The following is a 57,671-nucleotide window of genomic DNA, read 5'->3' on the forward strand; positions in this document are numbered from 1 at the left end:
TTGATGCTACTAACTGGAGTAATTTTATGCCTTTCGGTTTTAGTAATGTTTTAGTAGGTGCGTCTATTTTATTCTTAGCTTTTACGGGTTTTGGAACGATTGCAACCGCAGCTGAGGAGTGTAAAAACCCAAAACGCGATATAATGATCGGTATTATTGGCTCACTTGTTCTAACTACTATAGTTTATGTAACGATGGCAGGGCTTGTTACCGGTATTGCACTGTTTGATCAGTTAAATAACGATCAACCACTTGCTTATGCTTTAACCATCAATAATAGCAAGATCGGCTCTGCTATTGTTGCAACCGGAGCAGTTTGCGGTATGATGACGGTGTTGATGATGAATATTTACGGTACTTCTCGTATTTTTTATGCTATTGCACGTGACGGTTTACTACCGAAAAGTTTTGCAAAGCTACACCCAAAATATGATAGTCCGTATATTACGATTATAATATTTGCTTCTTTAGCCGCTATCCTTGGAGGATTTTGTTCTACGGAATTATTAACGCAATTAACTTCAATGGGAGCTCTTATTGATTATATAACCGTTACAATAATAGTGGTATTATTTAGGGTAACGCTACCTGATGCTCAAAGACCTTTTAGATGTCCTTTAGTATTTATTATCGTACCGTTTATTTTAATTGCTTGTGCATATTTACTATTTATTCAAATATATGACGGTGAATTTAAGCTATTAACCGCAGGTCGTGCATTAATATATTGGTTTATTACAATATTTGTTTTATATATTATAAGATTGTTTTTTATGCAAAAAGAGCAGAATTAAGAGGGGGCTATCCGTCATTGCAAGCGCACGTAGAGAGCGTGGCAATCTCATGAAGTAGTACAAAATGTCTGAGATTACCACATCGAGGCTTTGCCTCTCCTCGCAATGACGAGTTAGTAGTAATCCATGCAACAAAACAAAATTAACCAAATGACTGAAAAGGTGCAACCACTCCGAGGAATGAAAGATCTCTTGCCGGATGATTATAAAGTTCACGACTATATAATTAACAAAGCAAGAGATGTTGGAGTATTGTACGGCTATAAACAAATGAGTACTCCTATTTTGGAGTATACTAAAGTCTTTAACCGTTCGATGGGTGAAAGCTCTGACGTAATCAGCAAAGAAATCTATAGTTTTTTAGATAAAAGCAATAATTCCGTAGCATTACGACCTGAATTTACAGCATGTATTATAAGAAGCCTCATCTCAAACGGATTACAACATAAATTACCATTAAAGTTTTGCTCTACCGGTCCTGTTTTTCGTTATGATAGACCGCAAGCAGGGCGTCAAAGACAATTTCACCAACTAAATTATGAGTATATTGGTGCTAAAGGAGCAATTACTGATGCTGACACTTTGAAGTTAGCCGTTGATATATTAAAAGCACTCGAAATAGAGCAGGATACTACCTTAGAGCTTAACTCTCTTGGATGTAATGAATCAAGAAGTGTTTATCAGCAAAAATTAGTAGAATATCTAAATGATTTTAAAGATCAATTATCAGAAGAAAGCAAAATAAGGTTATCCACAAATCCAATGCGGATACTTGATTCTAAAAGTGAGACCGATCAGAAAATAATAGCAAACGCACCGGTTTTATCTGAATATTACACTGATGAATCCAAAGCATATTTTGAGGAGTTGATAAAGTATCTAGATATTTTAGGCGTGAAATATAGCATAAATCCACGCTTGGTTAGAGGGCTTGATTATTATTGTCATACTGCTTTTGAATTCACTACAAAAAAGCTAGGGAGCCAATCTACTATTCTAGCCGGTGGACGTTATGACGGGCTTGCTAAAATCATGGGTAATAACGATGATGTGCCGGCTATCGGTTTTGCTGCCGGTATTGAGCGAATTGCTTTAATGCGGGAATATAATATATCTGAAGTTAATCCGGTATTTGTATTACCTATAGGCAAAAATAATATTTGCTATGCTTTAGAAATTGTAGATAAATTGCGAACAGAAAATATTGCTATTATCATAGAACCCCTAGGTAAAATAGCTAAAAGAATGCAACGCATTTTTAATGAAAATGCTAAATTTATTATTTTTATAGGTGACGAAGAGCAGGCGAATAATAACTTAAAAATTAAAGACTTAAAAAAAGAAGAAGAATATATAGTAGATTTTGCAAAAGCTCTTGAGCTATTGAAGAAATAAGATTTTTTATTGTTATACCGTGAACCTTCCATGGTATCCATCAAAACTAACTTTAAGTAATAAGCATTTATGAATCTTGCCACAGCGCCCGTATGGCTCTTATGTTATGCCTGCATAGGTCTTGTTGTGTGGATACTGAAGGTCGTCATTGCAAGGAAAAACTGTAAGTTTTGACGAAGCAATCCAGTAAAAAATTCTGATTTACAGAATTTTTTTATTATTGTTTTTATTATTGTTTTGGACTGCCTCTACGACTACTCGCAATGATGGGGCGGTATCTACGCAACAACGCCTTCGCTGGAATGACATAAAACGAGCCATGCAACAAGACCTGCAGTTGTGCACAATGGCGATTAGGTGTCTATACAATAACACCATTTAACCCACGACATCTAAAAATATGATTATTATAAACGATTTAGCCATGAGTTATGGTACAAGAATACTATTTACGATATAAATTTGCATATTAAAAACAATAAACGATATGGTTTAGTAGGTGCCAACGGAGCAGGTCAAACAACTTTTTGCAAAGTCTTAACTAAGGAAGAAGGACCAGCTTTCGGTGAGATTAACATACCAAAAAACTCTAAAATAGGTTGTTTAAAACAAGATCAGTTTCTTTATGAAAATACTAAAATTATAGCTATGGTAATAGCAGGGAAGAAGGAGTTATGGAAAGCTTTACAGGAAAAAGAAGAGATATTAAATTGGCAGGAATGTAGTGATGAAGATGGGTATAAGTTTGGTGAACTTGAACAGGTAATATACGATAATGACGGTTATACTGCTGAAATTTTTGCAGCTAGCTTGCTTGTAGGTCTTGGAATAGCCGAAAAATACCATTATGAGCTGCTTTCTGCGTTGTCAGAAGGTTATAAGCTTCGTGTATTACTCGTACACAAAGTCTATTTAATAATCCCGATATTTTACTACTTGATGAACCGACAAACCATCTTGATATTATTTCAATATGTTGGCTTGAGAATTATTTAAAAAACTCTTTTAAAGGAATATTAATTTTTATATTGCATGATTTAGTTTTTTTAAATAATGTCGCAACGGATATTTTGGACATAGATTATGGAGAAATAAAACTATATACGGGCAATTATGATAATTTTGTTCAAGAAAAGCAGATAATAGCTGCTCAGAAGCTAAGTGAGCGAGATTTTTTAGAAAAGAAAATAGAAAATATGCAGGCTTGGGTTGATAAATTTAGAACAGGGACGAGAGCAAGACAAAGTGCCTTCCGAGAAAAGCAGTTAGAGACAATAGAATTACCGGATATACAGAAATCTTCAAGAATTAGTCCGTTATTTAGATTTAAGCAGCTAAGCAATTCAGGAAAATTAGTAAAAAATTGATCAAATAACTAAAGATTTTGAGAATAAGCAAATATTAAATAAAGTTAGTTTTAACGTATTATGAGGAGAAAAAATTATTATTATCGGTGCAAACGATATTGGGGAATCTACTTTATTAAAAATCTTAATGAATAAAATATCAGCAGATCAAGGTAGCTATGAGTTGGGATATGAATCGCAAATATCTTATTTCGTTTAAGACCATCATGAGCTACTTAATGAAAATATTAGTATTATTGATTAGCTTAAAAGGCAATCTGAAAAAGAAACGGAAAATACAATTAGAAATACGCTCGGACAAGTATTATTTCGCAGTGATGAAGTAAATAAAAATATTGTAAGTTTAAGCGGCGGTGAGGGGCAAGATTATTACTTGCTAAAATGATGCTAGGAAAAAGTAATATTTTGGTTCTTGATGAACCGACAAATCATCTTGATATAGAGTCAAGAGAAGCTCTTAAAAAATCTCTAATTGATTGTGATGGTACGGTAATATTAGTAACGCACGATCGGAATTATAGCTCTTTTCCATAGGAACAAGATTGTTGATTTTAAAGGTAAATATGGTGATTATATTGAGAAATACGGCAACGATTATTTAAGTTCTACTACAAAATTATCCTAAGTTTTAGGCATTGTTAAATATAGATATCGTCATTGCGAGCAGCCTTAGGCTGCGTAGTAATCTCGTCAAATATCTTGAAATTGCTTCGTCAATTGCTATGTAATTTCCTCGCAATGACGATAAAAATCGAATCATACAACAAAGCAGAATCTTAAAGTTAATCACTCCACATTATAAAACTCCAAATGATGACCGCTAATAAACTTTTTTATTTCAGCATGGTTACCATACTCATCAACATTTAATAATAACCTTTGTTCATTAAAATATAATATATTCGTAAATAATCGGTCATCATAGTCCCACTTAGTTTTAAAAGCATTTTCCTTAATAAGTTTAACTCCGTTTACTCTGTGTTTGTGATATATTATTCCTTTTTTTTAAGCAGAAACAAAAGAAGTAACTTTACTTTTATCAAAATTATTATAGATTTTTTTAGACATTGTACCGTAACAATCAAATCCTCTATATTTGCCAAGAAATTTATCCGTACCTTTTGTTACTTCCTGATTATCAATTTTAATTTGACCTTCTTTAGGAATATTCCAAGAATGATTATTGAAGTTGGTAATCTTTTGAATGGCTAGATAAAATTCATGTTTCTTTTTTAGTTGATAATATTGATTGCTGGTTTTGGTTAATTTTTTTATTGGAAATTCTGTTATAAAAAGCCATGTATTCACAGCCATCATATATTGATGAATAGAAAGGAACTAAGGTATTTTTTAATTACATCTAACGTCTTATAAGAAATTTCATATGGATTAGTTAACATTTCTAGAATGTATTTTATATATTCTACCGGCACATTATTGTATTAAGTCGTTAGCTTTATCACATTTGCCTTGTATTCTATAATTAGACCATAAATGATAGGCTGTTGTTGGATGTGTGGGTAGAAGCACAAAAGCATGTTCATAACATTTAGTGGAGACATATCATAGCTTCCGGTTTCTTCATAAACACGCCCTGTTCTATAATACCACTGGGCTAAAACCTGATTTTCAGTAATTAGTATTTAACGAAAAAATAGATTCTTCAGGTAAAGCTTTTGTCTCTTCAAAATTTTTATTTTCCATTAATAAATCAGAGAATTGACCTGACAAATCTAAGCTGGATTTTATATACGGTACTAGTTGCTTGGGTAATGTAAAGCTTAGATCCCGGTTCAATAAGCTTTAGCACGGGGAGTAGATATTCTGCATATTTGCTATATTGTTCAACTTCTTTTGCAAAGTAATTAAAATATAGATTTATTGCTGCAATTATACATTTAAATATCGCTTTAGCAGTTTCATTGTGTCTAGTTAATATACTATATGAGAGGCAAGACTCATTATTTGCATTTTGGTTAGCGTATCAGGGGGTATAGAAATGATTTGATCCGGCATCCATTTTATGAGTTCACCATCTAATTGATATTCAAAAAAGCCTGGTCTCTATTATTATTTCATAATTTTTCAACAATTCATGGTTTGTGTGACTTTCATATGGATAATTAGGCATTAATTTATGTATTAGTGAATGCTTAATTTCTATAGCTTTATTGCTACTTACTGTAGATTTTTCACTATTTAAATGTCCAAATATATAATGCATTACTTCTATAGCGCCACCAACAGTTGGTATAGATGAAAAGTTTTTATCCATTTCTACTACATCAAGACCGAAAAAGTTTTTTCTAAAATTTCTTATGTTACTTTCTGATAATATATTGAGGGTGTTATAAACCGTGGTAATATCAAGCTTAAAAGTAATTGAAGGCTCTGCATTGTTCATGAATATAATTTAGTATTAGTTGGGCTTAAGAACTGCTACAATGTGATAGGAAAGGTTTAAAATTTTACATAGAATTATTATTAAAAACTTACAGTGTATGAACTTTTTATTACTAGATTCCTGCTTTTAGCTAGGAATGACATCGAGAGGCTAAATTAACTCACAAAGCAATTCTTTCTAAGTAATGTCTATTCAAACCCAAATTTAGTAAAATATTTATGAAAATATCCGGTATCATGACCTATCATTTTAACTTTATCATAATGATGAGGTGATTCAGATTCACGATATATAGTTGTGCCGTCATCCATATAGTAAATAGAATAAGATGGAAGGCCATAAGGTCTAAAAAAAAGTGTCTTTACTTATAACTTTAGGAGCTTTATCGGATTTTTGTATATTTTCTGATTTCAGCATATTAATTTTCTTAATAAATGATTGTTTTATTAATATATAATTTTTATATATTATCACAAGAATAATTATAATAGCTATCTACAGAACCTAGAAATTCAGATTTATCAATTGCAGTATTATATTCATAAGGATATTCTAAATATTTTTGCAATTTTAAAGTATTTTCTTGAAACAATGGGTAATTATTTGATGGTTCATGCTTTGATAAATTGAAATATTTTCTCGCTAAGAATTTCTTATCTTGAACATTATTAAAAGCTTTGATTTTTGAATATCCATCTTGTTGTTTTTCTTGTAAAAAATAATCTTCATAGTCCTTATAATTCTTTGGAAGATTTAATATAAATCTAGCATATTGTTCTAACTGAAAGTTAGTTAACCAAGTAAATATAGAATATAAATTTGCTCTATAGTCCGAAGAAAAAATAACAGCAACTTTTGATTGCTTTATCTTTTCTCTCTGAATAACGTTATTAGATAATATACATAACTCTTTATTAAAATGTTTTTTATTTTCTTGAGCTTGAATGATTATATCAAACAACTCAGTTTCTAATTCGTCTGAGGTAAATAATTGTTTGTATTTATTAAGCTATGGACCAAAAGCTATAAATTCAAGTTTTTTAAATATTGAATTAATTTTATGTGCAACTTTAAATTTAAGAGCAGTATTTTGTATGGAAAATTGACGTAGGTTAAGAGATGTTAAATTAATGATTTAAAAAATATGTATCGTCTCGTGATTTATTCATAGAATCCAGTTAAAAATACTAATAATATTAGTATTTTTAGTTATTTTCTGGATACCGTGGTCAAGCCACGGTATGACACTGAAGTGTTTTTCAAAAGCCATACTAAATTGATTACTAAAATTTTTCACATAACCTAATGACAAAAATAAAATATGAATATATTATTTAATTTTAGAATAATTTAAATAATATATATTCAATGAGTGCAGATACTAATATTAGCAACGGTTTAGAAGTCGTTACGCAAGATCATTTATCGATTTTTTCTTTAATAAGCTCCTCCGACATTATCGGTAAGTCAGTTATGCTGATGTTACTTATTGCCTCTATTTGGTCATGGGCTATTATTTTGGATAAAATATTTAAGCTAGTGCAAGTGCAGAAAAGCATGCGGGCATTTGAAAATGTGTTTTGGTCCGGTGGAGTATTAGAGCAATTATATGAAAGCATAAAAAGGTCGGTTAATAATCCGCTAGCTTTAATTTTTGTTTCAGCTATGGATGAGTGTAAAAGCTTAAGCACTAAAGGTCTTTCTGAAGGCTTAAAAAACAACCATAAAGAGCGTATAACGGGTGCAATGTACTTAGCTCAAAATAGGGAAGTCGAAAAGCTCGAGAAAAATTTAAGCTTCTTGGCAACTGTTGGATCAAGTGCTCCTTTCGTAGGTTTGTTCGGTACCGTTTGGGGGATTATGCATAGCTTCCAATCGATCGCTACTTCAAAAAATACTTCTCTTGCCGTAGTAGCTCCCGGAATTGCCGAGGCGTTACTTGCAACTGCGATAGGCTTATTTGCAGCTATTCCGGCAGTAATTTTTTATAATTATCTGATTTCCCGTATTACTCTTATCAATAATAAGATTGAAGATTTTATTAGTGAGTTAAACTCTATACTTTCTAAGGCAATTGATCAGGAGAAAATGTAATGGCTATAAAGCTTGCCGGAAGTAATAGAAAAAGTAAAAGAGTGGTAGTTAGCGAAATTAACGTTACGCCGCTTGTTGATGTGATGCTTGTGCTATTAATTATTTTCATGATTACTTCTCCAATGCTTGTTTCAGGAGTAAACGTGGATTTGCCTGAGACAAATTCAAGCCCGATTTCAGGTCAGGATGAGCCTTTGGTTGTTACTATCAATAATAAAGGCAAAATTTTCTTACTTGAAATTCCAATAGAAAGAATGCATTTAACCGACAAGCTTGCAAATATCACTAAAGAAAAAAAGGATGCTAGAATTTTTGTAAGAGGCGATAGAAATGTTTCTTATGGGCAGGTAGTAGAGATAGTTGCTGAAATTCATGCTGCCGGCTTTTCTCGTGTAGCTCTTATTTCAAATATTAAAAATAATGAAAAGTAATCAAAATAAGGATAATTTTATGGTTTTCCTTAGCTTCTCTGTTGTTCTGCACTTACTTATTTTATATTTTTTTCTATTCGGTATGCCGTCGCTTTTTGAAAAATTATCGGAAGAGCAAACTATAACTTTTGAAATGTTACCTGTTAGTGATAAATCAAATATTATCACTCAGACAAAGCAAAAAGAAGCCCCTATAGAAAACGAAGACGCTAAAAAATCTGAGCAGAGTAAGCCAAAAGAAGAAGAACCGCAAGATTTGCCTAAAGAAGAAAAAGCAAAAGAACCTGAGGCTAAAACAATGGAAGAAAAACCTAAAGAAGAAGACAAAAAACAAGCAGAAGAAAAGAAGAAGCCCGAAGAAAAGAAAGAGGGAACGAAACCGGCTGAGAAACCTAAAGAGGTGAAGAAAAAAGAGCCTAAAACCGATGAGCTTGATTCTTTGCTGAAGAATTTAGAGCAATCTTCGGAAGGGGATAATATAAAATCCAATAAGCATCAAAGATCAAAAAAAGCTGATAATGCAAAAGAAGCTAAAGGGGTTTATACGGATGGGCTGCCTCTTTCCGATAGTGAAACATCTTTGATAAAAAGACAGATTGAAAGACATTGGAGTAATGTACCGGCAGGAGTTAGAGGTAATAATAAGGTAAAAGTCATTATTAGTATTACGCTAGATAAAGCAGGTAATGTTGAGCAGGCAAAGATTAACGAAAAAATCTGTCCTAATATTCCGGCTAGTGTTTGTGAAGCTTTTGCGGATAATGCAATTAGAGCGGTATGGCAAGCAAGTCCTATTGAAAACCTTGACTCTGCACGCTTTAACTATTGGAAAGAGATTAATTTGAGCTTTGATCCAAGTAAATGGTAGGTTGGGCATTGCCTGCGTGGATACCACCCCGTCATTACGAGCAGTCGTAGACTGCGTGGCAATCTCATGAAATAATAACAAACTCCTAAGATTGTTGCGTCAATTGTTATGCAATGCCCTCGCAATGACTATTTTCGAGCCACTGAGGCAAGTCTTTCGTAGGAATGACATTAAGAACCATGCAATAATTAAAAAATATTATTCATCATGTTTGTGGTGATCACCGATTAATTCAAGCCCAATATCTTTTTTCTCATTATTGAAACAACAGTAGCAGCAATAACCAAACAAGAATAATAAGGTTGCTTCTACTAAAAATAGGGTCAAAGCAGCATTATTAGAGCTTGCTAACTCATATTCTGAAGGTAATAAATCCGTAGGGATGTCTTTGTTCATAAAACTTAGTTATTATGTTTACTATTTGTAAATAAAAAACTCTATAACTTTGTCTATTAAAATTACATTTATTTCACAAAGTTTTAAGAGCAGGATAAGTAAATAATAATACATGGCATAAATTTAGACCGAAATGGACTATCATAGAGCATAATATTTTGTCTGTTTTATAATATGCATAACCATAGAAAAAAACGCATATAGTGCTTAAAGCTATATATATTAGTCTGCCTTGAAAATGTGCCATCCCAAAAAGATGCTATAATAACAGCTAATAAAATCTGCTGTTTTGGTAAAAGATTTTGTAATGTTCTTTTTGTAAAAACCCTCGAAAGAATACTGCCTCAGCCATACAGACGCAAAAGACATATTGTTGTAATGAGAAAAATGTAGGTGATAGTTAAGGATGACATATAAATCTTTATAAAAAACTATTTTTAATATATAGTTATTTTTTAGCAATATAGAATGGAACGATTTTATGAAAGATATAGAATATTGGGAACAAAATTTTAAAAGCTGTAAATATTCAGATAAATTAATCGAAAGGCTTTTATTTTTAAATACCCAAGTAAAACAACCTATCGATATTAGAGAAGTTAAAAAAGGTATTTATTATGCTCGTAAATATCATGGTGAGCAAATGCGTCAATCAGGTGATCCTTATTATTCTCATCCAATCGCAGTAACAATTATGGTAGCAGAATTTTTAGCAAAAGAAGTGCCTAAACTCTTTACTTTTAGAATGCTACAAGCTGCATTGCTTCATGACACTATTGAAGATACTGAACTTACTGAAGAAATGATTAGCAATGTTTTTGATGAAGAAGTAGCAAGGCATGTAGCAGGTCTAACCAGAATTAAACCTTGGGGGAAAATAAGTAGCGAGAAAAGTCTTATTTTATTAATTAAACAAAAAAGATATGATACTGCTCTTATAAAACTTTTTGATAGAATACATAATTTACAAACTTTGGAAGCAAAATCGCCTGAAAAAGCTCATAAAATAATTAAAGAGACATTAAAAAGCTTTTTAGTGTTAAGTGAAATACTTGAAATACCTTCAGTTTCAGAGCTTATATATGCTGAATGTTATAAAAATAATTTAAAATTTAATATAAATTCTACTTTTAATAAAATTATAAATTTTGATTCGTTTCCATTTTCTCAAAATAAGTTACTCCCATAAAAAAAGTTATACCTACCGGAATGAAAATTAAAAATAATCCCCAATATCCTAGATAATTGGTAATATAAACTAAACCAAATGACGTTATAATATAAGTAAATAATTTTGCTATTGCACTTAGCATACTAGTATATGTAAATCTCTTAAAAACCGGAAAATATTTATAAAATATAGGAGCTGCCGGTACGTGATCAAATACGAATAATGCAGCTAAACATTGAAAAATAAAAATATATAAAGGAGTAGGGTTGTAATTTAACATTATAGGAAAAAAAATGAGAGAGGTAAAAAATAGATATAATTTTACCTTTAGGATTTTTAAAGGATGGATTTTATAGCTAATAAATGCCAGACCGATAATACCGAGTAAATCTATTATAGATACCCAAAAATTTTGATTTATAATTTGATTTGGAGTAAATCCGCATTCTCTTTTTAATATATCACCGCAATATATATATACGAAATAAAAACACGGTGGTCTAGCACACTGGATAAAGAAATACCAAATAGAAGTGGTGTTTGGAACTTTTTGATCTAGAATATCTTTGTCAATTTCTTCAAGCATAATATTATTTTCTTGAAGTCTTAGTTTTAATTTGTTTCTTTTATTTGAAAATGCATCTGCTTCTTTTAAACTAGTCCTTGCAATAGTACCTACAAAAGCGATAGTTGCACCAACGAAAAAGGCTATACGCCAACTTGATTCATGGTGATAAATATTTTGATTAGTAAAAATTGATGCAATACCTAGTGCTACCGTAGTGCCTACGGCAGAAAATACGGTTATAATTGTTACTAATGGATATTGTATAGGAGGAGATGAATTTTCGGTTAAGTACAGCTCTGCACCTCGTGCTTCTGCAGTTGCTGACATACCTTGAATTATACGACATATAGTAAGAACCCAAGAGGCTGTTATACCTATCTGTGCATATGTTGGCATGCTGCCTATAATCACACAAGTAATAGCCATTAATAGGGTAGTTAAAACAACTACAATCTTACGTCCAAAATGATCGCCTATATACCCAAATATTAATGCTCCTATAGGTCTTAGCAAATAGGTAGAACAGAAAGACAAGGCAGTAAGCAATGAAAAAGTGAAAGGATCATATTCCGGAAAAAATAAATTATTTAAAAGCACCGCCATATGCACATAAAGCATAAGGTCAAAATATTCTAGAAATGTACCTATAGAAAGTAATCCGACTGCTTGTTTTTGTTCTGTATTTAAACTTCTTTGTTCTTTTTCGTAGCCTAACATAACCTTTATATATTAATTAGATTACAAAATAAGCTATACTGCTTTTGATTCAAAGTCAATAAAGGATTAAGAATTTTTAATAAAAATTGTTAAAATATTTAGGTTATGTAAAGTTATCTAACTTAAAATTTTCAAATTATCTATTTTTCTCTGAAAGCTTTAAATGCAGTATCAGTAACGGGATCAAGTAAATATCTCAGTAGTGTTCTAGTACCTGTGACGATTTGTACCTCAGCTTGCATACCGGGGTGTAATTCAAGATTTTTAACTTTAGCAACTTTGTTAAATTCATCCATATCGATTTCAACTCTTGCAACATAATAATTATCTTGCTGTTGTCCCGGATACTGTCTTTCATCTTGTACGATATCGGGAGATATGCTTACTACTTTACCGGTAAATGTTGGAGTTGTTCTTGATTTAAATGCACTGAAACGTATTTTTGCAACTAATCCCTCATGTACTGAGTCAATGTTTTTTTGAGATACCTTTACTTCTATTATTAATGGGTCATTAGTTGGCGAAATTTCCATAATAGGTTGTCCGTGACTTATAACACCGCCTATTGTATGATATTTTAAATTATTAACTATACCGTCAACAGGTGATCTGATTATCACACGATTAAGCGAATCCGTCAGCGCATTATATTTTTCTTTAAGAGATGCGGTTTGTACTTGAGCTTCACGAAGCTCGGTTAAAGTCCGTTCAGTGTATTTATTTTGTTGATTTATAATTTTAATTTGAGTTTCGGTAATAGCATGGCGTATTCCTGCTATTTCGGCTTCAGTTGTTGCAACATCGCTTTTTGAAGCGGCAACTTTTGCCTCTTGGTCTAATAAGGCTGCTTTTTGTACAAAGCCTTTTTCTTTTAACGTTCTTAAAGCTTTTAAACGGTCTTGATAAACTTCAGCAGTTTTGGAGGCGGCAACTTTTTTTGCTTCTAAACCTTCAATTTTTTTCTCAAGTTGAGCAATATTTTGATGTAATGCATCTTTCTCTGAGTTATATACTTCTTTTCTAGACCTAAATAAATTTTCCTGCGTATGAATTATTTTAGCTACTTCCGGTAAATTGATATCCTGCATTAGAAAATCAGAGAATTCGATTTGTTCTAAATTATCACGTTCGGCAATTAAACGATTTTCAGTTGCTAAAAAATTACGGTACTGACCAAGAATATTTTCATGTTCGCTTTTTATTCTAGTTTCTTCAAGCTCTATTAATTTATCGCCTTCTTTGACTTTATCACCTTGCTTTACATAAATAGCATTGATTATTCCGCCTTCATGATGTTGAATCGTTTTTTTATTTGTGCTTGGCATTACGATACCGACAGCTACAGCACCACTATCAAGCGGAGCAAGAGCCGACCATAATCCGCCTATTAATACTAAAAAGATCATAACATAAATACCGAAAAGTATAGGTGACCTTGCAGCTTGGGCTACGTTATTACGATCTTTATCGGTTTTCTTAGTAATAAAATTAACAAACCTATCAAGTTTTACTAATAAGAATTCTATAGCATGAGAGGTTTTCTTTAATATAGTATTTATTAAAGCTTTACGTTTAGAACTTTGACCTTTACGGTTTAACGCATTTTCTCTTAAGGACAATAATTGTTTTAATTGTTCCGGAGTAATTTGAGGTTTATTGTGTTTTAAGTCCTGCATAATATTTAATCATTATTATATTTAGCAGCATTGTTTATATTTTGCGTCATCGAGGACATAACGTAGTAATTGACGAAACAATCTCGATAGAATTCATGAGCTTGCCACGCTCACTAACATTCGCTTGCAATGATGATTTAGAAGCCACGCAACAATGCTAATCAAGTCACGATATGACACTTTAGTTATTAATATGAATTGTACCGCTTGTTAAAGTTTTAAAGTGTTTTTGAATCTCTTCTCCCGTTCCGTAAACTGCAACGGCTCCATCCTGTAATATTAGAATTTTATCAACAACGGATAATACGGATGGTCTATGTGAAATTACAAGAACTGCTATTCCTTTAAGTTTTGCTTGTTGTAAGGCAGTTGCAAGGGCAACTTCACCTGCCTCATCTAAATTAGCATTAGGCTCATCTAAAATGATGAGTTTTGGATTACCGTAAAAAGCTCTAGCAAGCCCGATACGCTGTCTTTGACCACCTGATAGATTAGAGCCTGCAGGACCGATATCAGAATCATAACCGTCAGGGAACCTTAATATCATTTCATGAGCTCCGGCTATTTTAGCTGCTTCAATAACTTTTTGCGGATCGGCATCTTCTTCCATTCTAGCTATATTTTGTTTAATACTACCGCTAAAAAGTTCTATTCCTTGAGGAAGATAGCCGACATGTTTACCGAAATCTTCTCTATTCCAACGATAAATTTCAGCGCTATCTAAACGTACGGAACCTGATGATTCTTTCCAGACCCCGACTATGATTTTAGCTAAAGTTGATTTCCCTGTAGCCGAAGGACCGATAATTGCTAAAACTTCGCCCGGTTGTACTGCAAAACTAACGCCTTTTAAGATATATTTTGCTACGGGAGGTTGCGGTAAATGTTTCGGTATAGGGTGAGCATAATAAATATTTTCAACAGTAAGATGACCATCGACGTGCGGAATTGGCATCGTTTCGTCTCTAGAAGAATAAGTGTTAAATAAATTATTAATGTTTTTATATGATTTAATAGCACCGCTCATACTTTTCCATAAATCAATAGCATTATCGAAAGGAGCAAGAGCTCTACCGACTATGATAGAACTCATAATCATATTACCGGGAGTCATATCTGTACTGTGAGATTTTACAACAATGTAAGCACCAACTCCAGTAACAGCCATTTGCATTATATTACGGATAAACCTTGAAAAGTTAGAAATAACACCGTTACGATAGCTAGCAACCGATTGCTTATCAAGTGCTAATATGTTAAATTTATGCCAATTTTTTGTAACATTCTTCATCATTCCCATTGCTTCAATTGTTTCTGCATTTCTGTTTGCAATATCGGCTTGTGTCATACCTTTTATCGAAAATTCGGTAGCTTCACCGAGTGTTTTATTAGTAGCTGCGGCGTTAAAGAAAGCGGTTGAAACTATTATAACTGCACCAAAAATGGTAATAAGACCGATATATGGATGAATTGAAAAAATAACCGCAATATAGATAAGGCTCCAAGGAGCATCGAATAAAGTATTAATTCCGGTACTTGTTAGGAATGTTTTGACGGTTTGAAAATCACGTAATAATTGGCTAGAACCCATATTTGTTCGTGTCGCAGCTGCAGAAATTGAAGAAGCAAAAATTACGGGAGCTACTGTTTTATCAAGCCATTCTCCTACCTTTATAAGTGTAAAAGAACGAGCAATTTGTAATAATCCGTAAACAAAATAAATATATGCGATTATTATTGATAAAAATAATAATGTTTGTAGATTACCGCTTCCAAGGACTCTATCAAGAACTTGTAGTGAGTAAAGAGGAGTAATTAACATTAGTAAGTTAATTACAAAAGCAAACCAAAAGACTATCCAAAAAACTGTTCTACATTTGCCTAATGCTATTGCTAGCGGATTTTTTTTATTTAGATTATTATTTTTATTATCCATATTAGTTATATTATAAATAATTATTAATTAATTCTTCAGCAATTTGAACACTGTTTAAAGCTGCTCCTTTACGTAAGTTATCACATGTGATCCATAGATTTATCGTATTATCTCTACTTACGTCATTTCTAATTCGGGAGACATATACGGCATCTTCGCCTGCCACTTCAACGGGTGAGATATACGCAAGGTAATTATTATTGGAAATTGTAACAATTCCATCGGCATCTTGTAATATTTCTTCGACTTCTTTGGCATCAATTTTGTCGTTAAATTCTATGTTAACCGATATAGAATGACCGATAAATACCGGGACTCTAACAGAAGTAACGCTAGCTTTAAAGTGATTACCTATAATTTTGTTTAGTTCAGAAGCAATTTTTGCTTCTTCACTTGTATAGCCATCTTTATTTAAATCACCTATATGAGGAAAAAGATTAAATGCAATCTGTTTTGGAAATGTCTTAGGATCATTCTCTCCAAAAACATATTTAGATTTTGTTTGGTCGTAGAGTTCGTCCATTCCTGCTTTACCTGCTCCTGATACTGATTGATAAGTAGATATCACTACTCTTTTAATCTTTATTTCATTATCTAGCGGTTTTAATGCTACTGCAAGCGGAATGACGATACAGTTAGGGTTAGCTATGATATTTTTAGTATTAAACTCTTTAAGTGTTGATAAATTAACCTCAGGTACAATTAATGGCACTTGATTATCAACTCTAAAAAGTGATGATTTGTCGATAACTACACAATTACTAGCAGTAGCTTTTGGTATAAATTCTTTTGAAACTTCTGAACCTGCACAAAAAAAAGCAATATCGATATCGTCAAAATGTAAACTTTTTAAACTATTAATTTGTAGTATTTTTTCTCCAAAGCTTACTTCCCGTCCTAGAGAGCTATCTGAAGCTATAGCATAAACTTTATTAATGGGGAAATTACGTTCAGCTAGAATATTTAGAGTTTCATGCCCTACATTTCCTGTAGCTCCGATTACTGCAATATTGTATTTTTTAGTCATTATTTATTAATCCGATGAGTTTTTCACCTCCGATAATATGGAAATGGAAATGAAAAATAGTTTGTCCCGATTTCTCGCCTTTATTAGTTATTAAACGATAACCGTCTTTATCTAAACCTGCTTCATTTGCTATATCAGAAAGTTTAGCAAAAAAATGTTTTATTTCGTCTATAGAAGCTTTAGAGATGAAATCGGCATAATCTATATATTCGTTTTTAGGTATAACGATAATATGTACAGGTGCTACGGGTGCTATATCTTTGAATGCTAAAATTTGTTCGTCTTCATAAATTATTTCTGCCGGAAGATTTTTACCTATGATTTTTGCAAAAACATTTTCTTTATTATACATCATTTATTCCTGTTAAAAGCTTTATTGTATGGCTTGATTTTCCGTCATTGTAAGTAAAAATGTAAGTTTTGACGAAGCAATTTAGTAAGAAATGCTAATTTTAGCATTTCTTTAATTTTTTTTCTGGATTGCCGTGCAGTCTACGACTGCTCGCAATGACGATTTAATATTTATGAAACCACGTTTCTGTTAAACCAGCATACTACGTTTTAGAAATTTTAATTCAGCTTCAATTCTAGAGTTGGCAATTATTATATCTTCTAGTCGGTAATTATTTCTTTTTAAATAATTTTCTCTAATATCTGAAGCAAAACAGCCGAAGCCTAATATTAAGACTATCTTAAATATAAACTTTAACTCTTCGATATTAATTGCCGTAACGATTATATTCGCTATTACGGCAATAGCAACAACTAACCACATTTTATGGTATAATGCCCAAAATATACTTAAAAGAGCCGCTATCCATGAAAAGCCTTCTTCAATGACAATAAAATTATTATTTTTTTGTGTGGAGTTAATGTATATTGCGTATATATTCATTATTTAAGTTTAAGCCTTGAAAATTCAAGGGACAATAATTAATTAAATTGCATTAGTCAAGATATACGCGTTTAATTTGGAAAATTGGCTACGTCGTTTTGGTAAGTCCTCGAATGCTCACGTATTAATATACGCTCCACTTCCTCGGCTTACAGACTCCTTGCTCTTTTCCAAATTAAACTTCGTCTATTCGTCTACTTAACAGTAATTCTAATAGTACTTAATTAACAACTTAATATCAATAAATTTTATATTATGTCAGATAATTTAGCCTTACATGGCACAACAATACTTTGTTTAAAAAAGAACGAAGAAATAATTATAGCAGCAGATGGACAAGTCTCGCATGGTAATACCGTACTAAAATCTACGGCACGAAAACTTCGGACTATAGCAAATAATAAAATTATTGCCGGTTTTGCAGGTTCTACGGCTGACGGTCTTGCGTTATTTGAAAAACTTGCAGTAAAGATAGAGCAACATAAGCATAATTTACTTAGAAGTGTAGTTGAGCTTGCAAAAGATTGGCGTAGCGATAAATATTTGAGACGTTTGGAAGCAATGATGATTGTTGCTGATCGTAGTCATATATTAATTTTAACCGGTAACGGTGATGTCGTAGAGCCTGAAAATAATGTTGCAGCAATAGGTTCAGGCGGTTTATTTGCACTATCTGCCGCTCGCGCTCTAATGTCTTACGAGAATAATTTAACTGCTGAAGAAATTGCTTTAAAAGCTATGAATATAGCTGCAGATTTGTGTGTATTTTCTAATCATAATATTATAATGGAAAAAGTTGTATGAAAGCTACTAAAACTACTTATAAAAAAGACCCTATGGGGCTTACCCCTTCTCAAATAGTGAATGAACTTAATAGATTTATCGTAGGTCAAGAAAAGGCCAAAAAAGCCGTTGCTATTGCACTTAGAAATCGTTGTCGTCGTAAAAGAGTAGAAGGTAATTTACGTAATGAAATAGTACCGAAAAATATTTTAATGATTGGTTCAACCGGTGTCGGGAAAACGGAAATAGCAAGACGCCTTGCAAAGCTGACTAATTCTCCTTTCTATAAAATTGAAGCAACTAAATTTACCGAAGTCGGATATGTAGGGCGTGATGTAGAATCAATAATTCGTGATTTAGTCGAAATAGCTGTTAATACTGAAAAAACTTTAGCAAAAACGAAAGTAGATATTCATGCCCGTGAAAAAGCGATAGAGAGAATATTAGATAGTTTAGTAGGTAAAACTTCTAGTAGTGAGACTAGAGAAAAGTTCAAAGAAAAAATTTTAAATGGTGAACTTGATGATACGGAAATTGAAATTAGCGTAGCTGATACTACACCTGTTGGTGGTGGAAGTTTTGAAATACCGGGTATGCCGGGAGCATCTATGGGCGTTCTTAATCTTGGTGATATGATTGGACGAGCCCTTGGCAGCAGTAAGACTAAAACAAAAAAAATGCTAGTTAAAGATGCTATGGCTATTATTATACCTGAAGAATCAGAAAAATTAATAGACCAAGAAAAAATTATTCAGCAAGCTATAAATTTAGCTGAAAATGACGGTATAGTTTTTATTGACGAAATTGATAAAATAGCTTCAACTGGTAGTTCCGGAGCAAAAAATGCCGAAATAAGTAGAGAGGGAGTGCAAAGAGATTTGCTACCTTTGATAGAGGGCACGACGGTTAATACTAAATATGGACCGGTTAAAACCGATCATATATTATTTATTGCTTCCGGTGCTTTCCATATTGCTAAACCTTCTGATTTATTACCTGAGTTACAAGGAAGGTTACCGATTAGAGTAGAATTAAATTCGCTTACCAAAGATGATATGATTAAAATATTGCTTGAGCCTGAAACTAGTTTAATAAAACAATATTCGGCGTTAATAGGTACTGAAGACGTACGTCTTGAATTTGCTGCTTCTGCTATTGAGAAGATAGCGGATTATGCGATCACCGTTAATTTAGAAGTCGAAGATATAGGGGCTAGAAGGCTGCATACTATACTTGAGAATTTGCTTGAGGATATAAGCTTTGAAGCTAGCGAAATGAAAGGTAAAAACATAACTATCGATGATAAATTCGTAGAAAATCAATTATCAAAAATAATAACTAATCTTGACTTAGCTAAGTTTGTTCTATAGTATGTTTTGTTCGATCAACGGCTGAGATAAAATTGTTATGTTCCATCATTGCGAGGAAAAACTATAAGTTTTGACGAAGCAATCTCAGGAGTTTGTTATTATTTCATGAGATTGCCACGCAGTCTATGTCTGCTTGCAATGACGATTTAGTAGTATCCATGCAATAACATCTACAACCTAGCAACATAGCATTTTAAGAAAAATTTCATGATAATGTGCATATAGCAAGTCTAACGTGTTAAAGCAGCGTTATCTTCTATAGGGTTTGCACTACCTACTAAAAAGATTTTAATAAATTTAGCTCCGGCAGATTTAGTAAAAGAAGGAAGCCACTTCGATCTTGTGATTGCTTGTGCGATACTTACCTTACCGCAATGAATATTTTACCTGAACTTGAAATTGCGGAATATTTGATAATAGGAGAGCTATCATTAGACGGTTCAATCTTACCGGTAAGTGGAGCTTTACCTGCAGCGATTGGAGCTTCTGTTAGAGGTAAAGGGTCTTATTTGTTCAAGTAAAAACAGCTCGGAAGTTGCTTGGTTGGGTAATGATAATATACTTGTTGCAGGTAATTTAATTGAACTAGCAAATCATTTTAAAGGTTTACAAGTTTTAACTCCTCCGGAAGCTAAGCTACAAGATGAGCCGATAAATTATCCTGATTTTAAAGATATAAAAGGTCAAAAAATTGCTAAACGAGCTTTAGAAATTGCAGCATCAGGTGGCATAACCTTTTAATGTTCGGTCCTCCTGGAACCGGTAAATCAAGACTTGTTGCCTGTCTTCCCAGTATACTACCTCAAATGTCTACAAAGCAGAACTCCACATTATTCATGCTCACTGGCCGCTATGGTCGGTGGTCGGTGGTAGTGTCGAAAAAAAAGTAAAGCATAGGGAAATTACGCTAGCTCATAACAGAGTATTATTTTTTTTTAGATGAACTACCTGAATTTCCACAGCATGTTATTGATGTATGAAGACAGCCTATTGAAAACGGTGAAATACTAATCTCACGATCAAATGCTCATATAGAATATCCGGCAAATTTCCAGTTAATAGCAGCTATGAATCCCTGTAAATGCGGTTATTGAGGTGATTCTTATAAAGAATGTATGAAAGCTCCAAAATGTGCTAGCGACTATCAAATGAAAGTATCGGGACCTATTATGGATAGATTTGATTTGCATATAGAAGTATCTAGTATTAATGTTTATAATTATGACTTGATTGTAGATAACTCTGAGGAAGAATCTGAATATATAGCTGCAAGCGTCGAGAAAGTACGTTTAATTCAAGAAAAGAGATATGAGGGCTATAATATTAAAACAAATAACAGATTAGATGGGCAGTTGTTAATAGATTATACTATGCCTGCGGATGAAAGATTTACTGAATGAAGTGGTTATCAATGTGTGCTTATAACCGAATACTTAGAGTAGCACGCACGATTGCCGATCTTGAGAATGTTGATAAGGTTTTGAAAGTGCATATTGTGGAAGTTTTGAGTTACCGTTAAATGGAATTTAATAATATGTATACGAAGATCAACTTCAAAAATGCTAAGTCGTCCTACAAGAGCTTCGGTACTCACGTATTAAGACGCTGCGTTCCTCGCCTTGTGGCCTCCTTGCTCTTTGTGAAGTTGATCTTCGTATACTGTCTTCATTTTTTGCAATATATTTAAGGATAAAAGATATGAGTACTATAATAAGTTTTGATTACGCTATAAAATATTTATTAAAAGATAAAGGGGATTATGAAATAGTCGAGGGATTTATTTCGGCTATTCTTAAAGATGCTGGTTTATAGTTCTGTTAAAATAAAAGCCCTACTAGATAAGTGGCAGTAATAAAGAAAATGATAGCTTAAAATCTAGTGTAGCAGATGTCATTGTGGAAGATGAAGAAGGGCATAAATCTATAGTAGAAATAGATAAATCATATACAAATCTTGTTATGCATAAAGCTTGTTTTAATTCTAGTAGATTAATAGTTGATAGTATTTCTAAGAGCGAGGATTATTCTACTATAAAAAAATATTTCATATTAATTTATTGTATTTTCCTTTTGATAATATGAAAGTACCTTTATATCACAGTAAGACTATTTTTAGAGAAGTTGATAAGAGCACCCTATGAAATTTTCTTTGGAAGATATGAGAGGTAAAATATTTGATTTATATATTTCCAGAATATGTTGTAATATCAGTACCATTATTTAATGATGTTATAAGAGATGAATTGGATGAATGGCTATATGTAGTAAAACATTCTGAAGTTAAGAAAGATTTTAAATCACCATATATGAAGAAAGTAGCAAAACGTTTTGATATACTTAAGATGACTCCTAAAGAGCAAATAATTTATCGTGCCTATATGAATAAAAGCTATGAAAGAGCGTGATTATATAGTTTCTGCTGAAGAAAAAGGTAGAGAACAAGGTATGGCAAAGAATAGAGGAGGGAAGGAAAGGTAAACAAGGAGGTATACAAGAAGGCGAAGTTACAAAAAGTATAAAAATAGCAAAAAAGATGTTAATGAACAAAAACTCGATAGAAGAAATACATGAGATTACTGAAGTATCTATAAAAGAAATAGAGCGATTACAAACAGAAATTGAGAACCTTAAAAAATAACTATCTTTAATGACAAAAATTTACTTTATAGCTGGTGAGGTGTCAGGAGACTTTGTAGGTAGTCGTATAATTCAGCGTTTAAAAAACAATACAGGAGTACAACTAAATTCACCTGTATCAAGCTTTATGAATGATGCTGTACAGTTTGTTGGTGTTGGCGGCAAATATATGGAGGAAGCCGGTAGCTTTAAAAGCTTATTTCCTATTACTTCCATAAATTTAATGGGTTTTGTAGAAATTTTGCCTCATATTTTTAAGCTTAAAAAATTAATTGATAAAACTGTGGAGGATATAATAAATAGTAAAGCTGATTTATTAATTACTATAGATTCACCAGGGTTTACTTATCGTGTGGCAAAGCGAGTAAGGACACTTTTACCAAAGCTGAAAATGATTCATATCGTTGCACCGTCAGTTTGGGCATATAAAGAGGGTAGGGCAGTAAAATACGCTAAAATTTATGATTGTTTATTTGCTTTACTACCGTTTGAACCTCCATATTTTACTAAAGTCGGTCTTGATTGTAGATATATAGGTCATCCGATTATGGAGCAAGAGTTTTATAGTGATAAAATAGCTTTACGTGAAGAGTTTAAAATAGATGAGAATGAGAGAGTTTTGTGTGTTACTCTTGGTAGTAGAAAGGGTGAGATTCTCAGGCATTTATCGGTTTTTGTTTCTTCTATTGAAGAAATATTCAAGAGTTGTAATAATCTTAAAGTTATATTTACTCTTGCAAATCCTGCTCATGAGGCAATAATAAAACCGTTTCTAGAAGATGTTAAGTTTAATTATTTATTTTCAAGTGAGAGACTTAAAACTTATGCTGTTGCGGATGTAGCTTTAGCAAAATCCGGTACTAATACTTTAGAGATAGCAGCTTCCGGTACTCCTATGATTGTGGCTTATAAAGTTAATCTTATAAGCTTTTTTATTATCAGGCTATTGATAAAAATAAAATATGTGACGTTGATAAATATTATAGCCGATAAAGAAATAATTCCGGAATTTATCCAATTTAATTGCCGAGCTAATCTTATTAGTAATAAGCTGCAAGAGTTATTATTTAATTCTAAGAAAGCTTATGAGCAGGTAATAGAAAGCCAAAAAATTTTGCAGCAATTAGGATTTAAATCAAACCGGTTACAGCTAAATTCAGAAAGTTTTAGACACGATGAATTTAAAGGCAAGTTAGCTAGGCGTACAAAAGTACGTGAACACAGGCTTAGCTTGGAAAATTCGCTTGTATCAGGTGATCGAGATGACGCTGTACCTTCTTATATAGCTGCAGACATTATTAAACAGGAGTTCTTAGAACCTAAAATAAAGTTGTTAAAAGAGAAAGATTAGTACTTGAAACCGGTGGTCCACAACATTTTCTGAATTATAATAAACATTAATATTAATATAATAATAAAATATATTTCCATATTTTTTCTTATAGTATTAATTTGTTTCATTAAAATTTTTAAATCATTGGAAATTTTTTTGTATTCCTCATTGTTATCAGAACGCATTGTTGTCAAGAAACCGGATAAGTTTCCTAACTTATTTTGTAAAGCTTTTAACCTTTCAGTATGTTCTTTGTGTTTTAGATCGGTATTGTGATCTTGTATCATAATATATAATGCCCATTATAAGATCATTATTAACGCCGGTATAGTAATATGAACTAAGATTTATATTTTTTGTTTGTAATAAAAATTTTAACTTATTCATTTTATAGAAGTATACTATTGTGATAGTAAATTGGTTTGCGTTATTAATTTGTTGCTTGTTAGTCATCTAATTTTAATTACCAAATATTAAAACTATTGATTTAGCAAAAACTATATAATTTTAATTTAGCAAAAAGTTAGTTTTACTATATGTTATTGCAAATGTCAATAAAAAAACCATATTTCGTGGTAAAATTTTTCTAAACCTTATAAAAATAATAGTTATTATGGTAAACAACCTATTAAAAACTAAACTTTTTTTAGTTATAGTATCTCTAACTATATTTATTACTTTGCTAAATTTTAGTATATGTTATATTTTGGTACCGGGTAATCTTACTCAAAATAAAACGATAATTATTGAACCTAAATTATCCGTAAATCAAATAGTTACAAAACTTTATTCTAATGAAGTAATCAAATATCCAAGAATTTTTAAGGTAATTGCTAAAATTTATTCTATAAAAAGACCTCTTAAAAGTGGTGAATATGTGTTTACTCGTAATATATCGCCTTTGCAAACTTTAAGAATATTAGCAAGCGGTAAATCTATAATACACAAGATAATTGTCCCGGAAGGTACGGTAGTTAGTGAGGTTATAAAGAAAATTAATGAAGAAAGTCGATTACTTGGAGAAATAAAAGGGATAATACCTGAAGGTTTTTTAATGCCTTCCACGTATTTTTTTTCTTACGGTGATCAAAAAGAGCAGATAATTGATCACATGAGAAATTTAATGTCTGCTAATTTAGATAAAGTAATGCAAAGTCTTGCACCGGATTCTCCATTAAAAACTAGACTTGAGGTATTAACGTTAGCTTCAATAATTGAAAAAGAAGCCGGCTCAAATGCAGAAAAGCCTATTATAGCAGCAGTATTCATTAATCGTTTAAAGAAAAATATGAAGCTACAAGCCGATTCGACTACTATATATGCTTTGACTGAAGGAAAATTTAAATTAGCAAGAGCTTTAACAAAAAAAGATTTATTGCAAAAACTACCCTATAATACTTATTATATAAAAGGTTTACCACCCGGTCCGATTTCTTGTCCGTCGTTAAAATCTTTGGAAGCAGTGGTAAAATCTGCTAAAACGGATGCATTATTTTTTGTAGTTGATGGTAAAGGCGGGCATAATTTTTCTAACAATCTTAATGATCATAATAGATTTGTTGAAACTTATCGAAAAAGTTTGATTAAAGCACCTGAGCCGGCAATTGATCCTGAAAAACCATCTACTCGATGAACTTCAAAAATTGGCTACGTCGTCTTATAAGAGCTGTGGTGCTCATGTATTAAGTATACGCTCCGCTCCTTGCCTTATAGACTCCTTGCTCTTTTTGAAGTTGATTCGCGTATATTTTTATCTACTTAAGGGATGTTATCATGAATAATAGTGAATTTAGTAAAATAGCCGAGACAACAATTGCATATATAGCAGAAAAGATAGAAGAGCAGGATAAAGAAGCAAGTATAGATGTAGATTTACAAGGCGATATATTAAACCTTGATACTGATAAAGGGGTATATGTAATAAATAAACAAAGTGCCGCCAAAGAAATTTGGTTGTCGTCGCCGGTTAGCGGTCCTTATCATTTTTTTTATGAACAAGGCGAATGGACAAATAGAGCAGGGCTTGAATTAATGGCTATTTTAACTGAAGAACTTAATATTAAATTTGATATTCGCCCCACTTGAAAAATTAGCAACAATGTCTTTGTAAGACCTCGGATGCTGAACGTTTAATATACGTTCCGCTCCTCGGCTTACAGACCGATTACTCTTTTCCAAGTTAAACTTCGTATCACTACTCTTCATTTTACTTCGGAGTATATATGAAAGATTTTGAAACGGCCGATAGTACCGAAAAAGTTTATGATTTAATAATAAAAAATGCTCCTACTCGTGCATCTATATTCATTGATGTTGACGATACGCTTATAACTCCTAAATCAAAAACTTTTAAGAAGCCGTCTTATAATCAAATAATTGATAGAATTAAGGAAAATAAAAGTAGTTATGACAATTATGAGGAAATTATCAGTAATTGGCTTTTGCAGCGAAAAGTAATATTAATTGATGAAGAGTGGGTAGAAGTTATAAACAAGCTCAAGGAAAAGTTCCCGGTTTATGGTCTTACACAAATGAATACGGGAGCATTCAGCAATATTCTTTCTATATAAGATGGCGATATAAAGAACTAAAAGAGCTGGGTATCGAATTTTCAGATAATGAAAAATTAGCAATTTATAATGCAGGATAAAAGGATGATGCTATTTTTTATAAAGGTATATTTATAACCGGTAATCACTCAAAAAGTGGTACTTTATCAAAATTTTCTGAAGAGCTAAATGCTAGTTTTATTGTATTTGTTGATGATCGTGCGAAGCATATTGAAGATGTAGGAGATTATTGTAAAAAGAATAAAATAGGTTTTTTAGACATTTTATTTGACGGGCTTAAAAATTTAACAGGTGAACCTGAGCCTACACTTGCCGAATGTTAAGAATCATATTTAATAGAAAACGCTAAATGGCTTGAAGACATAGAAGCTTATGGGATAATGGTCAGGAAGTAATAATTAAATAGAATACATGCCTACATAGATATCGTCATTGCGAGCAGCCATATAGGCGGTGTGGCAATCCATAAAAAATAATAAAATCAGAATTTTTAACTAGATTGCTTCGTCAATTACTTACGTAATTTTCTCGCAATACTCAATATCCACGCAACAATGCCACGCAGGAATGGTATCAAGAGTCGCACAATACTAACACTCTAAATAATCCCTAAAATCCATGAGTTTTAAAAATGTACTTTCTAAAAAATTTTTTGATAATATTCATAATTCTAATTTCAAATCTAGTATCCGCAAATACTTATAGGCAGATAAAATAACACCTTTGTCTAATACGTCTGTTTCAGCTATCAAAGTTGAGACGGAAATAATCGGCAATATGAGTGGTGAGGTTGTTTTAGATTTCCTCTATACATGGGCAAATGCCTACATATTACAAGCAAATCAAAAATGTTAAGCTAGAATATCCTATTGGAAAATTACAGTTTAGACATCAAGATTCGAATGAAGCTATTTTAATACGGGAAAAATCAATATTATTCGTTTAAGCTACGAAATATATCAAAAAACTGGTAATCATTGTGATATCCACGAAGCAATAATTAGACAAAATTTAATTCATTCACCGGGTTATGGGCTTTTTGCTACTCCCGGTGATCTAAATGGAAATGATATAGTAGCGTTTAACATTGAATGGAATAATATTCCTGATATCTGGGAAACAATATCAGATTATGGTTTTGGTAAAAGCGTGAAATTTAAAGCTATGCCGATTGAATTATATAGTGCAGTTTATGCAGCGGGTGATTTACGTGTTTACAAAATGGTCGATCAAAAAATCCTGTATATCTTTCGTTACATGGTCAATTTGATCTTAAAGATGAAGAAATAGCTTCTTGTATAAATAAAATTATCAAGGGACAAAGAATATTTTTCCATGATAATGATTTTCCTTATTATCTAATAAGCTTAATCGAGGGGAATCAACCTAGACATATGGGCGGAACGGGCTTTAACTCATAGTTTTACTGCATTTATTCCTCAAGGTTTGGACAAACAGGATTATATAACGTTACTTGCTCATGAACATCTACATAATTGGACAGAAAATACGTAATAACTTAGAACGATTAAATTATTGGTGGAGTGAGGGATTTACCGATGATTATAGCAGGGTTTTAGCCTTGCGTTCTAGTGTTATAACGCTTGAGGAATTTGTAGAAGAAATTTAATAAATTCTTTGAGAATTATTATTTATCACCTGTTATAAATGAACCTAATAATTTAATCGAAACAGATTATTGGCAAGATTATGCAGTACAAAGATTGCCATATTATCGTGGATTTGTTTTGGCACTTTTATTTGGACAATTTCATTAAAGAGAATAATAAGAGTAAATCGCTGGATAATGTTATGCTTGATTTATTTAAAACCTCAAAAGAACAAGAATTTTCAAGCGATTATTTTAAAAAAATAGTTAAAAATTATGTTCCAAAGGGCATAGATAAAGAGATAAATGAATATATAGAACAAGGTAAAACTATAGATTTAGATAATGTTGCTAAAGTGCTGCCGATCGAGAAAATAACAATGTGGGCATATATATGATCGTGGTTTTGATAGAGATGCTTTAATAAATAATTATACAATAAAAAATTTTGACAAAAATAGTAACGCTTATAAATCTGGACTTAGAAATGGGGACATAGTTAATGGGGACATAGTTATAAAATATGATTTTCCTAAATGGGGCTCTCCTGATCAGATAGTTACAATCAACACAATTAAAGGCGAGTTTCAATTTAGACCTGCAAGTGCTAATAAAAAAGATATATACAGGTTCAAGCCTACTTTGTCTGAAAAAGATAAGCTAAAAATCAAAAAGTTTTTTACAGCTAAACCTTCTTTTTATCTTAAAGTATCATTCATTTTTTAATTATTTATTAATAATATCCATTGACACAATATTGACACAATCCAACATTTAAGTTATAATTGAGTCACGATTTAATTATGCTACCAAAGCTGCGACAGATTTCACAATGTATGTTACCTTAGCAACGGAACATGCTATTAATGTGATAGAAAACGGTGCAAAAACTGTATGTTCCGTTCAGGGTTTTGTTTTTGATGTGAACAATTCTAATTATTCTGTTGTATCTACATTTGCTCAAGCAACCGTAGCAAGTCTTGAATTTTTGCTTATTACAATCCTCCGGTGCTTATCGGTACTTTTACCTTAAGAGCAATTTTAATTTCGCCGTCCGATTCTATCGAATGTGTAAAAAATACAGTAAAAGCAGGACTAACTGCAGGATATGTAGCTTATGAAACTGTGGGAAGGTTTAGGTAGCAGGAACAGCAGGTATAGTTTCTCTTATTGCCGATAATATTTAAGGTGATACCACAGAGCTTGCCGGTGCTATTAATACTAACATGATAGAGTATTATAGTTAAAATATTGTCATACTCAATCATCATTGCGAGGAGTTGCATGGCTTCTATGTCATTCCCGCGAAAGGGGGCATCTAGTAAAACATATAAAAACTTGTTTTTATATGTTTATTTTACCAAATATACAATTTTTGTACCAATAAGATTATTTTTACTGGATCCCCGCTTTCGCGGGAATGACATAGCGAGTCACGCACTAGTTAAACGCTTTATTATCTCTTCTCTATCAATCAAAGGTAAAACGCCTGCGATTTCCGGGCCTGATTCTCTGGCGGTTAAAGCAAGGCGAAGAGGTAAAAATAACTCCTTACCTTTCCTGCCTGTTATATTTGTTATTGCTTTAGTCCAAATGCTCCAGCTATCTTTAGTGATTTCACCTTTTGGTAATAATTCTGCTGCTTGCTTTAAATATTCCTTATCTAAATTTAGATTTTCTACATTCGGAGTTTGATGGCAAATTTCCCACCAATCTTTTACATCATGTAATTTTTGCAAGTTAGGGCTTACCGATAACCAAAAATTTTCATCAATATACTCGGCATCTATTTCTTTAAGGCGTTCTTTTACTGTATCAAAATCTAAACTTATAAGTAATTTATGATTTAATCTTTCTAAATCTTTCGGTTGATAGATAGTTGGACTTTTAGAGAAACTACTTATCTCAAATTGATTTACTAGCTTCTCCATTGATTTATAAGGCAAGATTTGTGCTGATGAACCAAGTAAACTAAAAAAGCTAGCGATTGTCATAGCTTCGATCCCGACTTCTTTTCTAAGAGTTGCGATCTCAAATCCTCCAACTCTTTTAGAAATTTTCTCATCTTTATTGATTATTAAACTTAAATGCCCAAAAGTCGGAGGAGTATTATTTAAAGCCTCAAACATTTGAATTTGAATGGCGGTATTGCTAACGTGATCTTCACCCCTAATAATATGAGTAATATCATAATCAATATCGTCAATAACTGAGCATAACATATAGGTCATACTACCGTCTGCTCTTATCACTATTGGGTCGCTTAAAGCCTTGCCGTCATATTTAACTTCACCTTTGATCATATCATGCCAGCTAATCGGTTCATGATTTACCAAAAATCTATAATGTGGTTTTCTTCCTTGTTCTATATATTTCTTTGCTTGCTCTTCAGTTAGATTTAAGCTAGCTCGATCATAAATCGGTGGTAAACCTTTAGATAATTGAAATTTACGCTTTAATGCTAGCTCTTCAGGAGTCTCATAGCAGGCATATAATCTTTTTTTGTCTAGTAATAGATTTTTGATTGTATCATATCTACTTAAACGACTTAATTGATTAAATGTCTGATCCCAATTAATTTTTAAAAATTTTAGATCTTCCTCGATAGCGTCTTTATATTCCTGTTTACTACGCTCTAAATCTGTATCGTCAAATCTTAAAATAAACTGTCCGTTATGCTTCTTTGCATATAGCCAGTTAAGCAATGCTACCCTGATATTCCCGACATGTAACATACCGGTCGGTGACGGAGCAAATCGTGTTATAACTTTTGTCATAAATAAGTAATTTTATTAATTGTCATCCCGTGGCTTGACCACGGGATCTTGTATCACAAGCCTGTGTCCTGAGATCCCGTGGTCAAGTCACGGGGTGACACTAAACCATTTACGCCTGTTTCTTTTCTAATTTCGCTTTATTCTCTTCAATCAGCTTCATCGCATCATCTAAGCTTAAATTTAGAAAATCATATTTTTTTTGCACCGCAATAAATTTCCCCATATATTTTATGTAAGGACCGAATTTATTGTATCCTATCATAATTTCCTCGTCGCTATCTTTATGAATACCTATTTTTAGCGGTAAGCTTAGAAGCTTTAATGCTATATCAAGTGTAATATCATTTTGGTTCAAGCTAGCAGGCACGGGGCTACGTTTCGGCTTTACTTTGCCTTCTTGTTCGCCAAGTTGAATATAAGGTCCGTAAGGTCCTTTTTTCAGATATATTTCTACTCCGTCTTTATCCGTACCTAAAACTTTATTCTCATTAAGCATAGCGGTAGGCTCGCCTTCATTCTCGTTATTATCGTGACCGCTCACAATAGATTTTCTAAAAGTACATTCAGGGTAATTACTACATGCTAAAAACGCTCCGAACTTACCAAGCTTTAAGCTAAGCTCGCCCGTGTTACATGAAGGACAAACTTTAGATTTTTTATTCTCACCGAACAGGTGATAATCAAGGGCTTTCTGTACATAGCTAATAATCTCGGTTATTTTCTGATCGTTTACTGATTCAATATTATGGTTAAAACCGCTCCAAAAATTATTTAAAGCAGCTTTCCATTCAAGTTTGCCAGCTGCTATTTCGTCTAATTCGTTTTCAAGTTCTGCAGTAAAATCATATTCAACGTATTTTTTGAAGAAACCGACTAAAAATACCGTTACCAAACGTCCAAGCTCTTCAGGTATAAATCGTTTTTTCTCAAGAGCAACATATTTTCGATCTTGTAAAACCGATAAAATACTAGTATAGGTCGAAGGACGACCGATCCCAAGCTCTTCAAGTTTTTTCACTAAACTTGCTTCTGAATATCTTGGAGGCGGTTCGGTAAAATGTTGATTTGGAATAACTTCTTTAGTTTTAAGCGGCTCTTGTTCTTTTAAAGGTGGCAGCATTTTATTTTCTTCTTCAGCTTCATCGTCCACACTTTCACGATAAACCTTATAAAATCCGTCAAAGGCTATAGTCGATCCGTGTGCTTTTGCCAAATATTCTTTATTTTCCGAAGCTAAATTTGCAACTACCAAATCCATTATAACATTTTCCATTTGGCAGGCTATAGTTCTGTTCCAAATCAACTCATAAAGCTTATAATAATCCTTTTCTAGCTTTTCTTTTAAGCTATCAGGAGTATAAGTAATATTTGTGGGTCTTATTGCTTCATGAGCTTCTTGAGCATTTTTTACTTTGGATTTATAAATTCTAGGGTTAGTTGGTAAATATTTATCGCCGTAACTTTTATCGATTAACTTACGTATATCTGCTATTGCATCATTTGATAATGTAACGCCGTCGGTTCTCATATACGTAATAAGCCCTATAGTTTCCTTACCTATATCAACACCCTCATAAAGTTTTTGTGCTATTTGCATAGTCTTTTTAGCACTAAAACCTAATTTTCTTGCTGCTTCTTGTTGTAGTGATGAAGTAATAAAAGGAGGTTGTGGTTGACGTTTTTGTTGTTTTTTTTCTATCTTATCAACATGAAATTTTTGAGATTTTAATTTTTTGGTTAAATCTTTGGCGTTTTTTTCGTTAATAATTGAGAATTTTTCTAACTTCTGATTGTTTACGTGAGTCAATTTAGCAGTAAATAGTTCATTATTACTATTTTGCATTTTAAGGCTAATATCCCAATATTCTTCTGACTTAAAACGCTCTATTTCATCTTCTCGCTCACATATTAATCGCAGAGCCACGGACTGCACACGTCCTGCTGATTTACATCCCGGTAACTTACGCCATAAAAGAGGTGAAAGGGTAAAGCCGACTAAATAGTCTAAAGCTCTTCTTGCTTGTTGGGCATTTACTAAGTTAGTGTCAAGTTTCCTAGGGTTTTCAACGGCATGAATAATTGCTTTTTTAGTGATTTCGTTAAATGCTACCCTTTTGAAAAAATCATCGGATTTAACTTGATTCTTTTCTTTTATTACCTCTGCAACATGCCATGAGATAGATTCACCCTCACGATCAGGATCGGTTGCAAGATATACTGCATCAGCTTTTTTAGCATCTTTAACTATGGCATCTACATATTTACCGGCTTTATCGGAAATATCATATTTCATTGCAAAATTTTCATCAGGTAACACTGAGCCTTTTTTAGAAGGTAAATCTCTAATATGACCGAATGATGCAATGACCTTAAACTCATTACCTAAATATTTATTTATCGTTTTTGCCTTTGCCGGCGATTCTACTATTACTAATTTCATCTACTTATTATAAACTAATGATATTTTATTACCGGCGTGACGCATTACTGTCCCGGCGAGTTCTAATTCTAATATTACCGTATATATGATAGGAAATGGTAATTCTATTTCTTTTTGTCAATATTCAAAGTCTATGGGTACTGCCGATAATAATTCTAATATAGCAGTACACTCCTTTTGTGACGATTCTTTAACATATCTCGTATTTATTGTTCCTAGCTCAACAAAATCCTTAAATAATCCATCATCTTTTTTCATAAATTCTTCATATTGCGGTAAATTAGCTACAATATCTTCTACTGATTCCATTAAATATGCTCTCTCTAATCAATTTATTTGTACCTTGACATCTTGGATCTAAAGGAAAGCCAGGAACGGCAAATATTTCCCTATTTTGTTCAAGTGCAAATTTTGCAGTTATTAATGAACCGGATTTTAAGCTTGCTTCTACTACCACTACTCCTAAGGCTAGTCCTGATATTATCCTAATTACGCTGTGGAAAATGTTTTCCAAGCGGGGTAGAGCCTGTAACTCAGCTAATATTAAACCTTCTTCTGCTAAATTTTCAAATAGTTTTTTATTTTCCGGTGGATATATATGATTAATACCGCCTGCAATAACTCCGATAGTTTGAGAAATTGCAGCTTGATATATGCTGCTATTTATTCCTCGTGCTAATCCTGCAACGGTTATATAACCTTTGCTAAATCATTTGCAATTTTATGAGCAAAGCTTCTTCCGTTTGTAGCAGCGTTTTTTGCACCTACTATTGCAACGCATTTATTATGATTTAATAACTCTATATTACCGTTATAACTTAATATTAGCGGTGGATCATAAATTTCAAGTAATAATTTTGATATTCCGGAGATTTATATGTGATGATCTTAGTATTGTCTTTTTCAAGAAGCTTTAACTCTTTTTCAGTATCGTTTTTACTGAAAATTTTAATTGGTTTTGACTTTCCGCCGCGCAATGGAAAATCCGGAACGTTATCTATGGCATGCTACATCACCGAATAATTTAATTAAACTAAAGAAAGTTTTAGGACCAGTATTTCACTCCTAATAAGACATAAAATATTAATTATTTCAATATTATAAGATATTTTAGAAGCAGACAATAATTCTTTCAACATTGTTTAGGGTTATTTGATATTGCGTTAGTGCTGTATGTCATTCTTGCCTAGGCGGGAATGACATCAAACCATGCAACAACACTAGACAAGCTACTACGGTAGGACAGTTCCCCACTTTAATAACACAGTAATATATTACAGCTTCTCTGCATGTGAGCTTAAATAATGTGCTATACCTTCATGTGATGGGGTAATTGCTTCTTCACCTTTATGCCAGCCGGCAGGACAAACTTCGCCGTGTTTTTGATGATGAGTTAAAGCATCGATTACTTTTAATGTATAATTAATATCACGACCGATAGGTAAGTCGTTAACTAGCATGTGACGTACTATGAAATCCTTATCGATTAAAAAAGTTCCACGCAAAGCAACACCGTCTTCATTAAGTACATTATATTTTGAAGAAATATCCTTTTTTATATCGGAAACCATTGGGAATTGTACTTGTCCAAGTCCGCCTTTATTATGCGGAGTATTTTTCCAAGCTAAATGGCTAAAATGAGAATCAACGCTAACAGCTATTACTTTAGCACGTCTTTCGGTAAATTCACCAAGCTTATTGTGAAATGCTATAATTTCCGATGGACAAACAAAAGTAAAATCTAGGGGATAAAAAAATAACACTATATTATCCCCTGCAGCATAATCGCTAAGTTTAAACTTATCGTCTATATTATTATTAGGCATAATAGCTTTAGCTGTAAAATCCGGAGCAGTTTTGCCGACAAATACTGACATATTCATAACCTTTTATTAGTTAATAATCTGATATGATATATAAAACTAATTATTATTACAATAATAAATCTTTATAAATTTATAAATTGCTACTTATTTTTTGTTCCCGAAGAAGCTTTTAATTGATTAAATATAGTTAACGCTCCGGTGACAAAACTACTCGGTTCTAAAAGATTTGCGGGTAAAATTACGGTGTTGGTATCTTTAGCCAAATTACCGAACGCACTAATATATTGCTCGGCTATTTTAAGAGCTACTGCATCACTCCCTCCCGTTTTTTGTACGGCATTTGCAACAATCTCAATACTATTTGCCGTAGCGGTAGCGACTAAGCCTATTGCTTCAGCTTCACCTTTTGCCCTGTTAACTTGATCTGTATAAGAAGCTTCTGAATTCAGTACGATTTGTGCTTTTTCACCTTCTGCATGGTTAATTTTTGCTTGTCTGTTACCTTCCGACTCTAGAATTTGAGCTCTTTTTTGACGCTCGGCTGCTACCTGCAATTCCATAGCTTTAAGTATAGTTTGCGGAGGTTGAATATCTTTAATTTCATAACGCATACATTGTATGCCCCAATTTATAGCAGCCTGATTAATAGCTGCTACAATTGCTACGTTTAAAGTTTCGCGCTCTTCAAAAGTTCTATCTAAAGGGAGTTTACCGATTTCTGAACGCATAGTAGTTTGAGCAAGCTGTGTTATGGCATAGTAAGGATTATTAACACCATAAGATGCTGCCATTGGATCAATGATCTTAACATATAAAACACCGTCTATAGATAATGTTACGTTATCGTTTGAAATAGCTGTTTGAGCGGTAACGTCTATTGCTTCTTCTTTTAAAGTATGTTTGTATGCTACTCTCTGAATGACAGGGATGAGTAAATTTAAGCCAGGTTGCAGTACCTTATCGAATTTTCCAAGTTTTTCTACTACCCATGCTTGTTGTTGCGGTACAACTTTAACCATTTGTATTATAACTAAAATCGCTATAATACTGAAAATTAATAATGCATATTCCATAATTCAATACCTTTTTTTATTTCCACTCTATATTATTTTTAATTATAAAAAAAGGATTTAAGTTAAATGGTACTTGAATTATATATTTTTTTTATCACTCAAATGGGTTTTAATTACTTTGAGTAAAGAAAAAATGCTTGAATATTCTTCAAGTTGTTCATTTACATTTTTTATCTCATTTAAAGCGCTATTAAAATCTTTCTGCAATAAATACGTTTCAGCAGCTTTATTTTGTTCTAGTGTTTTAAGTAAAATACTTTGTAAAAATCTATAATAAGAGTTGTCTAGTTCCGGTGTATCAGACATAATAATAAATCATATTAATTATTGAGTTCTTAATTTATATACAAATTTTTTAATAATTCAATAATTTTTAATTAGATTTACATATACTTAAGTCTTTATCTATTATGTCGGAATCTATATTTAAACAGTCAAGGATTGAATGAAATACATAATCATGGCTAATTTCAGTATTAGCATAATTTTTAATTGAAGATACTGATTTAGGATATTTTGCTTGAAAATCATCTGATACCCAAACTATAAGAGGTACGGTTATTTGTTCTGCAAGTAGTGGCCCGCCGTGACCGTAATAACCATTTTCTCCGAGGGACTCGCCGTGATCAGATACATATAATAAAAATGCATTTTTATCTTTAAGCAAATCTATTAAATTAGATAAAAAAAAATCGGTATATAAAATAGAGTTATCATAACTGTTAACTAAAGCAAGCTTATCGCAATCACTTGCATCTCCCTTAACCTTAATAGGACAGATAGGGGTAAAATACTCAAACTCTTTTGGATATCTCGCATTATAGTTCCAATGGCTGCCGGAAGTGTGAACTACTAAAAATTGTTTCTCTGAGTTTGTTATTATTTCTTTTATAAAAGGCAATATTTTTTCATCATGATCATTTAAAGAAAATAGGGCAGAGCCGCCCGGTACTATAGTAAAATTAACGTCATTATATATATTACTGAGGTCAAAATTTGCAAAACTTCTCATTAAAGTTTGAGTACCGATCCAGGTAGTATTAAAGCCAAGATTTGTTAAAATTGATAAAAAGCTGTTCTCTTGTCTACTATTTTCAATTTGACTTGCAGGATAACGTGAAAGTAACGACGGTACGGAAAGATAGGTAAGGTTAGAAGAAGATTTAGCTTTGAAAGAAATTAGGTTTTGAGTAGTCTTTAAGTAAGGAGTCGTATCTCTTTCATAACCGTTAATACCGAAATGATCAAATCTTGCTGATTCGCCTATAACTAAAACACCGATAATATCTTTATCTGACTTATCTATAAAGTTATATTGTTTGCTAATATCTATACATGTATAATTTTTATCACCGAAATTTTCGGCAAAATTAATGTAGCTATTATGTAAATACTGAATGGGAAAATAATTTTTTAGTATCTTAAATGAAGGAGTAATAATATTATATACAAAAATAAGTAAGCAAGCGGCAGATAATAGTTTTATTACGAATGATTTAGAATTTTCGGCGGCAAAAGATTTGAGAGTATAAAAACAGGTAAAAAGGCAAAAAATTATCCATATTATTAACTTAATGCTGGTTAATTCATAAACTTCGTTTAAATCCGTTGAGAAAAAACTACCTATTACTTGTTTAGTAGGATTGATTTTGAAGAAATAAATGTAATAACTAGCAATAGCGGATGTTATAAATAAAAACCCCACGCCGATTTTTAACACTAATCTATGTACGCTAAGACCGAAAAATGCTATAAAAGAAAATATATAAATATAGCAAAAATCTTTTGATAACTCTAATATCCCTCTAAAGATTGTTGCTTTATAATAATCAAATTTATAAATCAATATTGCGGTATTAAATAATAAATAATAAATAAAGGCTAAAATCGCCGATAATTTAATTAATTTCGTATCTAAATGTTTCTGAATAGTTTTTAGCATAAATAATAATTAATAAAGTAATTTTTATAACTATCATGATCATAAAAAATCTTCAAGAATTTTATCGGCTTTTAATACCAAATGCTCCGCTTATCGCTATTGATTACGGAAGCAAAAAATTAGGAATCGCATTATCTAATCAAGAACGTAGTATTGCTATGCCCTTAAATACTATAACCGAGATAAATAAAAAAATTGTTATTACTTCCTTGCTTAATATCATCGAGCAATATAAAGTTTGCGGTGTTATAATAGGTCTACCGATTGATATGAGCGGAGCAGTAACGGAGCAAACAAATATAGTGATGCAATTTGCTGAAGAGCTAGCAAAATCTATAAACTTGCCTATATATTTACAAGATGAAAGATTAACTACCAAAGCTGCAAATAATTTCCTTAAATCGTTTGGAGTAAAAAGAAAAGACCGTAATAATAACGATGATGCAGTAGCTGCTAGTATGATTCTTGAAACCGTGCTTGATTCTATAAAAAATATTTAATTAGGAAAGCATTGAGGAGTTGTTGATGGAACCTATGGGGATTAGTCAAAGCAAACTTGCTCATGATATTGATGTACCCGTTACTAGGATCAATAATATAATTAAGCATCATCGTTCAATTGCTGCTGATACAGCCCTGCGTTTGGGTAAGTACTTATAATATTAAGCCTCGTTGGTAGATGAATATGATTTAGAGCTTGCAGAAGATGTAGGTTGGAAAATTACAGAAGATAGAATAAGAACCTTTTCTATGACAAGTTAATTATTTATAATTCAATATTGTTACGCACTCAAAACACTATTGTAAAGATATATTATTTATGATAGAACCGATTCGGTAAAAATAAATAAAATATACTATGAAAATATTAATTTTGGGTGTTACCGGTATGTTAGGTAATAGCATATTCAGGTTTTTAAGTAGTGATAAAAAATTTGACATTTTTGCGACAGCCCGAAATAATTCAGCTCGTTCTTACTTTTCTAAGGATTTATCCGATAAATTAATTACAAATGTAGATGTTGAGAACCATGATGCGTTAGTTGAGGTATTTAATCAAACAAAACCCGATATAGTAATAAATTGTATAGGGCTTGTAAAACAATTGGCAGATGCTAATGACCCGTTAAAAGCATTACCGATAAATAGTTTGCTGCCTCATAGGCTAGCTAATTTATGTAAACTAGCTAATTCAAGGTTAATCCATATTAGTACTGATTGTGTGTTTTCAGGAAAAAAAGGTAATTATAAGGAAAGCGATTTTTCTGACTGTTATGACCTTTACGGTCGTTCAAAATTTCTTGGTGAGGTAGATTATCCGCATGCTATCACATTGCGTACTTCCATTATAGGTCATGAGCTAGCAGGCAATAGAAGCTTAATCAATTGGTTTTTAAGTGCAGAAGGTTCAGTGAAAGGGTTTGAGAAAGCTATTTATTCAGGATTCCCGACAGTAGAGCTTGCAAGAATAATAAGGGATTTTGTGTTACCTAATAAAGAGTTGCACGGGCTTTATCATGTCGCCTCAAAACCGATTAATAAGTTAGAATTGTTAAAATTAGTAGCAGAAATATATAATAAAGAAATCGATATTATTTCGTCAGATGAGCTTGTAATAGATCGCTCACTAGATAGCACTCGTTTTAATGAGGTGACAGGATATACACCTCCTGAATGGCGTGAGCTTGTAAAGCGTATGTGTGAGTTTAAGTAAATTGTCATTGCGAATATAGGCTTGTACACGGAATCCAGCATAAAGTGAGATAAATCGAGCTTTTGATGTTTGTATTTTTTATAACTGGACTCTGTGGACAAGCTACAGGATGACTGTCTTAGAGTGTTGCTCGATTGACATAATAACAAAATAGGTATTTATATATAATGTTTGTAGATAAAACTTTAATGATTACAGGAGGCACCGGTTCGTTTGGTAATGCGGTGCTTTCTCGTTTTCTTAAATCCGATATTATTAATGATATTAAGGAAATTCGTATTTTCAGTAGAGATGAAAAAAAGCAAGAGGATATGCGTATTGCTTTAAATAATCCGAAACTTAAATTCTATATTGGGGATGTACGCAATTATAAAAGTATTGATGAGGCAATGCACGGTGTAGATTATGTATTCCATGCCGCTGCTTTAAAGCAGGTTCCGACTTGTGAATTTTATCCTATGGAAGCAATAAATACTAACGTCTTAGGTGCTGAAAATGTTTTAAGTGCTGCTATTAATAACAAAGTTACAAAAGTTATTGTACTGAGTACCGATAAGGCTGTATATCCAATTAATGCAATGGGATTATCTAAAGCATTAATGGAAAAGTTAGCAATAGCAAAAGCACGTATGCGTTCTCCAGGTGAGACTATGCTTTGCGTCACTAGATACGGTAACGTTATGGCTTCTAGAGGTTCGGTCATTCCTCTTTTTATCAATCAAATAAAACAAGGTAAGGAATTAACCATTACAGAACCGTCAATGACACGTTTTTTAATGTCGCTTGTAGATTCGGTGGATTTAGTTTTATATGCGTTTGAGCATGGTCATCAGGGTGATATTTTCGTACAAAAATCTCCGGCAAGCACAATTGAAGTACTCGCAAAAGCGTTACAAGATATATTCGATAGCAAAAATGAAATACGTTTTATCGGTACACGTCACGGCGAAAAACATTACGAATCATTAGTATCATCAGAAGAAATGGCAAAAGCTGATGATTTAAGAAATTATTACCGTATTCCTATGGACGGGCGTGATCTTAATTATGCAAAATATTTTGTTGAAGGTGAAAAGAAAGTAGCGCTTTTAGAGGATTACACTTCCCATAATACAAAACGTTTAAATTTAGAAGAAGTAAAAGAGTTATTACTGACTCTTGATTACGTACAAGAGGAACTAAAAAATGCTTAAGGTAATGACGATTGTTGGTACTCGTCCTGAACTTATTAAACTATGCTGCGTGATTTCCGAGTTTGATAAATATACTAATCACATCCTAGTTCACACCGGTCAAAATTATGCATATGAATTACATCAGGTTTTTTTTGATGATATGGGAATTAGAAAACCCGATTATTTCTTAGAAGTAGCAGCAGATAATACGGCAAAATCTATTGGGCTTATTATCGAAAAAGTTGATGAAGTACTTGAGAAAGAAAAGCCTGATGCCGTTTTATTTTATGGTGATACTAATTCATGTTTATCGGCAATTGCTGCTAAACGCCGTAAAATTCCGATTTTTCATATGGAAGCGGGAAATCGTTGTTTTGATCAGCGTGTACCTGAAGAAATAAACCGTAAAATCATTGATCATATTAGTGACGTTAACATTACGTTAACCGAGCATGCGAGACGTTATTTAATTTTCGAAGGTTTACCGCCTGAGCTTATTTTTAAATCAGGTTCGCATATGCCTGAGGTCCTTGATTGCTTTATGCCTAAAATATTAAAGTCTGATATTTTAGATCAATTGTCACTTACCACAAAGCAATATTTCTTAATTAGCTCGCATCGTGAGGAAAATGTTGATGTCAAAAATAATCTGAAAGAATTATTAAGTAGTTTACAAACGCTTATTAAAGAGTATAATTTCCCTGTAATCTTTTCAACACACCCAAGGACTAAAAAAAGGCTTGAGGATTTAGAGGGGTTTAAAGAACTTGGCGATAAAATAAGATTTTTGCCGGCCTTCGGGTTTACGGACTACGTCAAACTTCAGATGAATGCATTTTGTATTTTATCCGATAGCGGTACTATCACTGAAGAGGCGTCTATACTTAATTTACCTGCTTTAAATATTCGAGAAGCACATGAACGTCCTGAAGGTATGGATGCCGGAACGCTTATTATGTCGGGTTTTAAGGCTGAACGGGTACTACAATCGGTGAAAGCTATTACGGAAGAACACGAGAATAATAAACGCTTGCAAGATATCGTGCCGGATTATGCAGCAGCAGGACTTGTATCAAAGAAAATATTACGTATAGTTTTAAGTTATGTGGATTATGTTAACCGTACAATATGGTTTAAAAAGTAATCCTATTCATTATTATCATATCAAAAACATGAAATTCTTTAAATTAATAAAACTTAACACTTTATTTTTAAGTGTTTTTTTACTAATAACTCTTATATCTTCTTTTTGCTATTCCAAAGAAAATTCTTATAAAAAAATAGTTTTCCTTGTTAGTACAGAGACATTCGGTGGCAAAGGCGTATACGCAATGTATAATGAGATGAAAAAAATAGGTCATGATGTCAAAATTGTAATAGTACCTCATCCTCATCCCAATATTCAAGGAGGAATAGATACCGGGTTTATTAGTAAATTTGATACACAAGATGTGATATATCCATGCGGTAAGTATGCTTCTTATTCAAATGTTAATACAAAATGTGAAATTTCTGAACTAAAAAATTATCAGCCGGATTTTATCTTTACGCAAAACCCTTACGAAAATTTGCAAGGCTATATATCAGAACCTTTTACGGCTGCTAATTTGTATAAGAGCTTTAGAGGAACTAAAACAAAAATTATGTATATAGTCTATGGTCCGCATATCTTCCATCAAAAAAATATTGATGATGATAAGTTATCAAGTCGCATAGAGACGGTATTTGTTGATTCAGAAAGTACAAAGGATATCTTTATTAGTAATTATAAATTTCCTAAGGATAGAGTTATTGTTTCGGGTTATCAACCATACTATGAAGTAAGAAATTATAATATTAAAGAAAAACCAAACTCGGAAACCATTTTATGGCTTCCTAGATGGGAATTATCATTTAAAAATAGAGAGTTATATGAAGGAGGTTCTACTTTCTTAAATTATCACTATTTTTTCTATAATTATGCGTTACAACATCCTAATATTCATTTTATTATAAGGCCGCATGTTACACTATTTACCTATGCGGTCGGTAAAAATTACTTAAGCCAAAGTGATATGGATAATATATTAAATAGATTTAACTCTTTAAAAAATGTTACTGTTTCTGCACATGCATTCAGGTCGTTACTGGATGATATAATGGTGTCAGATATTGTAATAAGTGACGGTACTTCATCTCTTGCTGAAGTAGTAGTTGCCGATAAGCCTATAATTTACTTAAGTAATGGTTGGAATAATGAATTTAATAGCAATGCTCTATCTAAAGAATTAAAAAAATATATGTATTTTGCTTATGAGCCGCAAGATATTATTAACTATATAGCATTTATTAAGCAAAATCATTATTTACCTTATCATGAAAATAGTAGTGGCAGAAATCAATTTAAAAAGATGCTTGATCCTGTAGAAAACCCTGCTGCATTTATTGCCGAATATTTATTAAAGTTATAATAGTTTAAATAATTTATGTTAGAAGAAATTTATAATGATGGAGAAAGATTATGTTTTAGAGGTAATGTGTCATAAAAGTAGTTATAAGATTTTTAAAAAAATTATAGAAGCCGATATACTTAATAGCTCATTAATGCTAAATCAAAAAATGAAAATTTTAGATATAGGTTGTGGAACGGAATACAGAACTTTTATGCTTAGTGATATATTAGGAGTAGAAATTACAGCAATAGATATCAGTAAAGAATCTATAATTTATGCTAAACAAAATTATGGAGCATCTAATATACAATATATTAAATCTGGTTTAGTTAGTTTTATTAAAAAGGCAGAAGAATATGATTATATTGTATCACGATATGCACTTGAGCATATTGAAGATGAGTTAAATCTAGCACTTAATCTTAAATATAAAAAACGATTAATAGTAAATGTACCTTTTAATGAACCGGAAGGGCATATACATCATTTAGTTAATTGAATTACTGAAAAAGACTTTGAATCATATCTGAACAAAGAATTTTGCTATGCAGGAGTAGATAGTGTAACTAACGACACGCATTCTGAAAAAATCCTCCTAATTCTATAATCTGTATATCTAGTAACTCAGATTTAAAGCCTATAAAACAATTATTTCATATCCAATCTCAGTTTGGACTCAGGAATTTTTAGAAAAGCTAGGTTTGCAATCCCAAGATATATTAAAACAATTGCTGCAAACTAGAGATGCATTTAAAAATAGCGAAGAGAAGAACTAAATTAAATAATACTGTAACAGAGCTAAATAATGCTTTAGAAGAAAAATTCTTAAAAATAAACTAATTATTAGTGAAGAAGAAAAATCTATTTTTCTAAAGCTCTATAGAAAATTTAAACAATAAACTAACATTTTATAAATTATTTTTAAAAGTTATGACAACGAGAAAAGATAAACCTCTAAATATTTATCATACTTTAGTTTCCATTATTATACCTGTCTATAATGGTGCTAATTATATGAAAGAAGCTATAAATAGTGCTTTAGCACAAACTTACAAAAATATTGAAATTATTGTTGTTAATGATGGTTCAAAAGATAATGGAGAGACAGAACGTATAGCATTATCATATGGTGATAAAATACGCTATTTTCATAAAGAAAACGGAGGTTGCGGTTCGGCCTTAAATTACGGTATAAAAAACATGAAAGGGGAATATTTTTCGTGGCTTAGCCATGATGATATATATTATCCTAATAAAATCGAGCATCAAGTTGACATATTAAATAAATTAGATAATAAAGATACTATCATTTACGGTGGTTATGAATTAATCGATGAAAAAGGTAACTCTCTACGTTATATTAAACCGGATAGTGTGCTACCTATAAATAAACTTAATATTTCTTTATTACCTTTATTACGAGGGTTAATACATGGTTGTTCGTTATTGATTCCTGCTAAATATTTTCATGAAGTCGGTATATTTAATGAGGCTTTACCGACAACGCAAGATTATGATTTATGGTTTAAAATTTTCCGTGTTGCTCCTATTCATTTTGACGAATTTATCCTAATTAAATCTCGTTTGCATTCAGAGCAAGGTAGTAAAAAAATATCAAATCATAACGAAGAATGTAATGTATTATGGTCATCGTTTCTTCATGAGTTAACAGAAGAAGAAATGATCAAAATGGAAGGTTCTCCTTATTTATTTTTAACTCGTACAGCTACTTTTTTATCCAATAATACTCCGTATAAAAAAGCCTGTGATTTAGCAAATATTATGGCTAAACAAGTACTAAATGATACTAAAATTAGTGTTATTATACCAGTATATAATAGAATAAATTGGGCAATTAAAGCTATAGAAAGTGTACTTGTTCAAACACACAAAAATTTTGAGATACTTATAATAGATGATGGGTCGACTGATGATATATCAGAATTAACTTCAATATGTAAAAAAGATAAAAGAATAAAATATTTTCATAAAAAAAATGAAGGACCTGCTGCTGCACGTAACTTAGGTATTAAAAATGCTATAGGAAAATATATTGCTTTTCTTGATTCGGACGATTTATTTTATAAGGATAAAATAGAAATCCAATTAAAGTTTATGGAAGAAAATAATTTTATATTTTCTCATACTTCATATCAAAAAATAAGTGAAAAAGGAAAATATATAGAATCTGTTCATTCCGGGCTTTTTAGTGGTAATGTTTTTCCTCAAGTCATACAAACTTGTCCAATAGCAATGCCGACAGTTATGGGAACTTTAACATTATTCCAAGAAAATTTATTTCCTGAAAATATAAGAAGCGGTGAAGATTGTTGTTTATGGATATCTATTGCTAGTAAAAATTCAATAGGCGGTATAGACAAAGAATTGTCTAAAGTACGAATTAGCGGTGGTACTAATACGTTTATGGATCCAAATAAATATTCAGTAGGTTTAATAAATATTACTTCTTATGTTCTTAATGATTCTTATTTAAGTAAATTTAGTCCGTTTACTATTAATTTGTTATTAGCAGCTGTTACACAATTAAGATTACTAGAAAATAAAAATGAAGACTATAAAAAAAGTAATATTTCTTTTTTCAAAAATAACTATGTAATTCAAAAAATACGAACCTATTGCTTTGTGACAAAAATTTTGATTTTATTAACTATTACTTCTATAAGGCAAGAAGGAATACGTGCAACAATTTCTAGAATACAGAGATGGCTTAAAAAGCATATATAAATAACTATTCCTCAAGTATCTTAACTTTTGAGCCGTTACCAATTTTAGTCATACCTTCGGTAACGACTAAGTCACCTGCTTTAATATCGTCAGAGATAATTTCAATTAGACCTTCTGTACGTGTGCCGATTTTTACATATAATTGTTTTATCGTATAACCATCTATTTTATAAATAAAATTACCTTGATTATTTCGTTGAATACAACTTTCAGGAACGGTTAGGTTTTTATGAGGATTAATTATAAGCGTAACATCTACAAAGCTATTATGCAGGATTTTTGTACCCATAGGTAAAATAATTTTAGCTGTTAAAGTACCATTATCGGATAAGTAATGCGATACTGCCCCGATTGTACTTTTAATTTTTCCTGCAATTAAAACTTCAGTATTGACTCCAACTGTTTCGCTTAAAGACTCCGGCAATTCAATAAAAATACTTTGTGAGTTTTCTGTTCCGGTAATGCTAAAAAGATAGTCACCTATTTTTACTTCATCGCCGACCATAGACTTAATTACGCCTATTTTGCCGGAGTAGGGTGCAGTCATTATCATATCATTATATGTTTTTAAAGCTTTGGAATAATTAAATTTTGCATCTTCAAGTTCGCTTTTTGACCTGTTATATTCCTTGTTGCTTACAAATTTTTTAGCGAATAAAGCTTCTTTTCTATTATAATCTTCTTGTTTTGTATTTAATAACGCTGCTGCTCTAGATTTAGTGGTTTCTGCTATGTTTTTATCTATAACTAGCAATATATCCCCTTTTTTTACTATTTCTCCTTGATGTGCTGAGACTTGTTCAACTATTCCGGTGGCATTAGCATAATAATCACGACTATTATCATTCTGGCATTGCCCTACAATATTAAATATGTCGTAAAGCTCGGCAATTTGTACTTTAGTTGCTTTTACTCCTATAATTTTTTCTTCTTCCTTTTTATTTGCCATAGTAGAAAGCGAGATAAGTAGGGTCAAAAGAACAATAAGTTTTGCAGACATCATATTATACTCTAAGGTGAATAGGTGTCATCTAGTAGTTTGTCCACGGCATCTAGGCAAAGCAACTAAAAGTGTATGTTGTTGTGACATTTTTAGCTGGATACTGTGGACAAGCTACTAGATGACAAAGTATACTTTTTAAGTTCTTCATCCGTTAACCTTGTGCATCAAGAACAGGTTCAGGAACGATAGCAGAACCGGTAAACTCAAATCCTTGATAGTTAATTTTTAGTTTCTTACAAATTTCTTGTAATGATAATAAATTTTCTTCTATATCATCAATAAATATTATTGATTGTGGATAATAATTTGTTTTTCTTAATATATACTCAAGCATGCTTCCTTTATCATATTCCGCAGTGTAAATTATTCCGTCTTTTAATGTAGGTTTACCGTGGCCGGCATTAAAATCTTCTATTATTATCTCATCTTCTAAAGGTGAAAATTCTTGAAAATTTACCTTTAATTTAGTGAGTTCACGAATTCTCCATTCGATCATATCTTCAATTACGCCAAATTTACCGGTAGGAAGTTTAGTAAGACCCATTGCCGGTACATTTTTTTCTGTAAGTAGAGCAAATATCGTTAAGATATCTGGGTTAACAAATCTAGCGTTCCTATCTTTAAGAACAATACTAAGTAATAATTCACATTCTTCTCTAGTAAGTCTTTTTTCAATGTTCTTCATTAATTCTTTTCTATAATCATATGTTAACCTAGATTCATCACTATCCATTACAATTACTTCATCTACATCAAAAAGCATCAAGCTAGTATTATTGGCTTGTTTTACCGCTTCTATAACTTCTTTAAAATTATGAACTTTATTTATTTTGCTATACATATTTATTGTTTATTTAATATTACTTAAGAGTCTAATTACTTCTTCTAAGGAATTTGTCATTACCTTTAAATCTTCTTCTCTAGATAAATTATGGTGACCGTCTTTAATTAGCTTCATTACTATTTGTTTGCTTGTTATTTTGTCTAATAATTTTACTGAAACATTATAAGGCACGTCTTCATCTAACATCCCATGAATTAGATGTACCGGTATATTTATATCAATCTGTTTCTTTGTCAATAATAAATGTTTTTTTGCATCTTCTATCAGTTTATAGCTTATAGCATATTGATGCTCACAATTTTTACCTCTTACTTCTAGTATTCCCTCTTGTTGCATCTTATTTTGATCATTTAGAGATATATTTTGCCAAATATTTTCAGTAAAATCTGGAGCAGGGGCTACACATACAAGTCCCTTTATTTTATTAGGAAATCTTAAAGCTGCAAGAAGTGCTAGCCATCCTCCCATGCTTGAACCTACTAATATCGCCTCCGTATTAATTAATTTGTCTAAAATTAGTGATACTCCTTCTAACCAATCACTAATTGTTTGATCCTTAAATTGTCCCGATGCGTTTCCATGACCGAAATTATCAAAAACAATAAAATTATAATTGTGTTTTTTACAATAATCTATTAAATAGATAGTCTTAGTTGATTGCATACTAGACATCAAGCCGTGTAAAAAAATTACAGATGGAATATTTGTATTAATTATTCTATAATTATCATAGACAATAAATTTGTTTTGTGTTTTATTATAAAGCTTGTGCATTTTAAATAATTATTTTAATAGATTGAGATTTAATGCCTTCATTAAAGTCAAGTAAACGATATAATAAATATACTATTTTGCAAGTAGTTCCTGCTCTAGTTTCGGGAGGGGTTGAAAGAGGTACTATAGAAGTTGCAAAATATCTTAAAATTCTCGGTCATACTCCTATCATAATTTCAGCAGGCGGTACTCTAGTTAAAGAGTTAGATAAGGAAGATATATTGCATATTGAAATGGATAGTAACAGTAAAAATCCTTTTGTAATTCTGAATAATGCAAAATTGATAGCAGAAATAATCAAAAAATATAATGTTGATATAGTTCATACAAGATCAAGAGCACCGGCATGGAGTTCATATCTAGCAACAAAATGGACAAATGCTAAATTTTTGACTACCTTTCATGGGGTTTATAATATTCCGAATAGTTTTAAAAAATATTATAATAGCATAATGCTAAAAGGCAAGAAAGTTATTGCCGTGTCTAATTTTGTAAAACAACACTTGCTCGAAAACTATAAAATTGATGAAGATAAAATAGTAGTAATTGAGCGTGGAGTGAATTGTGATTATTTCGATCCCGCAAATTTAATGCCGGAAAAACTTGAAAAATGTTGTGATCAATATGATGTACCGAGTAATGTGCCGATAATATTAATGCCTTCTAGAATGACAAGCTGGAAAGGACATCTTGTGCTAGTAGAAGCATTAAGTAAATTAAAACATAGAGACTTTTATTGTTTAATGGTCGGTGATATATCTAGACATCCCAATTTTACTAATAGAGTAAAAGAGCTTATAGCTAATCTAAAACTTCAAAATAAAATTCAAATTTTCGGTAATGATTCGGATATAATAAACCTATATGGGATTTCCGATATTATCATTTCTGCCTCAATCGAGCCTGAAGCTTTCGGGCGTACTATTATAGAAGGGCAGGCGATGGAGAAGCTTGTTATTGCAACTAATATCGGCGGGGCAGTAGAGACAATAAATAATAATATAACCGGTTTTCACGTAGAACCAAATAATGCTGAAGCGTTAGCGCAGAAAATCGATTATTGTTTCTCGATTTTAGGTACTGATACTGCTAAGAAAATCCAAGAAGCGGCAAGACATACGGTAATTAATAATTTCTCTCTTGATCTGATGTTAAGAAAAAACCTTGAAATCTATAAAGAAATCTTAAAAAACTCCCATAATTGAACATCTAGATTTAGTATATACTCATGATAAATACTTATATACTGATCATAAAAATTATTATAGTCATGAGATTTACCGTCATGATGCACTACAAGCATTAAAGTTTCCGGTAAAAATTTTTTTAAAGCTTGTTTTGTGCATTTTCTATAGATATTTTATCAAGATTAGCAAATACCTCGTCTAAAATTAATATTTTAGGGGTTGAAATTATAGCTTTAATGATTCCAATTTTTTCTTTTGACTGCCACTTGGTGCATTTATTACATCATAATTTTTATCACTTAAGTGCGTAATTAATGTAACTAGATCTAATTTTATAAATAGTGTGTTAATTAATAATTGCTTATTACTTTTAATGATTAGATTGATCAAGGCCGGAGGTTATTATTTCAAATAAAGTAGATTAAACCGGTATGTAACTATTCTGATCAATAAATATTATTGGGGGATTTTGATAATGGGTAGGTATGGAAATTTCACCAACGCTATGGCATGGATCAGCAATACAATTGACTAAACTCTTTAAAAAAGTAGTGTTGCCTTTTCCTGAGGAAGCTGAAAGAAGATCATGTGCTCCTAGTTTGAATACTAATTTTTCAAAACTCAAAATAGTTCTTTCTTCTATAATTAGGTTATAATCAGAAATTACAAGTTCTTCGTTTGTATCATTAGTAGACCATGTTATTCCTTTTTTATTCTCAGAAGAAATTACCTCTATTAATTTTGTAATTCGCGCTTGTGATATAACTGCTCCACTAAAGATTATTTTTAGTGAGGAACTTGTTAAGAATGATTTTAAGGTTTCAAGTCAAGGATTAAGTAGTAGAGCTTGCTCAGGCGTAATCTCTCCATTTTTTACTTAATTTTCTCTGCTTCTTGCCTATAAGAAATATCCAGTTGATATAATATATTTAAAAATCCTTGCTTAATATTGTCAAACGCATTAAATATAATAGCTCCTGGAACTAAATTCATTATATCTTGCAATGCAAGCAGCTGTATAATTTTTTGAGTGGTTAAATTCCCTAATTATAAAATTCCAATAGTGAAAGTATTATTAAGATCATTAAATAAATTATTAGTAATAGCTTCTATATCCTTTAATCCTAAGATTTTACTTTTATATTCCTCGTTTAGTAACAGTTCTAAAGCTTTTTGTTCGATTAAATCTTGAGTATTTTGTGTTAAAGAAGTTTTATATGATTGGAATAGTGTGCTTATTATATTTTTTCCACACCATAAAAAATACTGATTTTTGCTCCTTGAGAAACAAGAGGTTCTATAGCAGCATTAGGGTCCTGTATGAGTAAGGTTAATGCAATTAATGTATTTTGCCATCATTTCCGGTATAGTTAATAAAACTACTATTTATGTATGCTTCCATTAAATCTAAAACCCTTGGGTTACATCTTTAATTTCATTTTTTGAATCATTTTTAAAATTGTTAGAAAGTATATTGGGATCAATTACCCTAATATTAGGAGTTAAGTTTGTCTGAATTTCTTTTAAAATTTCCTGATAATTTAAGAAATCAGTCCCATAATATGCTAAGCCTACTATTGCAGCTGTAGAAGTTAAATAAATTGGTACTGAATAATTAGGAAAAGTTGTGATGAGATTTGTAGTAATATGGTAGAAAACTTCCTTTAAATGTGGCAGAAGTAAGATAATGTTTCTGAAAATACTCTTCAGTTAGTTAAGATTTTATCCGCAAGAGTTGCCGAAACAAAAAGACTGCTTCTCCTGTTGTCCCATTTACAATAAAACCAGTTATACCGCTAATTATTAAATGCGTTCCATATGCTAACTTCTTGGAAAAGGTAGAAGCAGCATTATATGTTCTTAAAAATAATACGTAAGTAGAAACAATTATTATATATAGGGCATTATTTATTAAAAATAGATATCGTTATTGTGAGCAGGCGTTGTTGTGTGTATCGAAAAAGGTACTCGGTGTCATACCGTGGTTTGACCACGGTATCCAAAAATAAAAAAATACTAATAATGTTAGTATTTTTAACTGGATCCCGTGATCAAGTCGCGGGATGACAACTGAAAAACTGATCCACACAGCAATACCTTTCGAGCGATTGCAAGGAGCATGGCACTCCATAAAAATAATAAAAAAATACTAAAAATTAGCATTTTTATACTTCCTTGCTTCGTCAAAAATGACAGTTTTTTCTTAGCTCAGACATTAAATTCTTAACTAATCTATCTTTAATAAGCGCTGCCGAATTAGGTGATAAGTTGTATTATAGTATAAAGAAAAAATGTAGGTATAGGAAAGAAAGTAAAAAGGCAGATAAATAAAACCTGCCTTTTTGTAATTATTAACGAGAATATAACTCGATTACTAAATGCACTTCTGCTTCAAAAGGATATGGAACATCAGAAAGAGCAGGAACTCTTAAATATTTACCGGTTAATGAAGGTACATCAAATGATAAATACCCCGGTGTTGTTTGACCTTGTTTTGAAACGGATTCTTGGATAAGCGGTATTTGTTTTACGGATTCTTTAACTTCTATAATATCGCCTGCCTTTAGTCGTATGCTTGCGATATCAGCTTTCTTACCGTTTAATTTAATATGTCCGTGTGAAACTAACTGTCTTGCAGCAAAAATAGTTGGGGCTATATTCATTCTATAAACTACCGTATCAAGTCTACTTTCAAGTAACCCAATGAAATTTTCACCGGTATTACCTTTCATTTTTTGAGCAAGTGCAAAAATATTTCTAAATTGTTTTTCAGTTACACGACCGTAGTGACATTTCAATCTTTGCTTAGCTTTTAAATGTAAACCATAATCTGAAGTTTTAATCATGGTATTCTGCCCATGTTGCCCGGGACGATAATTTCGTGTATTGAAAGCATCCTTGCTATCACCCCATAGACTTACTCCAAGTCTTCTACTAGCTTTATATTTAGAACGAACAATTTTTGTCACTGATAATATCCTTAACTTATTATTTATTAATTTGAATTACAAAAAAATATATACATTTCTTGCATCAAAGTCAATCATTGATTTTTAACCTAAAACTTTTTATATTTAATTAAAAAATATTTCATATGAGTTCTTTAGTAAGACCAATCAATTTAGGTAAAATCAATCATTCACAAAGTACTGTTAAAGACTATATTTTACTTATGAAACCGCGTGTAATGTTGCTTGTGATTTTTACGGGTTTTGTAGGTATGTGGCTTGCTCCTTATTACGTGCATCCGTTTATTGCTGGTATTGCAGTTGTTTGCATAGCTCTTGGGGCAGGTAGTGCAGGGGCAATTAATATGTGGTACGATAGAGACATCGATAGCTTAATGAAACGTACCCAAAAAAGACCGATAGTAAGAGGAGTTATAGAATCTGATGAAGCTTTATCTTTTGGTTTGATAACGGGATTTTTTGCAGTATTTTTTATGGCTTTATGTGTTAATCTACTTGCATCCTTTTTACTGCTATTCACTATTTTTTATTATATCTGTATTTATACTATTTGGTTAAAGCGTCGTTCTATACAAAATATCGTTATTGGCGGAGTATCGGGAGCATTACCTCCTGTGATAGGTTATGCAGCGGTAAGCAATACTATATCTCTAGAATCGATTATATTATTTTTGATTATTTTTATTTGGACGCCGCCGCATTCATGGGCTCTTGCTTTATTCTGCAACGATGACTATAAAAACTGTAAAGTACCGATGATGCCTGCAGTAAAGGGGACTTTATATACTAAAAAACAAATTCTAATTTACAGTATTCTTTTATTTATTGTTTCGCTAATGCCTTTTTTTATTGGAATGAATAATTTTATATATTTAATAATTTCTGGTATTCTTGGGGTAGTATTTCTATATTATGCCGGTTCTTTATTCTATGACACCCCTGATAACAAACAAGCTAAACGATTTTTTGCCTATTCGATATTTTACTTGTTTTTTATATTTTTACTTTTGTACTCAACTAACACTATATCCACTATTAGCTGAGAGATAATAGTATTGGGTTACTTTGATGGAAGATAAAATTGAAACCCAACGTGAAGAAACATATCATAAGTTTATTTTCATGCAAGTGATTTTTTGTTTATAACTGTAATTTTTAAATTTTATGCTTTTGTTTCGTAATTTTGATAAATAGGAAGAGTTAGAATATATATCGTATTTTATTCCATGGGAGCAACCTGTCATGCAACACACTCCATCGTTAGATAAAACTACTCTTAATACCGGCTTTATAATGTACCGCCTTGCCTCCACTCCATATTCGCTTACTTTATTTCCATGTATAGTTTGGTTGCCAAATTAAAGCTTCACTCTATATAATCTATTTGAGGGAATATTTCTTTCATGCTGCTTATCGTCAAAATATGCATTCCACTTTTATAAACGGTTTATATTGGTTATTTATGTATTGAGCTAAATCTTCAAATAGCTTTGCATATTCGGTAAGCCAGCCTTCATAAGCAATAATAGGAGCAAAGTTTAGATGAACTTCGTAACCTGCTTCAATAAAAATATTCACCGTTTTTATTCTCGCGAAAATTGGACTCGTTTTTGGCTCTAATATCTCACTCATTCTTGCCGGCATCAAACTAAATCTAATCCTTATTTTGTTTTCAGGATTAAAATTAAGTAATTTAGGATTGACATATTTAGTAGCAAAAGTTGCTTTAGCACGTGGATCTTCTTTAAAGAAATTAAATATTTTTAACCAATTAGTGTGTTTCCAATGCAAACTTACATCGGTAGAACAACCTATATCATATGTCCAATATTTAGAATTTGTTTGATTGGAAATTTTAGTTGGTAAATTTGCTATATGTTTATCCAATACGTCAAGTATTTAATCTATATTTTCATTGATATATAATGTCTCATAGTTATGACGCATAACAATAACTATTTCTGCAACCTCCGGCACGGCCATACATGAAGTTAGGCGTTATGTAATCAGCTGATCTTCCATTAGGACGTATGTGCAAAGTTAGTTTTCGTATTTTGTACTATTTTCTTAATCATACGATATTTAAAATACTTACTTAGCTTTACAAAATTCAGATTTATTTACTTACATTGAAATTGTAGTTATTAATTACAAATATATCATAAGTTATGGAAAAACCAAGCTATCTAAATTTTGATAATAAAAGTTATAAATGGAAAAATGATATTGAGTATCGTAAATGCCCAGAAAGCTATAGAGTAGGTAAAGGTGAGCAAGGAGTATGCATTTGTCAACCATATAAAAATGAAATTTTGCCTTATTGGAAGTTTAAAACTCCTGAAATTGCTAAAGACAGTAGTGAAAAAATATCTCAATCTTCATAACAGATATCAATATCAAGAAGAAAAAGACAATCTACGAAAATTCGTTGAAACTGATCCTGAAGAACTTTCAAATTTTATTGAAACTTATGATAAAACTGAAAAATCTAACAATAGAGAAGCTGAAGTTTTTCATAGTTTAAGTTCTATTTTAATGGAAAAACAAAAAGATAATGTGATTAAATCATAAAAGAAAGCTATTGAACTAGATCCAAGTAAAGCATACTATCACAAAGAGTTTTTTAATAAATTACATAAAATAAATCCGGAGGAAGCGCTCGCTTCTATCAAAAGAGCTATAGGGTTAAATCCAAAAAAAAATCATTATATGAAGACCTTATTATTGTGTTGAAAAAGGCAAATTATGATGAAGAAGCAGCAAAAATTATTAAAGCAATTCAAGATTTCCCTAAAAACATACCTAATGTAGTATTAGATACTGAGGGAACAAAGGATGTATATCCAATTAGGCCTGGCACAGGAATAACTGTATCAAAACGTGGGTATTTATGAGTTTTGCACTGTCATCTAGTTTGCTTGCTAACTAAGTCTAGAAAAAATAACTTCAACATTGTTACTACACTATATGTTTTGCTGGATGATGACATAGAGAGGAATAGTAAGTCACACAACACCCGTGACGGTCACATCAAAACAGTTTCTTCAATCCTTTTTGTAGAAGTTTATTCACAGGATCTGTTTGTTGGTTTTCCTGCGGAGGAGGGCTGCTTTGTTCCTCTGTATTTGTATTCTTGTTCTTTCTGAGACCCAAAGCATCTTTAATAATATTTTCAGGTTTCTTCTCTCCGCTTTTTAAGTCTTTAATAACGCTATTAAATACGTTTTTAACTAAATATGTTTGAAAGGCTTGAACGTCTAATTTATGCTGCAGATTATTTATGAATCCGTATAATTTAACGGCTATAGGCGGTAAATCCGCAATAGTAACGCTTGCACTAACATCCATCATATATTGTGGTAAGTTAATTTGACCGCTTGCATTTGTTATGGCAGGTGAAGCATCTAAACTACATTCATTTAAATTAAGCTTGCCTTGCATTATATTTCCGCTGGCAATTAAATTTTTGAAAGATGTGGATCCGCCACTAAAGGAGCTGTTAATAAGTCGTAATACTCCTTCGGTATTTTTAGCATTATTTACCGCATCTGCGATTCGGTTTAAATCAAATCCGCTTATTTTCCCGTTATCACTATTTACGTTAAATTGTCCATTTAGATTATTAACATATGTATAAACGCTATTACCATGAGAAGTAAGATCGGCTTTAAAGCTTAGTCGCCCATCAGTTATTTTTATTTTATCCGATTGCGGAGTGAAATTTTTGAGATAGGCATTTTTTAAATCGATTTTAATTGCAGCGTTTTGATCTTTGGCTGAACTCACATAACCGGTGCTACTTAGTTCGCCACCGTAAATGCTTGCATTAACTGAAGTAATATTCAGCGTGCCGCCGGTGATATTTAATTTTGCTTTTAAATTATTGATGATTAATGAGTCGTTAGTTAATTTATCAATATTTGCGGATAATTGCCCTTCAATTTCATTTAAAAACCCTAAATTAATAGGGTTATTTGACCAAGGAGAATTATTTTTAGCTGTAGGTATGTTTTGAGTAGCAGGACGATTAGTTTTATTTGGAGCAGGAGTAGGACTATTACTTGTAAGAATTTTATCCAAATTAACTAACGGACTGTATAAGTTAAGATTAAAATTGGGCTTCTGAGTTGCTAAATTAATATCTCCTTTAATAGATATATTAGTATTAAAAGCAGATATTTTATTATTAATATGGACAGTATCTTTAATTTTTTGCATTCCCCCGTTTAACTGCAATACTCCAATCTTACTTAAATTACTTACTCCCATAAGAGACATAAACGACTCAAAATTATTAATTTTTAGATTGTGCGCAATAGTTATATCTTGTGCTAAATTTTTAAGCTCAATATCTCCCGTTAGATTACTATTTGCAGCCGATAAATTAATATTTTGTAATTTTATTGCTTGAGAATTACTAATGACATTAGAAGTAAGTATAAGTTTTTGGTTAATAATAGGCAGTAATTTATCAGTCTTTAGTTTTAGAGCGTCAAGTATAGGTTTTAAACTATCAGCTTGTAGTATAATATTTGTCTTATCTAAATTAGAGCTAATCTTGGTTATAATGTTACCGGGATTGATAATAATATTTGATTTTAGGTTATTACGCTCTATATCATAATTTGCATTTGCTAGTAATGCTATATTTGGATAATTAAGTCTAGCATCTTTAATAGCTATATTTTTACTATCGGCAGTAATTGCCGTAGTTAGCTCGTAGTCATTTT

61 protein-coding genes and 10 pseudogenes (2 of these 71 only partly in view) are annotated in these 57,671 nt (G+C 31.7%); 41 read left to right on the forward strand and 30 right to left on the reverse strand.

Annotated features, from left to right (window positions below):
- The 5 genes from ACPKKV_RS03480 to ACPKKV_RS03500 all read left to right on the forward strand — a co-directional run.
- Window positions 1-794, forward strand: partial view of an amino acid permease gene (locus ACPKKV_RS03480; protein ID WP_392506199.1) — the 3' portion only. Its footprint begins 604 nt before the window's first position; 794 of the gene's 1,398 nt are visible here — the last part of the coding sequence; its start codon lies beyond the left edge, outside the window; the stop codon is at window positions 792-794.
- Window positions 795-944: 150 nt separating this feature from the next.
- The gene (gene hisS / locus ACPKKV_RS03485) at window positions 945-2,189 is read left to right on the forward strand and encodes a histidine--tRNA ligase (RefSeq protein ID WP_392506937.1); all 1,245 of its coding nucleotides are present in this window, start codon (window positions 945-947) and stop codon (window positions 2,187-2,189) included.
- Between the two features lie 462 nt (window positions 2,190-2,651).
- Window positions 2,652-3,185 carry an ATP-binding cassette domain-containing protein gene (locus ACPKKV_RS03490; protein WP_392506200.1) on the forward strand — a complete coding sequence of 178 codons (534 nt, stop codon included), beginning with the start codon at window positions 2,652-2,654 and terminating at the stop codon, window positions 3,183-3,185.
- Window positions 3,186-3,217: 32 nt separating this feature from the next.
- Window positions 3,218-3,556 (forward strand): ATP-binding cassette domain-containing protein, encoded by a 339-nt coding sequence (locus ACPKKV_RS03495; RefSeq protein WP_392506201.1) that lies wholly within the window; start codon window positions 3,218-3,220, stop codon window positions 3,554-3,556.
- A 381-nt stretch (window positions 3,557-3,937) separates the two neighbouring features.
- The gene (locus ACPKKV_RS03500) at window positions 3,938-4,090 is read left to right on the forward strand and encodes a hypothetical protein (RefSeq protein ID WP_392506203.1); all 153 of its coding nucleotides are present in this window, start codon (window positions 3,938-3,940) and stop codon (window positions 4,088-4,090) included.
- Between the two features lie 381 nt (window positions 4,091-4,471).
- On the opposite strand, the pseudogene ACPKKV_RS03505 reads toward ACPKKV_RS03500, so the two are convergent.
- From ACPKKV_RS03505 to ACPKKV_RS03520, 4 genes and pseudogenes are all read right to left on the reverse strand, one after another.
- A pseudogene (locus ACPKKV_RS03505) lies at window positions 4,472-4,819 on the reverse strand (hypothetical protein); the annotation flags it as partial.
- Window positions 4,820-5,603: 784 nt separating this feature from the next.
- On the reverse strand, window positions 5,604-5,960 hold the full coding sequence (locus tag ACPKKV_RS03510) for a hypothetical protein (RefSeq protein ID WP_392506204.1): 357 nt from the start codon (window positions 5,958-5,960) through the stop codon (window positions 5,604-5,606).
- 188 nt (window positions 5,961-6,148) lie between these two features.
- The gene (locus ACPKKV_RS03515) at window positions 6,149-6,271 is read right to left on the reverse strand and encodes a hypothetical protein (RefSeq protein WP_424492202.1); all 123 of its coding nucleotides are present in this window, start codon (window positions 6,269-6,271) and stop codon (window positions 6,149-6,151) included.
- 149 nt (window positions 6,272-6,420) lie between these two features.
- On the reverse strand, window positions 6,421-6,921 hold the full coding sequence (locus ACPKKV_RS03520) for a hypothetical protein (RefSeq protein ID WP_392506206.1): 501 nt from the start codon (window positions 6,919-6,921) through the stop codon (window positions 6,421-6,423).
- Between the two features lie 407 nt (window positions 6,922-7,328).
- Between ACPKKV_RS03520 and tolQ the strand changes: the two genes are divergently transcribed.
- The 3 genes from tolQ to ACPKKV_RS03535 are packed head-to-tail and all read left to right on the forward strand — an operon-like array spanning window position 7,329 to window position 9,353.
- Window positions 7,329-8,054 carry a protein TolQ gene (tolQ, locus tag ACPKKV_RS03525; protein ID WP_392506208.1) on the forward strand — a complete coding sequence of 242 codons (726 nt, stop codon included), beginning with the start codon at window positions 7,329-7,331 and terminating at the stop codon, window positions 8,052-8,054.
- Window positions 8,054-8,485 (forward strand): protein TolR, encoded by a 432-nt coding sequence (gene tolR / locus ACPKKV_RS03530; RefSeq protein ID WP_392506209.1) that lies wholly within the window; start codon window positions 8,054-8,056, stop codon window positions 8,483-8,485. Before tolQ ends, tolR begins: the two co-directional genes overlap by 1 nt.
- On the forward strand, window positions 8,475-9,353 hold the full coding sequence (locus tag ACPKKV_RS03535; RefSeq protein ID WP_392506211.1) for a cell envelope integrity protein TolA: 879 nt from the start codon (window positions 8,475-8,477) through the stop codon (window positions 9,351-9,353). The genes tolR and ACPKKV_RS03535 overlap by 11 nt, the downstream gene beginning before the upstream one ends.
- A gap of 198 nt (window positions 9,354-9,551) precedes the next feature.
- On the opposite strand, the gene ACPKKV_RS03540 is transcribed toward ACPKKV_RS03535, so the two are convergent.
- A complete protein-coding gene (locus ACPKKV_RS03540) occupies window positions 9,552-9,749 on the reverse strand; it encodes a hypothetical protein (RefSeq protein ID WP_392506213.1) in 198 nt (65 codons plus the stop codon).
- A gap of 73 nt (window positions 9,750-9,822) precedes the next feature.
- Window positions 9,823-9,996, reverse strand: a complete 174-nt coding sequence (locus ACPKKV_RS03545; protein WP_392506215.1) for a CPBP family glutamic-type intramembrane protease — start codon at window positions 9,994-9,996, stop codon at window positions 9,823-9,825.
- A gap of 234 nt (window positions 9,997-10,230) precedes the next feature.
- Here ACPKKV_RS03545 and ACPKKV_RS03550 point away from each other — a divergent pair, with 234 nt between their 5' ends.
- On the forward strand, window positions 10,231-10,938 hold the full coding sequence (locus ACPKKV_RS03550) for an HD domain-containing protein (RefSeq protein ID WP_392506216.1): 708 nt from the start codon (window positions 10,231-10,233) through the stop codon (window positions 10,936-10,938).
- Here ACPKKV_RS03550 and ACPKKV_RS03555 read toward each other — a convergent pair.
- The 7 genes and pseudogenes from ACPKKV_RS03555 to ACPKKV_RS03585 form a co-directional block, all read right to left on the reverse strand.
- Complete coding sequence (locus ACPKKV_RS03555; protein ID WP_424492203.1) at window positions 10,889-12,205, reverse strand: MFS transporter; 1,317 nt, start codon at window positions 12,203-12,205, stop codon at window positions 10,889-10,891. The two genes, ACPKKV_RS03550 and ACPKKV_RS03555, sit on opposite strands and share 50 nt — an antisense overlap.
- A 140-nt stretch (window positions 12,206-12,345) precedes the next feature.
- Window positions 12,346-13,881, reverse strand: coding sequence for an HlyD family type I secretion periplasmic adaptor subunit (locus tag ACPKKV_RS03560; protein WP_392506218.1), 1,536 nt, complete (start codon window positions 13,879-13,881; stop codon window positions 12,346-12,348).
- A gap of 181 nt (window positions 13,882-14,062) precedes the next feature.
- On the reverse strand, window positions 14,063-15,817 hold the full coding sequence (locus ACPKKV_RS03565; protein ID WP_392506219.1) for a type I secretion system permease/ATPase: 1,755 nt from the start codon (window positions 15,815-15,817) through the stop codon (window positions 14,063-14,065).
- Between the two features lie 10 nt (window positions 15,818-15,827).
- Entirely contained in the window at window positions 15,828-16,844 is a 1,017-nt protein-coding gene (gene asd, locus ACPKKV_RS03570; protein WP_392506220.1) for an aspartate-semialdehyde dehydrogenase, read from the reverse strand.
- On the reverse strand, window positions 16,837-17,196 hold the full coding sequence (locus tag ACPKKV_RS03575) for an HIT domain-containing protein (RefSeq protein WP_012150637.1): 360 nt from the start codon (window positions 17,194-17,196) through the stop codon (window positions 16,837-16,839). Before ACPKKV_RS03575 ends, asd begins: the two co-directional genes overlap by 8 nt.
- 189 nt (window positions 17,197-17,385) lie before the next feature.
- Entirely contained in the window at window positions 17,386-17,739 is a 354-nt protein-coding gene (locus ACPKKV_RS03580) for a DUF2628 domain-containing protein (protein ID WP_392506221.1), read from the reverse strand.
- Between the two features lie 71 nt (window positions 17,740-17,810).
- Window positions 17,811-17,913, reverse strand: a pseudogene (locus ACPKKV_RS03585) (palindromic element RPE5 domain-containing protein).
- Window positions 17,914-17,994: 81 nt separating this feature from the next.
- Between ACPKKV_RS03585 and hslV the strand changes: the two are divergent.
- The 11 genes and pseudogenes from hslV to lpxB all read left to right on the forward strand — a co-directional run bounded on the left by hslV (window position 17,995) and on the right by lpxB (window position 23,879).
- Entirely contained in the window at window positions 17,995-18,543 is a 549-nt protein-coding gene (gene hslV, locus ACPKKV_RS03590; protein WP_392506222.1) for an ATP-dependent protease subunit HslV, read from the forward strand.
- Entirely contained in the window at window positions 18,540-19,892 is a 1,353-nt protein-coding gene (gene hslU / locus ACPKKV_RS03595; protein WP_392506223.1) for an ATP-dependent protease ATPase subunit HslU, read from the forward strand. The genes hslV and hslU overlap by 4 nt, the downstream gene beginning before the upstream one ends.
- Before the next feature lie 291 nt (window positions 19,893-20,183).
- Window positions 20,184-20,270: a magnesium chelatase domain-containing protein gene (locus ACPKKV_RS03600; RefSeq protein ID WP_392506938.1), complete on the forward strand. Its 87-nt coding sequence runs from the start codon at window positions 20,184-20,186 to the stop codon at window positions 20,268-20,270.
- On the forward strand, window positions 20,267-20,413 hold the full coding sequence (locus tag ACPKKV_RS03605) for a magnesium chelatase domain-containing protein (protein ID WP_392506224.1): 147 nt from the start codon (window positions 20,267-20,269) through the stop codon (window positions 20,411-20,413). Before ACPKKV_RS03600 ends, ACPKKV_RS03605 begins: the two co-directional genes overlap by 4 nt.
- Window positions 20,414-20,435: 22 nt before the next feature.
- On the forward strand, window positions 20,436-20,633 hold the full coding sequence (locus ACPKKV_RS03610; protein ID WP_392506225.1) for a hypothetical protein: 198 nt from the start codon (window positions 20,436-20,438) through the stop codon (window positions 20,631-20,633).
- Window positions 20,633-20,782 (forward strand): ATP-binding protein, encoded by a 150-nt coding sequence (locus ACPKKV_RS03615; RefSeq protein WP_392506226.1) that lies wholly within the window; start codon window positions 20,633-20,635, stop codon window positions 20,780-20,782. The genes ACPKKV_RS03610 and ACPKKV_RS03615 overlap by 1 nt, the downstream gene beginning before the upstream one ends.
- Before the next feature lie 141 nt (window positions 20,783-20,923).
- Window positions 20,924-21,292 (forward strand): annotated as a pseudogene (locus ACPKKV_RS03620) (ATP-binding protein).
- Window positions 21,289-21,411, forward strand: a complete 123-nt coding sequence (locus tag ACPKKV_RS03625; RefSeq protein WP_392506227.1) for a magnesium chelatase subunit ChlI family protein — start codon at window positions 21,289-21,291, stop codon at window positions 21,409-21,411. Before ACPKKV_RS03620 ends, ACPKKV_RS03625 begins: the two are co-directional and overlap by 4 nt.
- A 376-nt stretch (window positions 21,412-21,787) precedes the next feature.
- Window positions 21,788-21,973 carry a hypothetical protein gene (locus ACPKKV_RS03630; RefSeq protein WP_392506228.1) on the forward strand — a complete coding sequence of 62 codons (186 nt, stop codon included), beginning with the start codon at window positions 21,788-21,790 and terminating at the stop codon, window positions 21,971-21,973.
- A pseudogene (locus ACPKKV_RS03635) lies at window positions 21,949-22,529 on the forward strand (hypothetical protein). The gene ACPKKV_RS03630 and the pseudogene ACPKKV_RS03635 overlap by 25 nt, the downstream one beginning before the upstream one ends.
- 9 nt (window positions 22,530-22,538) lie before the next feature.
- Window positions 22,539-23,879 carry a lipid-A-disaccharide synthase gene (gene lpxB, locus ACPKKV_RS03640; protein ID WP_392506229.1) on the forward strand — a complete coding sequence of 447 codons (1,341 nt, stop codon included), beginning with the start codon at window positions 22,539-22,541 and terminating at the stop codon, window positions 23,877-23,879.
- On the opposite strand, the gene ACPKKV_RS03645 is transcribed toward lpxB, so the two are convergent.
- On the reverse strand, window positions 23,876-24,148 hold the full coding sequence (locus ACPKKV_RS03645; protein ID WP_392506230.1) for a hypothetical protein: 273 nt from the start codon (window positions 24,146-24,148) through the stop codon (window positions 23,876-23,878). The two genes, lpxB and ACPKKV_RS03645, sit on opposite strands and share 4 nt — an antisense overlap.
- A gap of 326 nt (window positions 24,149-24,474) precedes the next feature.
- Between ACPKKV_RS03645 and mltG the strand changes: the two genes are divergently transcribed.
- The 7 genes and pseudogenes from mltG to ACPKKV_RS03680 form a co-directional block, all read left to right on the forward strand.
- Window positions 24,475-25,494, forward strand: coding sequence for an endolytic transglycosylase MltG (mltG, locus tag ACPKKV_RS03650; protein WP_392506231.1), 1,020 nt, complete (start codon window positions 24,475-24,477; stop codon window positions 25,492-25,494).
- Between the two features lie 140 nt (window positions 25,495-25,634).
- The gene (gene cyaY, locus ACPKKV_RS03655; protein WP_392506232.1) at window positions 25,635-25,946 is read left to right on the forward strand and encodes an iron donor protein CyaY; all 312 of its coding nucleotides are present in this window, start codon (window positions 25,635-25,637) and stop codon (window positions 25,944-25,946) included.
- Between the two features lie 137 nt (window positions 25,947-26,083).
- A pseudogene (locus ACPKKV_RS03660) lies at window positions 26,084-26,826 on the forward strand (DUF2608 domain-containing protein).
- 328 nt (window positions 26,827-27,154) lie between these two features.
- Window positions 27,155-27,286 carry a hypothetical protein gene (locus tag ACPKKV_RS03665; RefSeq protein WP_424492204.1) on the forward strand — a complete coding sequence of 44 codons (132 nt, stop codon included), beginning with the start codon at window positions 27,155-27,157 and terminating at the stop codon, window positions 27,284-27,286.
- Window positions 27,287-27,911: 625 nt separating this feature from the next.
- Window positions 27,912-28,061 carry a hypothetical protein gene (locus tag ACPKKV_RS03670; protein WP_392506234.1) on the forward strand — a complete coding sequence of 50 codons (150 nt, stop codon included), beginning with the start codon at window positions 27,912-27,914 and terminating at the stop codon, window positions 28,059-28,061.
- A 131-nt stretch (window positions 28,062-28,192) separates the two neighbouring features.
- Window positions 28,193-28,438, forward strand: a complete 246-nt coding sequence (locus ACPKKV_RS03675) for a hypothetical protein (RefSeq protein WP_392506236.1) — start codon at window positions 28,193-28,195, stop codon at window positions 28,436-28,438.
- A gap of 470 nt (window positions 28,439-28,908) precedes the next feature.
- Window positions 28,909-29,099 (forward strand): annotated as a pseudogene (locus ACPKKV_RS03680) (hypothetical protein); the annotation flags it as partial.
- 374 nt (window positions 29,100-29,473) lie between these two features.
- Here the strand turns inward: ACPKKV_RS03680 and gltX are convergent.
- The 8 genes and pseudogenes from gltX to ACPKKV_RS03720 all read right to left on the reverse strand — a co-directional run bounded on the left by gltX (window position 29,474) and on the right by ACPKKV_RS03720 (window position 38,098).
- Window positions 29,474-30,817 carry a glutamate--tRNA ligase gene (gltX, locus tag ACPKKV_RS03685; protein ID WP_392506238.1) on the reverse strand — a complete coding sequence of 448 codons (1,344 nt, stop codon included), beginning with the start codon at window positions 30,815-30,817 and terminating at the stop codon, window positions 29,474-29,476.
- A gap of 109 nt (window positions 30,818-30,926) precedes the next feature.
- Window positions 30,927-33,257 carry a type I DNA topoisomerase gene (topA, locus tag ACPKKV_RS03690; RefSeq protein WP_392506239.1) on the reverse strand — a complete coding sequence of 777 codons (2,331 nt, stop codon included), beginning with the start codon at window positions 33,255-33,257 and terminating at the stop codon, window positions 30,927-30,929.
- A gap of 117 nt (window positions 33,258-33,374) precedes the next feature.
- Window positions 33,375-33,566 (reverse strand): hypothetical protein, encoded by a 192-nt coding sequence (locus ACPKKV_RS03695; protein ID WP_392506240.1) that lies wholly within the window; start codon window positions 33,564-33,566, stop codon window positions 33,375-33,377.
- Window positions 33,538-34,130: pseudogene (locus tag ACPKKV_RS03700) on the reverse strand (DNA-processing protein DprA). The gene ACPKKV_RS03695 and the pseudogene ACPKKV_RS03700 overlap by 29 nt, the downstream one beginning before the upstream one ends.
- Window positions 34,131-34,531: 401 nt before the next feature.
- Entirely contained in the window at window positions 34,532-35,134 is a 603-nt protein-coding gene (locus ACPKKV_RS03705) for a peroxiredoxin (RefSeq protein ID WP_392506939.1), read from the reverse strand.
- Window positions 35,135-35,223: 89 nt separating this feature from the next.
- A complete protein-coding gene (locus tag ACPKKV_RS03710) occupies window positions 35,224-36,156 on the reverse strand; it encodes an SPFH domain-containing protein (RefSeq protein ID WP_392506241.1) in 933 nt (310 codons plus the stop codon).
- A 78-nt stretch (window positions 36,157-36,234) separates the two neighbouring features.
- Window positions 36,235-36,462 carry a hypothetical protein gene (locus ACPKKV_RS03715; protein ID WP_392506242.1) on the reverse strand — a complete coding sequence of 76 codons (228 nt, stop codon included), beginning with the start codon at window positions 36,460-36,462 and terminating at the stop codon, window positions 36,235-36,237.
- Between the two features lie 67 nt (window positions 36,463-36,529).
- Entirely contained in the window at window positions 36,530-38,098 is a 1,569-nt protein-coding gene (locus ACPKKV_RS03720) for a phosphoethanolamine transferase (RefSeq protein ID WP_392506243.1), read from the reverse strand.
- 35 nt (window positions 38,099-38,133) lie between these two features.
- Here ACPKKV_RS03720 and ruvX point away from each other — a divergent pair, with 35 nt between their 5' ends.
- The 9 genes and pseudogenes from ruvX to ACPKKV_RS03765 all read left to right on the forward strand — a co-directional run bounded on the left by ruvX (window position 38,134) and on the right by ACPKKV_RS03765 (window position 46,164).
- Window positions 38,134-38,598 carry a Holliday junction resolvase RuvX gene (gene ruvX / locus ACPKKV_RS03725; protein WP_392506245.1) on the forward strand — a complete coding sequence of 155 codons (465 nt, stop codon included), beginning with the start codon at window positions 38,134-38,136 and terminating at the stop codon, window positions 38,596-38,598.
- 34 nt (window positions 38,599-38,632) lie between these two features.
- Window positions 38,633-38,777, forward strand: a pseudogene (locus ACPKKV_RS03730) (helix-turn-helix transcriptional regulator).
- On the forward strand, window positions 38,771-38,860 hold the full coding sequence (locus ACPKKV_RS03735) for a plasmid maintenance system antidote protein (RefSeq protein WP_392506247.1): 90 nt from the start codon (window positions 38,771-38,773) through the stop codon (window positions 38,858-38,860). The pseudogene ACPKKV_RS03730 and the gene ACPKKV_RS03735 overlap by 7 nt, the downstream one beginning before the upstream one ends.
- Before the next feature lie 97 nt (window positions 38,861-38,957).
- The gene (locus tag ACPKKV_RS03740) at window positions 38,958-39,812 is read left to right on the forward strand and encodes a dTDP-4-dehydrorhamnose reductase family protein (RefSeq protein ID WP_392506248.1); all 855 of its coding nucleotides are present in this window, start codon (window positions 38,958-38,960) and stop codon (window positions 39,810-39,812) included.
- Between the two features lie 167 nt (window positions 39,813-39,979).
- Window positions 39,980-41,005: a UDP-glucose 4-epimerase gene (capD, locus tag ACPKKV_RS03745; RefSeq protein WP_392506249.1), complete on the forward strand. Its 1,026-nt coding sequence runs from the start codon at window positions 39,980-39,982 to the stop codon at window positions 41,003-41,005.
- Window positions 40,998-42,131, forward strand: a complete 1,134-nt coding sequence (wecB, locus tag ACPKKV_RS03750) for a non-hydrolyzing UDP-N-acetylglucosamine 2-epimerase (RefSeq protein WP_392506250.1) — start codon at window positions 40,998-41,000, stop codon at window positions 42,129-42,131. The genes capD and wecB overlap by 8 nt, the downstream gene beginning before the upstream one ends.
- A complete protein-coding gene (locus ACPKKV_RS03755) occupies window positions 42,091-43,437 on the forward strand; it encodes a hypothetical protein (RefSeq protein WP_392506251.1) in 1,347 nt (448 codons plus the stop codon). Before wecB ends, ACPKKV_RS03755 begins: the two co-directional genes overlap by 41 nt.
- 15 nt (window positions 43,438-43,452) lie before the next feature.
- Window positions 43,453-43,918 (forward strand): annotated as a pseudogene (locus ACPKKV_RS03760) (class I SAM-dependent methyltransferase).
- A 431-nt stretch (window positions 43,919-44,349) separates the two neighbouring features.
- Entirely contained in the window at window positions 44,350-46,164 is a 1,815-nt protein-coding gene (locus tag ACPKKV_RS03765; protein ID WP_392506252.1) for a glycosyltransferase family 2 protein, read from the forward strand.
- A 4-nt stretch (window positions 46,165-46,168) separates the two neighbouring features.
- Here the strand turns inward: ACPKKV_RS03765 and ACPKKV_RS03770 are convergent, their stop codons facing one another.
- From ACPKKV_RS03770 to ACPKKV_RS03780, 3 genes and pseudogenes are all read right to left on the reverse strand, one after another.
- Window positions 46,169-47,167: an efflux RND transporter periplasmic adaptor subunit gene (locus tag ACPKKV_RS03770; RefSeq protein WP_392506254.1), complete on the reverse strand. Its 999-nt coding sequence runs from the start codon at window positions 47,165-47,167 to the stop codon at window positions 46,169-46,171.
- Between the two features lie 89 nt (window positions 47,168-47,256).
- Window positions 47,257-48,008 (reverse strand): annotated as a pseudogene (locus ACPKKV_RS03775) (DUF2608 domain-containing protein).
- A gap of 9 nt (window positions 48,009-48,017) precedes the next feature.
- The gene (locus tag ACPKKV_RS03780) at window positions 48,018-48,785 is read right to left on the reverse strand and encodes an alpha/beta hydrolase (protein ID WP_392506257.1); all 768 of its coding nucleotides are present in this window, start codon (window positions 48,783-48,785) and stop codon (window positions 48,018-48,020) included.
- Window positions 48,786-48,817: 32 nt separating this feature from the next.
- On the opposite strand from ACPKKV_RS03780, the gene ACPKKV_RS03785 reads away from it, so the two are divergent.
- Window positions 48,818-49,990, forward strand: coding sequence for a glycosyltransferase family 4 protein (locus ACPKKV_RS03785; RefSeq protein WP_392506259.1), 1,173 nt, complete (start codon window positions 48,818-48,820; stop codon window positions 49,988-49,990).
- Between the two features lie 403 nt (window positions 49,991-50,393).
- Here the strand turns inward: ACPKKV_RS03785 and ACPKKV_RS03790 are convergent, their stop codons facing one another.
- The 3 genes from ACPKKV_RS03790 to rpsD all read right to left on the reverse strand — a co-directional run bounded on the left by ACPKKV_RS03790 (window position 50,394) and on the right by rpsD (window position 52,941).
- The gene (locus ACPKKV_RS03790) at window positions 50,394-50,597 is read right to left on the reverse strand and encodes a hypothetical protein (protein ID WP_392506261.1); all 204 of its coding nucleotides are present in this window, start codon (window positions 50,595-50,597) and stop codon (window positions 50,394-50,396) included.
- A gap of 248 nt (window positions 50,598-50,845) precedes the next feature.
- Window positions 50,846-50,977 carry a hypothetical protein gene (locus tag ACPKKV_RS03795; RefSeq protein WP_424492205.1) on the reverse strand — a complete coding sequence of 44 codons (132 nt, stop codon included), beginning with the start codon at window positions 50,975-50,977 and terminating at the stop codon, window positions 50,846-50,848.
- 1,346 nt (window positions 50,978-52,323) lie between these two features.
- Window positions 52,324-52,941, reverse strand: coding sequence for a 30S ribosomal protein S4 (gene rpsD, locus ACPKKV_RS03800; protein WP_392506263.1), 618 nt, complete (start codon window positions 52,939-52,941; stop codon window positions 52,324-52,326).
- A gap of 125 nt (window positions 52,942-53,066) precedes the next feature.
- Between rpsD and cyoE the strand changes: the two genes are divergently transcribed.
- Window positions 53,067-53,984: a heme o synthase gene (cyoE, locus tag ACPKKV_RS03805; RefSeq protein ID WP_392506265.1), complete on the forward strand. Its 918-nt coding sequence runs from the start codon at window positions 53,067-53,069 to the stop codon at window positions 53,982-53,984.
- Between the two features lie 373 nt (window positions 53,985-54,357).
- Here the strand turns inward: cyoE and ACPKKV_RS03810 are convergent, their stop codons facing one another.
- Window positions 54,358-54,828 carry a spore photoproduct lyase family protein gene (locus ACPKKV_RS03810; protein WP_392506267.1) on the reverse strand — a complete coding sequence of 157 codons (471 nt, stop codon included), beginning with the start codon at window positions 54,826-54,828 and terminating at the stop codon, window positions 54,358-54,360.
- Between the two features lie 281 nt (window positions 54,829-55,109).
- Between ACPKKV_RS03810 and ACPKKV_RS03815 the strand changes: the two genes are divergently transcribed.
- From ACPKKV_RS03815 to ACPKKV_RS03825, 3 genes are all read left to right on the forward strand, one after another.
- Window positions 55,110-55,325, forward strand: a complete 216-nt coding sequence (locus tag ACPKKV_RS03815; RefSeq protein ID WP_392506269.1) for a DUF4385 family protein — start codon at window positions 55,110-55,112, stop codon at window positions 55,323-55,325.
- Window positions 55,300-55,512 carry a hypothetical protein gene (locus tag ACPKKV_RS03820; RefSeq protein WP_392506271.1) on the forward strand — a complete coding sequence of 71 codons (213 nt, stop codon included), beginning with the start codon at window positions 55,300-55,302 and terminating at the stop codon, window positions 55,510-55,512. Before ACPKKV_RS03815 ends, ACPKKV_RS03820 begins: the two co-directional genes overlap by 26 nt.
- Window positions 55,513-55,670: 158 nt before the next feature.
- Complete coding sequence (locus ACPKKV_RS03825) at window positions 55,671-55,835, forward strand: hypothetical protein (protein WP_392506273.1); 165 nt, start codon at window positions 55,671-55,673, stop codon at window positions 55,833-55,835.
- Between the two features lie 136 nt (window positions 55,836-55,971).
- On the opposite strand, the gene ACPKKV_RS03830 is transcribed toward ACPKKV_RS03825, so the two are convergent.
- A protein-coding gene (locus ACPKKV_RS03830; RefSeq protein ID WP_392506275.1) for an AsmA family protein crosses the window boundary here: on the reverse strand, window positions 55,972-57,671 show its 3' portion. It continues 796 nt past the right edge of the window; only the last 1,700 of its 2,496 coding nucleotides appear in the window; its start codon lies beyond the right edge, outside the window; it ends in the stop codon at window positions 55,972-55,974.

The organism is Rickettsia finnyi, from assembly GCF_049668125.1.
In the GTDB taxonomy this organism is placed as follows: Bacteria; Pseudomonadota; Alphaproteobacteria; order Rickettsiales; family Rickettsiaceae; genus Rickettsia; species Rickettsia kotlanii.

Excerpts from the sequence above, each read along its gene's own strand:
- hisS (WP_392506937.1), top strand. The coding sequence starts at position 945 with ATGACTGAAAAGGTGCAACCACTCCGAGGAATGAAAGATCTCTTGCCG.
- ACPKKV_RS03500 (WP_392506203.1), top strand. The coding sequence starts at position 3,938 with ATGATGCTAGGAAAAAGTAATATTTTGGTTCTTGATGAACCGACAAAT.
- ACPKKV_RS03510 (WP_392506204.1), bottom strand. The coding sequence starts at position 5,960 with ATGAACAATGCAGAGCCTTCAATTACTTTTAAGCTTGATATTACCACG.
- ACPKKV_RS03515 (WP_424492202.1), bottom strand. The coding sequence starts at position 6,271 with ATGGATGACGGCACAACTATATATCGTGAATCTGAATCACCTCATCAT.
- tolQ (WP_392506208.1), top strand. The coding sequence starts at position 7,329 with ATGAGTGCAGATACTAATATTAGCAACGGTTTAGAAGTCGTTACGCAA.
- tolR (WP_392506209.1), top strand. The coding sequence starts at position 8,054 with ATGGCTATAAAGCTTGCCGGAAGTAATAGAAAAAGTAAAAGAGTGGTA.
- ACPKKV_RS03535 (WP_392506211.1), top strand. The coding sequence starts at position 8,475 with ATGAAAAGTAATCAAAATAAGGATAATTTTATGGTTTTCCTTAGCTTC.
- ACPKKV_RS03540 (WP_392506213.1), bottom strand. The coding sequence starts at position 9,749 with ATGAACAAAGACATCCCTACGGATTTATTACCTTCAGAATATGAGTTA.
- ACPKKV_RS03545 (WP_392506215.1), bottom strand. The coding sequence starts at position 9,996 with ATGGCACATTTTCAAGGCAGACTAATATATATAGCTTTAAGCACTATA.
- ACPKKV_RS03550 (WP_392506216.1), top strand. The coding sequence starts at position 10,231 with ATGAAAGATATAGAATATTGGGAACAAAATTTTAAAAGCTGTAAATAT.
- ACPKKV_RS03555 (WP_424492203.1), bottom strand. The coding sequence starts at position 12,205 with ATGTTAGGCTACGAAAAAGAACAAAGAAGTTTAAATACAGAACAAAAA.
- ACPKKV_RS03560 (WP_392506218.1), bottom strand. The coding sequence starts at position 13,881 with ATGCAGGACTTAAAACACAATAAACCTCAAATTACTCCGGAACAATTA.
- ACPKKV_RS03565 (WP_392506219.1), bottom strand. The coding sequence starts at position 15,817 with ATGGATAATAAAAATAATAATCTAAATAAAAAAAATCCGCTAGCAATA.
- asd (WP_392506220.1), bottom strand. The coding sequence starts at position 16,844 with ATGACTAAAAAATACAATATTGCAGTAATCGGAGCTACAGGAAATGTA.
- ACPKKV_RS03575 (WP_012150637.1), bottom strand. The coding sequence starts at position 17,196 with ATGTATAATAAAGAAAATGTTTTTGCAAAAATCATAGGTAAAAATCTT.
- ACPKKV_RS03580 (WP_392506221.1), bottom strand. The coding sequence starts at position 17,739 with ATGAATATATACGCAATATACATTAACTCCACACAAAAAAATAATAAT.
- hslV (WP_392506222.1), top strand. The coding sequence starts at position 17,995 with ATGTCAGATAATTTAGCCTTACATGGCACAACAATACTTTGTTTAAAA.
- hslU (WP_392506223.1), top strand. The coding sequence starts at position 18,540 with ATGAAAGCTACTAAAACTACTTATAAAAAAGACCCTATGGGGCTTACC.
- ACPKKV_RS03605 (WP_392506224.1), top strand. The coding sequence starts at position 20,267 with ATGAATATTTTACCTGAACTTGAAATTGCGGAATATTTGATAATAGGA.
- ACPKKV_RS03615 (WP_392506226.1), top strand. The coding sequence starts at position 20,633 with ATGTTCGGTCCTCCTGGAACCGGTAAATCAAGACTTGTTGCCTGTCTT.
- ACPKKV_RS03625 (WP_392506227.1), top strand. The coding sequence starts at position 21,289 with ATGAAGTGGTTATCAATGTGTGCTTATAACCGAATACTTAGAGTAGCA.
- lpxB (WP_392506229.1), top strand. The coding sequence starts at position 22,539 with ATGACAAAAATTTACTTTATAGCTGGTGAGGTGTCAGGAGACTTTGTA.
- ACPKKV_RS03645 (WP_392506230.1), bottom strand. The coding sequence starts at position 24,148 with ATGATACAAGATCACAATACCGATCTAAAACACAAAGAACATACTGAA.
- mltG (WP_392506231.1), top strand. The coding sequence starts at position 24,475 with ATGGTAAACAACCTATTAAAAACTAAACTTTTTTTAGTTATAGTATCT.
- cyaY (WP_392506232.1), top strand. The coding sequence starts at position 25,635 with ATGAATAATAGTGAATTTAGTAAAATAGCCGAGACAACAATTGCATAT.
- ACPKKV_RS03670 (WP_392506234.1), top strand. The coding sequence starts at position 27,912 with ATGAACATCTACATAATTGGACAGAAAATACGTAATAACTTAGAACGA.
- gltX (WP_392506238.1), bottom strand. The coding sequence starts at position 30,817 with ATGACAAAAGTTATAACACGATTTGCTCCGTCACCGACCGGTATGTTA.
- topA (WP_392506239.1), bottom strand. The coding sequence starts at position 33,257 with ATGAAATTAGTAATAGTAGAATCGCCGGCAAAGGCAAAAACGATAAAT.
- ACPKKV_RS03695 (WP_392506240.1), bottom strand. The coding sequence starts at position 33,566 with ATGGAATCAGTAGAAGATATTGTAGCTAATTTACCGCAATATGAAGAA.
- ACPKKV_RS03705 (WP_392506939.1), bottom strand. The coding sequence starts at position 35,134 with ATGTCAGTATTTGTCGGCAAAACTGCTCCGGATTTTACAGCTAAAGCT.
- ACPKKV_RS03710 (WP_392506241.1), bottom strand. The coding sequence starts at position 36,156 with ATGGAATATGCATTATTAATTTTCAGTATTATAGCGATTTTAGTTATA.
- ACPKKV_RS03715 (WP_392506242.1), bottom strand. The coding sequence starts at position 36,462 with ATGTCTGATACACCGGAACTAGACAACTCTTATTATAGATTTTTACAA.
- ACPKKV_RS03720 (WP_392506243.1), bottom strand. The coding sequence starts at position 38,098 with ATGCTAAAAACTATTCAGAAACATTTAGATACGAAATTAATTAAATTA.
- ruvX (WP_392506245.1), top strand. The coding sequence starts at position 38,134 with ATGATCATAAAAAATCTTCAAGAATTTTATCGGCTTTTAATACCAAAT.
- ACPKKV_RS03740 (WP_392506248.1), top strand. The coding sequence starts at position 38,958 with ATGAAAATATTAATTTTGGGTGTTACCGGTATGTTAGGTAATAGCATA.
- capD (WP_392506249.1), top strand. The coding sequence starts at position 39,980 with ATGTTTGTAGATAAAACTTTAATGATTACAGGAGGCACCGGTTCGTTT.
- wecB (WP_392506250.1), top strand. The coding sequence starts at position 40,998 with ATGCTTAAGGTAATGACGATTGTTGGTACTCGTCCTGAACTTATTAAA.
- ACPKKV_RS03755 (WP_392506251.1), top strand. The coding sequence starts at position 42,091 with ATGTGGATTATGTTAACCGTACAATATGGTTTAAAAAGTAATCCTATT.
- ACPKKV_RS03765 (WP_392506252.1), top strand. The coding sequence starts at position 44,350 with ATGACAACGAGAAAAGATAAACCTCTAAATATTTATCATACTTTAGTT.
- ACPKKV_RS03770 (WP_392506254.1), bottom strand. The coding sequence starts at position 47,167 with ATGATGTCTGCAAAACTTATTGTTCTTTTGACCCTACTTATCTCGCTT.
- ACPKKV_RS03780 (WP_392506257.1), bottom strand. The coding sequence starts at position 48,785 with ATGCACAAGCTTTATAATAAAACACAAAACAAATTTATTGTCTATGAT.
- ACPKKV_RS03785 (WP_392506259.1), top strand. The coding sequence starts at position 48,818 with ATGCCTTCATTAAAGTCAAGTAAACGATATAATAAATATACTATTTTG.
- cyoE (WP_392506265.1), top strand. The coding sequence starts at position 53,067 with ATGAGTTCTTTAGTAAGACCAATCAATTTAGGTAAAATCAATCATTCA.
- ACPKKV_RS03815 (WP_392506269.1), top strand. The coding sequence starts at position 55,110 with ATGGAAAAACCAAGCTATCTAAATTTTGATAATAAAAGTTATAAATGG.